The 50,547-nt window shown below is 61.8% G+C and carries 48 protein-coding genes and 7 pseudogenes; 22 read left to right on the top strand and 33 right to left on the bottom strand.

The features are described 5' to 3' along the window. The 3 genes and pseudogenes from GCT13_RS36355 to GCT13_RS36345 form a co-directional block, all read right to left on the bottom strand. A pseudogene (locus GCT13_RS36355) lies at window positions 1-364 on the bottom strand (transposase); the annotation flags it as partial. A 239-nt stretch (window positions 365-603) separates the two neighbouring features. Further along, a complete protein-coding gene (locus GCT13_RS36350; RefSeq protein WP_152766631.1) occupies window positions 604-867 on the bottom strand; it encodes a hypothetical protein in 264 nt (87 codons plus the stop codon). Window positions 868-1,013: 146 nt separating this feature from the next. Further along, complete coding sequence (locus tag GCT13_RS36345; protein WP_152760557.1) at window positions 1,014-1,268, bottom strand: hypothetical protein; 255 nt, start codon at window positions 1,266-1,268, stop codon at window positions 1,014-1,016. Between the two features lie 464 nt (window positions 1,269-1,732). On the opposite strand from GCT13_RS36345, the pseudogene GCT13_RS51005 reads away from it, so the two are divergent. Both GCT13_RS51005 and GCT13_RS48695 read left to right on the top strand, forming a co-directional pair. Then, window positions 1,733-1,996: pseudogene (locus GCT13_RS51005) on the top strand (c-type cytochrome); the annotation flags it as partial. A 90-nt stretch (window positions 1,997-2,086) separates the two neighbouring features. Next, window positions 2,087-2,257 (top strand): hypothetical protein, encoded by a 171-nt coding sequence (locus GCT13_RS48695; RefSeq protein WP_193727845.1) that lies wholly within the window; start codon window positions 2,087-2,089, stop codon window positions 2,255-2,257. 84 nt (window positions 2,258-2,341) lie between these two features. On the opposite strand, the gene GCT13_RS51405 is transcribed toward GCT13_RS48695, so the two are convergent. The 7 genes from GCT13_RS51405 to GCT13_RS36300 all read right to left on the bottom strand — a co-directional run bounded on the left by GCT13_RS51405 (window position 2,342) and on the right by GCT13_RS36300 (window position 6,895). After that, the gene (locus tag GCT13_RS51405) at window positions 2,342-2,488 is read right to left on the bottom strand and encodes a helix-turn-helix domain-containing protein (protein ID WP_407670913.1); all 147 of its coding nucleotides are present in this window, start codon (window positions 2,486-2,488) and stop codon (window positions 2,342-2,344) included. 497 nt (window positions 2,489-2,985) lie between these two features. Next, entirely contained in the window at window positions 2,986-3,402 is a 417-nt protein-coding gene (locus tag GCT13_RS36330; RefSeq protein ID WP_321574858.1) for a hypothetical protein, read from the bottom strand. A 262-nt stretch (window positions 3,403-3,664) separates the two neighbouring features. Further along, window positions 3,665-3,856 (bottom strand): diacylglycerol kinase, encoded by a 192-nt coding sequence (locus GCT13_RS36325; RefSeq protein WP_407670914.1) that lies wholly within the window; start codon window positions 3,854-3,856, stop codon window positions 3,665-3,667. A 352-nt stretch (window positions 3,857-4,208) separates the two neighbouring features. After that, window positions 4,209-4,634 carry a putative phosphothreonine lyase domain-containing protein gene (locus tag GCT13_RS36320; RefSeq protein ID WP_152766627.1) on the bottom strand — a complete coding sequence of 142 codons (426 nt, stop codon included), beginning with the start codon at window positions 4,632-4,634 and terminating at the stop codon, window positions 4,209-4,211. Window positions 4,635-4,667: 33 nt separating this feature from the next. After that, window positions 4,668-5,039, bottom strand: a complete 372-nt coding sequence (locus GCT13_RS49860) for a hypothetical protein (RefSeq protein ID WP_227747200.1) — start codon at window positions 5,037-5,039, stop codon at window positions 4,668-4,670. A gap of 23 nt (window positions 5,040-5,062) precedes the next feature. Beyond that, window positions 5,063-5,710: a hypothetical protein gene (locus GCT13_RS36310; protein ID WP_152766625.1), complete on the bottom strand. Its 648-nt coding sequence runs from the start codon at window positions 5,708-5,710 to the stop codon at window positions 5,063-5,065. 984 nt (window positions 5,711-6,694) lie between these two features. Beyond that, window positions 6,695-6,895 carry a hypothetical protein gene (locus tag GCT13_RS36300; protein WP_152766621.1) on the bottom strand — a complete coding sequence of 67 codons (201 nt, stop codon included), beginning with the start codon at window positions 6,893-6,895 and terminating at the stop codon, window positions 6,695-6,697. Window positions 6,896-7,318: 423 nt separating this feature from the next. Between GCT13_RS36300 and GCT13_RS36295 the strand changes: the two genes are divergently transcribed. Beyond that, the gene (locus tag GCT13_RS36295) at window positions 7,319-7,654 is read left to right on the top strand and encodes a helix-turn-helix domain-containing protein (RefSeq protein WP_321574857.1); all 336 of its coding nucleotides are present in this window, start codon (window positions 7,319-7,321) and stop codon (window positions 7,652-7,654) included. A gap of 397 nt (window positions 7,655-8,051) precedes the next feature. Here GCT13_RS36295 and GCT13_RS36290 read toward each other — a convergent pair whose 3' ends face one another. Continuing rightward, the gene (locus GCT13_RS36290; protein WP_227747199.1) at window positions 8,052-8,909 is read right to left on the bottom strand and encodes an MFS transporter; all 858 of its coding nucleotides are present in this window, start codon (window positions 8,907-8,909) and stop codon (window positions 8,052-8,054) included. 174 nt (window positions 8,910-9,083) lie between these two features. After that, the gene (locus GCT13_RS36285; RefSeq protein ID WP_152766619.1) at window positions 9,084-10,499 is read right to left on the bottom strand and encodes an MmgE/PrpD family protein; all 1,416 of its coding nucleotides are present in this window, start codon (window positions 10,497-10,499) and stop codon (window positions 9,084-9,086) included. 192 nt (window positions 10,500-10,691) lie between these two features. Here GCT13_RS36285 and GCT13_RS36280 point away from each other — a divergent pair, with 192 nt between their 5' ends. Then, entirely contained in the window at window positions 10,692-11,618 is a 927-nt protein-coding gene (locus tag GCT13_RS36280; protein WP_152766617.1) for a LysR family transcriptional regulator, read from the top strand. Window positions 11,619-12,094: 476 nt separating this feature from the next. On the opposite strand, the gene GCT13_RS36270 is transcribed toward GCT13_RS36280, so the two are convergent. After that, window positions 12,095-12,715 carry a TetR/AcrR family transcriptional regulator gene (locus tag GCT13_RS36270; protein ID WP_227747198.1) on the bottom strand — a complete coding sequence of 207 codons (621 nt, stop codon included), beginning with the start codon at window positions 12,713-12,715 and terminating at the stop codon, window positions 12,095-12,097. A gap of 176 nt (window positions 12,716-12,891) precedes the next feature. Here GCT13_RS36270 and GCT13_RS36265 point away from each other — a divergent pair, with 176 nt between their 5' ends. Both GCT13_RS36265 and GCT13_RS36260 read left to right on the top strand, forming a co-directional pair. After that, window positions 12,892-13,518 carry a flavodoxin family protein gene (locus GCT13_RS36265; protein WP_152766613.1) on the top strand — a complete coding sequence of 209 codons (627 nt, stop codon included), beginning with the start codon at window positions 12,892-12,894 and terminating at the stop codon, window positions 13,516-13,518. A gap of 28 nt (window positions 13,519-13,546) precedes the next feature. Continuing rightward, the gene (locus tag GCT13_RS36260; protein ID WP_152766611.1) at window positions 13,547-13,870 is read left to right on the top strand and encodes a putative quinol monooxygenase; all 324 of its coding nucleotides are present in this window, start codon (window positions 13,547-13,549) and stop codon (window positions 13,868-13,870) included. Window positions 13,871-13,947: 77 nt separating this feature from the next. On the opposite strand, the gene GCT13_RS49855 is transcribed toward GCT13_RS36260, so the two are convergent. Further along, window positions 13,948-14,223, bottom strand: coding sequence for a DUF3331 domain-containing protein (locus tag GCT13_RS49855; protein ID WP_227747197.1), 276 nt, complete (start codon window positions 14,221-14,223; stop codon window positions 13,948-13,950). 29 nt (window positions 14,224-14,252) lie between these two features. Between GCT13_RS49855 and GCT13_RS49850 the strand changes: the two genes are divergently transcribed. The 6 genes and pseudogenes from GCT13_RS49850 to GCT13_RS36230 form a co-directional block, all read left to right on the top strand. Next, the gene (locus tag GCT13_RS49850; protein ID WP_227747196.1) at window positions 14,253-14,657 is read left to right on the top strand and encodes a hypothetical protein; all 405 of its coding nucleotides are present in this window, start codon (window positions 14,253-14,255) and stop codon (window positions 14,655-14,657) included. Then, complete coding sequence (locus GCT13_RS36250; RefSeq protein ID WP_152766609.1) at window positions 14,642-14,926, top strand: alpha/beta fold hydrolase; 285 nt, start codon at window positions 14,642-14,644, stop codon at window positions 14,924-14,926. Before GCT13_RS49850 ends, GCT13_RS36250 begins: the two co-directional genes overlap by 16 nt. A 39-nt stretch (window positions 14,927-14,965) precedes the next feature. Next, window positions 14,966-15,472, top strand: coding sequence for an alpha/beta fold hydrolase (locus GCT13_RS36245; protein ID WP_152766607.1), 507 nt, complete (start codon window positions 14,966-14,968; stop codon window positions 15,470-15,472). Between the two features lie 120 nt (window positions 15,473-15,592). Then, window positions 15,593-15,997, top strand: a pseudogene (locus tag GCT13_RS36240) (VOC family protein); the annotation flags it as partial. Window positions 15,998-16,739: 742 nt separating this feature from the next. Next, window positions 16,740-17,084, top strand: a complete 345-nt coding sequence (locus GCT13_RS36235) for a helix-turn-helix domain-containing protein (protein WP_152766603.1) — start codon at window positions 16,740-16,742, stop codon at window positions 17,082-17,084. Window positions 17,085-17,222: 138 nt separating this feature from the next. Continuing rightward, a pseudogene (locus tag GCT13_RS36230) lies at window positions 17,223-17,737 on the top strand (methyl-accepting chemotaxis protein); the annotation flags it as partial. 108 nt (window positions 17,738-17,845) lie between these two features. On the opposite strand, the gene GCT13_RS36225 reads toward GCT13_RS36230, so the two are convergent. From GCT13_RS36225 to GCT13_RS36205, 5 genes are all read right to left on the bottom strand, one after another. Next, window positions 17,846-18,931 carry a porin gene (locus GCT13_RS36225; protein ID WP_152766599.1) on the bottom strand — a complete coding sequence of 362 codons (1,086 nt, stop codon included), beginning with the start codon at window positions 18,929-18,931 and terminating at the stop codon, window positions 17,846-17,848. Window positions 18,932-19,018: 87 nt separating this feature from the next. Then, window positions 19,019-20,269: an MFS transporter gene (locus tag GCT13_RS36220; protein WP_152766597.1), complete on the bottom strand. Its 1,251-nt coding sequence runs from the start codon at window positions 20,267-20,269 to the stop codon at window positions 19,019-19,021. 104 nt (window positions 20,270-20,373) lie between these two features. Next, the gene (locus GCT13_RS36215; RefSeq protein WP_152766595.1) at window positions 20,374-21,339 is read right to left on the bottom strand and encodes a PDR/VanB family oxidoreductase; all 966 of its coding nucleotides are present in this window, start codon (window positions 21,337-21,339) and stop codon (window positions 20,374-20,376) included. Between the two features lie 12 nt (window positions 21,340-21,351). Continuing rightward, the gene (locus tag GCT13_RS36210; protein WP_152766635.1) at window positions 21,352-22,134 is read right to left on the bottom strand and encodes an SDR family NAD(P)-dependent oxidoreductase; all 783 of its coding nucleotides are present in this window, start codon (window positions 22,132-22,134) and stop codon (window positions 21,352-21,354) included. Between the two features lie 82 nt (window positions 22,135-22,216). Beyond that, window positions 22,217-23,488 carry an aromatic ring-hydroxylating dioxygenase subunit alpha gene (locus GCT13_RS36205; protein WP_152766593.1) on the bottom strand — a complete coding sequence of 424 codons (1,272 nt, stop codon included), beginning with the start codon at window positions 23,486-23,488 and terminating at the stop codon, window positions 22,217-22,219. A 149-nt stretch (window positions 23,489-23,637) separates the two neighbouring features. Here GCT13_RS36205 and GCT13_RS36200 point away from each other — a divergent pair, with 149 nt between their 5' ends. Next, window positions 23,638-24,396 (top strand): IclR family transcriptional regulator, encoded by a 759-nt coding sequence (locus GCT13_RS36200; RefSeq protein WP_152766590.1) that lies wholly within the window; start codon window positions 23,638-23,640, stop codon window positions 24,394-24,396. A 19-nt stretch (window positions 24,397-24,415) separates the two neighbouring features. On the opposite strand, the gene GCT13_RS36195 is transcribed toward GCT13_RS36200, so the two are convergent. The 4 genes and pseudogenes from GCT13_RS36195 to GCT13_RS36180 all read right to left on the bottom strand — a co-directional run. Beyond that, window positions 24,416-25,810, bottom strand: coding sequence for an LLM class flavin-dependent oxidoreductase (locus tag GCT13_RS36195; RefSeq protein WP_152766588.1), 1,395 nt, complete (start codon window positions 25,808-25,810; stop codon window positions 24,416-24,418). Continuing rightward, window positions 25,810-27,072: an SfnB family sulfur acquisition oxidoreductase gene (locus GCT13_RS36190; protein ID WP_152766585.1), complete on the bottom strand. Its 1,263-nt coding sequence runs from the start codon at window positions 27,070-27,072 to the stop codon at window positions 25,810-25,812. Before GCT13_RS36190 ends, GCT13_RS36195 begins: the two co-directional genes overlap by 1 nt. Before the next feature lie 3 nt (window positions 27,073-27,075). After that, the gene (locus GCT13_RS36185; protein ID WP_152766583.1) at window positions 27,076-28,326 is read right to left on the bottom strand and encodes an SfnB family sulfur acquisition oxidoreductase; all 1,251 of its coding nucleotides are present in this window, start codon (window positions 28,324-28,326) and stop codon (window positions 27,076-27,078) included. A 172-nt stretch (window positions 28,327-28,498) separates the two neighbouring features. After that, window positions 28,499-28,669: pseudogene (locus GCT13_RS36180) on the bottom strand (TauD/TfdA family dioxygenase); the annotation flags it as partial. Here GCT13_RS36180 and GCT13_RS36175 point away from each other — a divergent pair. After that, window positions 28,649-29,050: pseudogene (locus tag GCT13_RS36175) on the top strand (LLM class flavin-dependent oxidoreductase); the annotation flags it as partial. The pseudogenes GCT13_RS36180 and GCT13_RS36175 overlap by 21 nt on opposite strands. An 11-nt stretch (window positions 29,051-29,061) precedes the next feature. On the opposite strand, the pseudogene GCT13_RS49845 reads toward GCT13_RS36175, so the two are convergent. The 3 genes and pseudogenes from GCT13_RS49845 to GCT13_RS36160 form a co-directional block, all read right to left on the bottom strand. Further along, window positions 29,062-29,202 (bottom strand): annotated as a pseudogene (locus GCT13_RS49845) (c-type cytochrome); the annotation flags it as partial. Window positions 29,203-29,244: 42 nt separating this feature from the next. Beyond that, window positions 29,245-29,505, bottom strand: coding sequence for a hypothetical protein (locus GCT13_RS36165; RefSeq protein ID WP_152766581.1), 261 nt, complete (start codon window positions 29,503-29,505; stop codon window positions 29,245-29,247). Between the two features lie 156 nt (window positions 29,506-29,661). Further along, entirely contained in the window at window positions 29,662-31,191 is a 1,530-nt protein-coding gene (locus tag GCT13_RS36160; RefSeq protein WP_152766579.1) for an MFS transporter, read from the bottom strand. A 301-nt stretch (window positions 31,192-31,492) separates the two neighbouring features. On the opposite strand from GCT13_RS36160, the gene GCT13_RS36155 reads away from it, so the two are divergent. Further along, complete coding sequence (locus GCT13_RS36155) at window positions 31,493-32,515, top strand: sulfonate ABC transporter substrate-binding protein (protein WP_152766577.1); 1,023 nt, start codon at window positions 31,493-31,495, stop codon at window positions 32,513-32,515. 45 nt (window positions 32,516-32,560) lie between these two features. On the opposite strand, the gene GCT13_RS36150 is transcribed toward GCT13_RS36155, so the two are convergent. From GCT13_RS36150 to GCT13_RS36125, 6 genes are read right to left on the bottom strand one after another with little or no spacing between them, the layout of a single operon-like run. Next, a complete protein-coding gene (locus GCT13_RS36150) occupies window positions 32,561-34,198 on the bottom strand; it encodes a gamma-glutamyltransferase family protein (protein WP_152766575.1) in 1,638 nt (545 codons plus the stop codon). A 59-nt stretch (window positions 34,199-34,257) separates the two neighbouring features. After that, on the bottom strand, window positions 34,258-35,142 hold the full coding sequence (locus GCT13_RS36145; RefSeq protein WP_152766573.1) for an ABC transporter permease: 885 nt from the start codon (window positions 35,140-35,142) through the stop codon (window positions 34,258-34,260). Further along, window positions 35,142-36,086 carry an ABC transporter permease gene (locus tag GCT13_RS36140; protein ID WP_152766572.1) on the bottom strand — a complete coding sequence of 315 codons (945 nt, stop codon included), beginning with the start codon at window positions 36,084-36,086 and terminating at the stop codon, window positions 35,142-35,144. The genes GCT13_RS36145 and GCT13_RS36140 overlap by 1 nt, the downstream gene beginning before the upstream one ends. Window positions 36,087-36,091: 5 nt before the next feature. Continuing rightward, window positions 36,092-37,588 (bottom strand): ABC transporter substrate-binding protein, encoded by a 1,497-nt coding sequence (locus tag GCT13_RS36135; RefSeq protein ID WP_152766570.1) that lies wholly within the window; start codon window positions 37,586-37,588, stop codon window positions 36,092-36,094. Between the two features lie 44 nt (window positions 37,589-37,632). Next, window positions 37,633-38,730, bottom strand: coding sequence for an ABC transporter ATP-binding protein (locus tag GCT13_RS36130; RefSeq protein WP_152766568.1), 1,098 nt, complete (start codon window positions 38,728-38,730; stop codon window positions 37,633-37,635). Continuing rightward, window positions 38,727-39,749: an ABC transporter ATP-binding protein gene (locus tag GCT13_RS36125; protein WP_152766566.1), complete on the bottom strand. Its 1,023-nt coding sequence runs from the start codon at window positions 39,747-39,749 to the stop codon at window positions 38,727-38,729. Before GCT13_RS36125 ends, GCT13_RS36130 begins: the two co-directional genes overlap by 4 nt. Window positions 39,750-39,896: 147 nt before the next feature. Between GCT13_RS36125 and GCT13_RS36120 the strand changes: the two genes are divergently transcribed. The 5 genes from GCT13_RS36120 to GCT13_RS36100 all read left to right on the top strand — a co-directional run bounded on the left by GCT13_RS36120 (window position 39,897) and on the right by GCT13_RS36100 (window position 46,820). Beyond that, on the top strand, window positions 39,897-40,778 hold the full coding sequence (locus GCT13_RS36120; protein ID WP_152766564.1) for a LysR family transcriptional regulator: 882 nt from the start codon (window positions 39,897-39,899) through the stop codon (window positions 40,776-40,778). Window positions 40,779-41,053: 275 nt separating this feature from the next. After that, the gene (locus GCT13_RS36115; protein WP_152766562.1) at window positions 41,054-43,438 is read left to right on the top strand and encodes an RICIN domain-containing protein; all 2,385 of its coding nucleotides are present in this window, start codon (window positions 41,054-41,056) and stop codon (window positions 43,436-43,438) included. Between the two features lie 275 nt (window positions 43,439-43,713). Beyond that, complete coding sequence (locus tag GCT13_RS36110; RefSeq protein ID WP_321574855.1) at window positions 43,714-44,829, top strand: glycosyltransferase family 4 protein; 1,116 nt, start codon at window positions 43,714-43,716, stop codon at window positions 44,827-44,829. Between the two features lie 321 nt (window positions 44,830-45,150). Continuing rightward, the gene (locus GCT13_RS36105; RefSeq protein WP_152766560.1) at window positions 45,151-46,122 is read left to right on the top strand and encodes a GlxA family transcriptional regulator; all 972 of its coding nucleotides are present in this window, start codon (window positions 45,151-45,153) and stop codon (window positions 46,120-46,122) included. 119 nt (window positions 46,123-46,241) lie between these two features. Further along, the gene (locus GCT13_RS36100; protein WP_152766558.1) at window positions 46,242-46,820 is read left to right on the top strand and encodes a DUF4337 domain-containing protein; all 579 of its coding nucleotides are present in this window, start codon (window positions 46,242-46,244) and stop codon (window positions 46,818-46,820) included. A 15-nt stretch (window positions 46,821-46,835) separates the two neighbouring features. On the opposite strand, the gene prpR is transcribed toward GCT13_RS36100, so the two are convergent. Continuing rightward, a complete protein-coding gene (gene prpR, locus GCT13_RS36095; RefSeq protein WP_152766556.1) occupies window positions 46,836-48,785 on the bottom strand; it encodes a propionate catabolism operon regulatory protein PrpR in 1,950 nt (649 codons plus the stop codon). Window positions 48,786-48,973: 188 nt separating this feature from the next. Between prpR and prpB the strand changes: the two genes are divergently transcribed. Continuing rightward, complete coding sequence (gene prpB, locus GCT13_RS36090) at window positions 48,974-49,867, top strand: methylisocitrate lyase (RefSeq protein ID WP_152766554.1); 894 nt, start codon at window positions 48,974-48,976, stop codon at window positions 49,865-49,867. Window positions 49,868-49,887: 20 nt separating this feature from the next. Continuing rightward, the coding region (locus tag GCT13_RS36085; RefSeq protein ID WP_321574853.1) for a citrate/2-methylcitrate synthase at window positions 49,888-50,547 on the top strand (660 nt) is incomplete at its 3' end.

The raw sequence follows: 50,547 nt of genomic DNA, 5'->3' as shown, positions 1-50,547 counted from the left end.
CTTATGCCTAACAGCCGGGCCTGCTGCGTCACCGGCAGGGCGTGATCACGATCGATCATCGCTTTACGCCCAGCAGTCCCGCCTTGCTGAGCGCGCTTTCTAAAAAATCATTCTCCAACGTCAACTGTCCGATCTTCGCGTGCAACACCTTCACGTCGATTGGCGGTGCAGCTGGGGKCGCGTTGCCCGCGTCGAACACATCGGCAACCCGCTCCTGCAACTGCTTCTTCCAGTCCGTGATCTGGTTCGGATGGACATCAAATTGCTGGGCCAACTCTGCCAGCGTCTTGTCGCCCTTRAGCGCCGCTAGTGCCACCTTTGCCTTGAATGCCGGTGAGTGTGTCCGTCGGTTTCGTTTCGTCATCTTCTGGTTCCTTTGCCGGCATTATGCCAGGCTCACGCCCCAGCTTTTCCACTCAATGAACTGTCCGAATTTCCGGAGCCGCCTCTTGAATTGGGTGCAGCGGTAACCGCTGCCGGAAAATCAGTGTGATTGGCTTCCTGTTCCAGGCAACGGATATACAGTCCATTGGAAAATATCCGGTGAAGGGCACTTTCGCTTTTTGTTGACACCCGCCGGCCACCTCCGCACTGCACGGCGTTTCAGCTGCCATGATAAATATCGCACGACAGTCCGGCGATACAAGGTGCGATGTACTGGCTTCGCTCACGCGACTGCGTTCCAGGCATCGGCGCGCCACCGACGGCCGAGTCACGCGCCTGTGCATCCGTTGGGGCTGCATGCTGCTGTGCCGACCATTGGCTGCTCGTGGACGACGGTGCCTGCTGTGCCTCCTGGGAATATGCGGCTATGGGTGTGGTCAGCAAAACGACCGCGCCTGCCGCCACCATCAATACAGATTTCATGTCGGTACCTCGATGAAGTTGGGTAATTTACGTCAGTACGTCGGCGCCGCCGGCAGGACATTGCAAACATCGTCTGATGAGAGCCACCCCACAGGAGGAGCGACCGGACAAGAAGCTGCGCCGGTGCCCCGGCGCTCGCCGTCAGCTCAATTGCCGAAGAAAACATCGCACTGAGGCCTCGGCGTGCAGGCCGAGGGGCCCATCTTGCCCGCTGCGCTCCTGGTCGAAGGAGTCCCGCCGTAAGACGTGTCGGTGCCAGCCTGTGCAGGCGCTTCGGCGTTCTGCTGCATCGCGGGCTGTGCCGAAGGCGCTGCCTGCTGCGACGCACCTTGCGCGTGAACCGTTCCTGCCATCGCGACCAGGCATGCAGCACCCGTCGCCAAAATCAGTCGTGATTTCATCTCAGACTCCTTGATTCGTACAGGTTTCCACAAAGGCCCTTCACTTCCTGCCGACTCGTTTCCCGCTCTTCCAGATGCCAGACAGCGCGACACCGTCACGACGTGACGGCGCCGCAACGCCACTCAGGCGGGCGAAAGGGAAGTGGGCTTTTTTCTATACGTGGCAGACGCCGGACTTGTCAGGCGACCACCTGAAAATGACGCGAGGCTTGTGCCGGGCGCAGCAGAAAGGACGCGCAATAGTCACGCTGGTGACAGGACCTCGTAAGCCCATGACCAATAAAAATTCGTGCTGCTGATACGTTATAGACCCACGCCGCATTGATTGATAGCGGAATCGCAGACCCCATGAGCGACAGAGGCATACCGACCAACACCTGGGTGACAAAACATTTTGACGTCTCGCCAGTGACATGCCTTCCGGTCCAATCGTCACCCAACCGGTCAGGCCACGGTGGGGTAGGCAAGGTACTCCAAATCCGCTACGTGGCTACGTCATTCCGCCACTATGACGCCAGGACCTCGTTCAACGTCGGCGCAGGTATGGCGCGGATGTATACCGCTGCCGCATTTGTCAAATGCAACATGCCGCCGTTACAGGGCGGTAAGCGCTTTCTGACCAAGAAGCCGTTGAGGTTGCCGAGTATTTCAGGCAACAGCCCCGGCCCGATTATGTAGCCAGGGCAAATGACTGGCCCAAGGGAGATAGACCGAAGGATGCACGTTAGATACAGTCGAGCGTGCCCGGCTGGGCACTTGTCATTGCTTTGCGCATTGTCATGAACACGCCAGGCAACAGGTAAGAGTAGGCGTATCCGATGCGCTTCTGGTCCAATGCGGCCCATGTCGACTCGCTCGACAACGTTCTTAAGCTCGTCGAGCGCGGTGACTTCGAACTGGTTGCCATCGTCCGCGGCATGCTGGTCAATGCCGACTGGGCCAACAAGGTTCGCGACGGACGCATCGACCTCCTAACCGGGAAGTGCTGAACGGACTGGTTTAACAGTCGGCCGCTCGTCGCCATCAGTCTTCCGCACTGACGACGCCACGCCCCGGGCGTCGTCCCGGTTGCCTCAAAAAAAACTGCGCGTGAAGTGGCTCTGGTCCGCAAACCCGCACTCCTGCCCGATGGCGGCGAGACTCAGTTGCGTATGCCGCAGCAGATGCTTTGCACGTTCGATGCGGTATGCACGCAGCCACCTGAATGGTGGTGCGCCCACCGAAATCCGGAAAGCGTAAATTGCCGCACAGGCAGGCCGCACGCCTGTGCGACGTCAGCAAGGCGCGGTTATAACTGCGTGATAGTCATCACGGACAACGGCGCCCCGAAGGCGGTACTGCAAGACGTGCGCTTATGCGAGCATCTTCATCGCGCGGTCAGCCTTCTCGAGAAACTCGTCTCTGAACACGCCGATGTTCTGACGCTGAATCGCGCCGAAATCGATTCGGTCCTCGGACAATTGCGCACAGTCAATTGATAAAGCCCCTGCGAAACTTGTTTCTGTTTGTCCATTGACACGACGTTTATCACGCGCGCGATGCCCGTCGCGAAATCAGGAAAACCCTCGCGTCGAGGGAGTGACCTTGGGGAACGCTTGTCAATGTGGTTGATAGGCGACGGTACTGTCACCGATAAGCGTACAAAGCGCGACATGCTGCTGGAGCGCCTGGCTTGCAAAGCTTTTTCTGCGGCTACGTCCCTGAACGCAAGCCCGCTTCAGTCCTCCGCTGAAAACGGTGAGCCGCCAGTGTTTTCCTCAAACCACTGAAACGCTTCTTCGGCGCTGATGAAGCTGATGCGCTCGCGCATCGCCTTGAGCGTTTTAACTTGCTCCTTGATGTCGGGACGCGGACTGCCGTACGCATTGAGTACTGCTTTTCCCGCAAATACCCGCTCCATTTTTACGCTCTCCAGTTCGAGCGTGACCTTGAAAAATCCTCGTGAAATAGTGTTGTTCGCCAGGCTGTCGTCTGCGACGATGACTTGGACCGATGTATCCGAGTCGGCAGCTTCACCCCACAGCGTCGCGGTATCGGTCAACTCTGTGCCGATAAGTTCACCAACACGGGCATAGCCGTCCTGTACGATGATGACGGTTTTGTGAATCGGGTCGATGAGGAACGATACGTCCACAGCGTCTCTCCACGCGGTCAGGGCTATGCGTCCATAATACACACTGACACCATATGCGGAGGTTCGCCGACGGGTTGTCGGCTCATCCCTGCTGACCCTGGTCTAGTATCTTGAGCTTTCGCTCGACCTGGCCAGGAGTTTCATCATGCTGCGACGGCCTCAAGTCCATGCTACTACGTGGGTCCCGATTACTATCCATACGGATACTATCCCGCCGTCTCTACTGGCAAGCGCTACCGTTCCGCAAACGCGACAATCAGCGTCAGTATTCCGACGAGACCGGCGCCTGCGCAGACGAGTAGCACCGCTCCTGCAGCACAGTCTTTGGCTGCACCGATTGGTCGGCCAGTCGTTCGAGAGCCGTGTTGAAAAGTTCGGCCGCGAGGACCAGCACGGCCATCGTCATGCATAGCGCCGAAAACACAAGCGGCGGCCGTAACCAGGCCAATACCACGGGTAATGCCGCCGCGAGTCCTTGCCTGGATGCGAAAGCTGCGCTGCGTTCGCCAGGTGGCGGCAACACCGGTCAGCGCATCGCCGACGCTTTGCAAGAAGCTCCTCTTCGCCATGATTCACTCCGATTCTCTCATCGGCAGGACACTGTGTGGTTGGTCCCGCGCGGCCAGCACGTGGAGTCTGATTCAGTCCGTACGTCGAAACGTCTCCCTAGCCAGGTGTTCATTCTGATACGGGCACTCGCGCGGTGTGTCTGATGGTTGCCGGTCGAATCGCGATTCGTTGACGGCAAGCGGCTAAGTGCGTCCTCGTCACTGACTTCTCGCGGTGAGTCAAGTAGTGGGAAGTGGCTACGCTCGCAAGTGCCACTCGTCGGGGCCGTATTTCCCGCTCCGGGTATCAATGTCCCGCTTGTAGCCGAGTTCATCCAGGAAACCCAACTCCCGCAACACTTCGCGGGCGCGTATAACGTCCTGCGTATCGGCCCAGTCAGGCGTGTAGACGCAGATGACGTGCCCATCGCGGCCCATGCTGCGCAGTGCGGTGGACACCTTTGCGCACAGCAGCTGGCCGTTCCCGATAGCGTAGCATATTTTGTTCCATTCCTCGTCCACGTCGGCAGGGCTGACAAAGATGCACCATTTCCCTGCCGCAGCTACAGACCTAAATGGGTCGTAGCTCGGAGATTTCTTGTAGTGCCAGCTACAACTCAAGTCCTCAGAAGGCTTGTCGGATTTCTTGAGCAGTCGCTCTTCCAGACCAATTTCCTTCTTCATTGAAGCCTCCTCGCGCCTCGCGACGCTTTGTTATCAATCCGCTTTGCCCGGCCTCGCGCGACATTGTTCCAACTCTTTGCTGAGCGCGTCTATTTGCGCTTGCATTCCCGCAGCGCGTTTCAGTCGCTGTCCGACTTCATGCCAGTACGCATATCCTAAGTCCCCTTCCTCCAGGCCCAATTCGTGGAACTTGCGGAGCGCAATCTCGATGTCAATATGGTTATCCGAATTCATCTCTACTCCCGCTGATTTCGAGGGGCAACGCTCGCGCTCTGTTGTGGGCAAGTACCCAAACAAAACCCCCTCTTTTATGTATCGCCTTTTGATTCGCACGATGACGAGGCTGAGTATGAACCCAACTGCAGGCACGACCAGAAGTTCGAGATGACTCAGCGTGAAGGTCAAGAGTGCTTTCATGGCCAGCAGAGTTATGAATCTCCTTGAGCCGACGCATACAGCTGCGCATATTGTTCCGCGAAACTTTTAGCTTCCTCCACTACCGGCTCAACATCTTCGACTGATAGCCGTTGAAGCGGCGTAGCCCCGCCCAGCGACTCAATGGGTGTCGTGAAGAAGTCGAACATGACCCATGGGTCGGTTTTGCCGAGACCACGTATGACATTTTTGAAGTCGTCACGAAAAATCATGGATGAGAGGAAGAACGCCGGGCAGTAGGCCTCGGGCCCAAAATAGACTCGGAACATTCGCCCCGAATCGACAAACTTATCCAGCTTCTTTTCCGTGATGCCGGCCGCCATGCAAAAGTCGTGGACGCGGAGCACTTTTCCTTGAAGAACAAGCGGGTAACGTGCAACGTTCGCTTTGTTCGGCCCAGGCAAAGGCTCATGTTCGGGTGCTCGTTTCGACGCACGTTTGACGCGCTCGCGAAGCCTCTCTTCTTCCTCTCGGAGTGCAGGAAGGTCAATTCCGTAGACCATGGCCTGGCCGACGACTTTGCAGAGATGATTCTTGAACATTCGGCCAAGCGCCGCGTCAGGGATTTCAAGCAGCGTTTCAGCGACTTTCGGGTCGAAGAGTATGGCCGCAACGACGGCGCGATTGATGAGATGTTGCACCCATTCGTCATGGAGCGATGTTTCGGGCTTTGTCGCGCGCGTAGACCGCGGCATGGTCATTCCTTTACTTGAGCGAGGCTAAAACCTGTCGGCGCCGAGTCAGCGATTCTCAAATTTGGTGACCGCTCTCGCCGTTGCCGAAATTCTGCCTCGCTACACACGCTTCCGGCCATCGCATCTTGAAGGTCAAACAAAACGTACGTGAGTAGTAGTTCGTTCGCGCGTTGCTGATTCCGCCCGGTGTTCTGCTTCGTCACCATGATGAAGTATCCAACTCAGTGCCTCTTGTGCTGATTCGCACGGCATTGCTCCAACTCTTCCCTGAGCGCCTCTATCTCTTCTTGCATGCCCGCTGCTCGCCGAAGCAGTTGCCCGACTTGATACCAGTATGCATAGCCTAGGTCCCCTTCCGCGAGCGCCAGTTCGTGGATTTTCAGAAATGCAATCTCAAGGTCAATTTGATTTTCGTGAGAAGGCATATTTTGGCTAAAGGAAACCGAAAATTGACGTTCACGAAAAGAGACACATGCCGGCCGAAAATTTCGAATCTCGCTTCGTACTCACCTGTTTTCGAAGCTCAATACGCTTACCAACCGCGGTCTCTCAACACGCCTACCGGATGCGATAGGCGAACACGGTCTCGGCTCCCCGTCGTTAGTTGAATACCAATAGCTCGCGACGTCCGAATCTTTGGCCTGAACCTCCTTCCACAATCCGCTTACCCGGCACAGCGTGACAGAAGCGTCATCCTCATTACGACCCAAGAGGTGAACCGAAAAGGTTACATCGCCAAGATGCAATACCAGTTCAATCAGCGCCTCGGCACCGTCCACCACCCAACCGTCCGGGCTCGCGAAGTCCGCACCGCCAGATGATGCAACGACAAAGAAGTTCGGCGTGAGGTCCGTCCATCCAACGCAGCGCCACGCAAGAAGTGGCTGCATGAGCCTCTTCTTTATGGGATGCGGCTCTTCCCAACTGCTGTCAGTAAATAGCATTGGACAGACCAAGAATGATGAGAGGGCTCGCGCATGCCTGGCCGCTTCGATATGAAACAACGCCTCCGGTGCCCAGTGCGTCGGAACCGACAAGATGCGTAAAACTGTCATCGCGTTCGATGGTTTTCCAACGCGGCACGGAGGCATCAGACTCGACCTCGGCGACAGGAATGGGCTGACTGGGCATCAAAATATCCTTGAGTGTGCGCGCGCCACCTTGCCGGCGCTTACATCAGGCAATGCTGCCTCGAGAAGACCGAGTGGGACAACGTCGACCTTGGTGCTAGTTAACAGTTCGTCGCGCGGAAAAGTCACATGTCTCCCCGGCTGCCTGTGGGGCAAATCCCACGGGGACCCCAGTTGCCGGCTGTTAACTATCTCGAAACCATCCACTGCAGCAACTTGGCGAGTTGGTATATCAACAAAACCCCCGTCGGTGTTTGCGACCAGTTAGACGAGCCGCGAGGCAACATTGCTGAGCGCTCTACGTCCCTGTTGGCTAGAAGTGTCCAGACCGTTGACAGTCTAAAAGCAAAAACATGAAGTGTAAAGACTGGCAGTTTTTAAACTGCCAGTTTCGACACTGTAGATTTAGCTGGCAGAATGGTTGATGCTCCTGCCCCATATGGCAGATAACACAATCTCGCGTCACGAGGCAGTCCGACAGCGACTGTCGACGAATCTGAAGCTATTCCGCGGCAAACAGAGCATGTCCCAAGAGACCTTGGCGCAGCGCGCGGGATTGCATCGCACTCAAGTCGGTCAGATTGAGCGTGGCCTCGCGAGCGTGACGCTCGACACTTTGGTCTCATTGGCTTTAGCACTAGGAGTCAGTGAGGTCCAACTGCTAACCGACCAGGACGAGTTGCCCACCCCAATAAAAACGGGACGCAAGAAATCTGTCGACGTTGACATAGAAAGAAAGCCGCGACGCGAGGCGGACTGACCCTTTGTTCGATATAGCATCTTCTGGTCTGTCTGCGGGTACCTTGAGCGTCCGGTGAACACCGGCACGCAACGATGGCGTCTCGAAATCCAGACCAATTGCTCCAATAAGTCCCGCGCCACCTCCCCGTGTGCACAACTTTGCTGCCCACACCACAAGGGTGTGGACAGCCGCCCTGAGGGCGGTACCAAAGTTGCACACACTCGAACGCCTGACGCGCCGGCTTCGCCGGCTTGCCTTGTCTAATAAAAATGGATGATGACCCGTGTGGCGAGGCGGCTGGCGGGAGAAAGATGGTTACGCGGAAGCCAACCCACATTTTCAGCAGGTAGTGATTTAGTTTCCCTCCCGACCGACAGCATAAAGCTGTGTTGGTAGCGAAAAAGGTCGACTAGAGTTAGGTTCGCGGGCGGTAATCCACAAAAATGCTACCTAGTGGGTTCAAGAACGCAACGGTGCCGCCGATGCTGATGCCGATCGTCCACAGCGTCTGCATGCGATGGCGGATCAGCAATGCAACGAGACTGCCGCGCTCAGCTTCGCCGCGCTGCTTGCCCGCTGTGAGCGCATCGGCACGCTCGAACGCATCGGTTTCCGCGATGCCACGCCTCAGATACAGCGCGAATACCGCGAGCGCGCCGCCGATTGCGAACGGAATGCGCCAACCCCAGTCTTCGAGTTGCGTGGGCGACAGCATGAGCCGCTGAAGCAAGAGCATCAGCGCGAGCGCGACGAGCTGACCCATCACCACCGTCACCTGCACGAAGCCGACGAAGAAACCGCGCCGGCCCGCAGGCGCCATTTCGCTGAGATACGTCGCGCTCGTGCCCGCCTCGCCGCCCATGCTGAAGCCTTGCAGCAGCCGCGCGCAGATCAGCACGCCAGGCGCCGCGACGCCGATCGTTGCATATGTCGGCGTGAGCGCGATGATCAGCGAGCCGATGCTCATCATCGCCACCGATACGCTCAGTGCGACGCGCCGTCCGTGCCTGTCCGCGAGCGCGCCGATCGCCCAGCTGCCGAGCGGCCGCACCACATAGCCGATCGCGGCGACAGCGGCCGCGTTCAGCAATTGCGCCGTCTGATTGCCGCCCGGAAAAAATGCCTTGCTGAAGTAGATCGAGAAGATCGAGTACGCGAGAAAGTCGTACCACTCGATCACATTGCCCGCGCTGCCGCCGATAATCGAGCGCAGGCGTTCCCGCCGCCCGGCGAGAGAGGCCCGTAGCGACAGATCGTGAGGCGTTGCGGCCATCCTGTGTCCCCTTGCGACCGTCGGGCCGCTATTGTCTGGTGCCTGGATTGCTGCTTTGCTACTTTCCTGCCTGCCGTGTCGCTGTCACGCGGTCGCAAGTGTTGCGTGCAGTTGCGTACAGTCGCGCGTAAGGTGCTCGGCGTTGATGTTCTCGCGTGTGATGTTCTCGCGCCGCTAACCTCGAGCCGCGAGCAAGCGCACGAGTTCTGCTGCGTCGGCTTTTTCTTCGGCGTGCATGACCCAGTCCACGATGCGCTGGATCTGCTCGCCTTCGATGCGATGCGCCGCGAGCTTCGTCATCTTTCCGACGATTTCTCCCTCGCTCGCAAATGCATGCTCGCTGCCGCGCTGCGACTCCACGGTTTCCTCGAGCCGCGCGCCGTCGCGCAGTATCACCTGGACTCTCACCGTATGGCGCGCGCCGCGCCCACGCGCGGTGATCGACGGGTCTTCGAGCACCTGTACGCGGTCCGCCAGCGCCATGCGTTGAGGGTCGCCCACTTTGTCTTCGCTGAACTGGTCGACGAACACATCGCCTTCGAGCAATAGCGTCGCGACACAGTAGGGCAGGTTCAACTGCGCGGACGTCAGCCCCTGCGGCACGTATCGCCAGCCGACGTGATCGACGGTCACACGCGAGCCATGCACGACGATCGACTCCACGTCGTTCGCGCCGAACGGATGACGCGCCTGCATCGCGCGTATCGCATCGAGCGTCGTGTGATTGCTGCCCACGCACGAATAGAACTTCAGCGCGATGTTCATTGTCTCGAAGCGCTCGCCAAGGCCGTCGATCAGTTGCGTCAGATCGAAGCGGTCCGTCGATCGCGAGAACGTGCTGCAAAAACCGCCATACGGGTTCTCGAACACATCGACGATGCCCGTGAAGCCGTTCTGCGCCAGCAGCGCGCCATACAGTCCGCTTTGCGCGGCGCGTCCCGCATGCATGCGCTTGACCATCGCGCCGAACTGCGCGGCCATCAGGCCCGCCGACTGCGTGCCGCCGATGCCGAGCGCGTGTACCGTCTGCGCGGTATCGAGACGCAACGCGGCCGCCGCGCCCGCCGCAGCCGAAAACACGCCGACCGTCGCGCCCGAATGCCAGCCCTGCGCAATATGCTCGGGTCCCATGCACATGCCGACGCGCGGCCCCACTTCATAGCCGGCGACACACGCGCGCAGAAAATCGCGGCCACTCATGCGCGCATCGGCGGGCAGTGTCTCCGCGATGGCGAGCACCGCGGGCAGCGTCACCGCGCCAACATGAAGCACGCCGGCACGATGCACGTCGTCGAGCTCGAAGCTCTGGATCATCGTCCCGTTGACGAGCGCCGCGTGTGGCGCCGACAGCTTCAACGGTATGCCCCACACGTTGCAGCCTTGCGTCGTATCGATACTCGCGAGCGTGTCCGAGAGAATGCGGCTCCACTCGAGGCCCGAGCCGAACAACGCGCAGCCGAGCGAATCGAGAATCAGCAGCTTGATGCGAGCGCGCACTTCGTCGGGGATCGCTTCGTAACGCAATCCCGCCACGAAGGCCGCGACGCCGCCGGTATAAGGGTTTGTGCCGATGTCGTTGTGCTGGTTCATCGCGTGTCAAGCGCAATCGCGCGCGGTAGTGGGTTTGAGCCGGGCATGCTGCTTTGCTGTCACCCAGTATCCGCACACGCCACGAGTTTGTGAATTGCGTGCGGCGCGATTATTATTGCCTCACATGCAATAGTCGATAGTCTGTGAATTGCCCAAAGTCCGGTCCAAAACCAGGCCCACCGTCAGGCTCCCATGATTCGCTATCCCGGCGTCGATCTCGATGCGCTCCGCGCTTTCGTCGCAGTCGCTTCGCACGCATCGTTCAACGATGCGGCGATTGAACTGAATCTGTCCGCATCGGCGCTGACGCGACGCATCAAGCGGCTCGAAGAAGCGCTCGACCTGATGCTCTTCGAACGCACGACGCGTATGGTCTCGCTCACATCGTCGGGTGAATTGCTCTTGCCGCGCGCGCAAAGCGTGCTGCGCGAACTCGACGCGTCGTTGCAGCTCGTCACCGAGGCCACGCGCATCCGCGCGGGTCAATTGACGATTGCGTGCATTCCCACTGTCGCGAAGTTCCTGCTGCCGAAGATCGTGAGCAGCTATCACCACAAGCGGCCTGAAGTGCGGCTGAAGCTGATCGAAGCCGACCTCTCGACGGTCGCGCGGCGCGTCGCCGATGGAGACGCGGAATTCGGCATTGCGTTTCTCGTCAACGAAACGCCGGAACTCGCAATCGACGAGTTGCTGGTGGACCCGTACGTATTGGCGTGCCCCGCCGATCATCCGCTTACGAAAAGCGAGCACGTCGCATGGCGAGAGCTGAGACCGTGGCCCTTGATCGTATCGGGCACGACGAGCGGTAATCGCCGGATGCTCGATGCCGCATTGCGCGACATCGACTGGCGCCCAGACCGCCTGATCGAGATCGAGCATCTGACGACGTCCCTCGGACTCGTCGAAGCCGGACTCGGCATATCGATCATTCCGCGTTGCGCGGCGCCGCGCGACGCTCAATCGAGAATCGCGATCCGTCCGCTCGTCGAGCCGACGGTTGCACGCACAATCGGTTTGATCCGCCGACGCGATGCGACGTTGCCGGCCGTCGCGCGCGATTTTCGTCTGACGTTGCGCAGAATGGCGCCACTCGATCCAGCGTGGATGCAGCCAGAGTGACTGCGTTTGGCTAACGGCATGAGCGTGCGTGCCGCTCGACGGCGCGAAGGATCTGCTTCGTGAGTCACGCAAAACTCACCGAAATGAAGCACGTTTGGCACTAACACTGTGCATCCGGTAGTTAACTCTGGTTCCCCAAATAATTTTTGCTGCGCAATAGGAAAATTAGCGCAATACTGACTCGCCCGCTTCTTCTCGCGGGAGCTTCACTGATGGATGGCCCGTCCACGCGGGCCTCTTCTCGCTGTAGCTTCACTCACGTGAAACGGCAATCAGGTCATGGAACTTTGCAACGAATGCTCCACGCTCCAGGGATGCTCCGCGGACAGGATCAGAGAAGAAGGCCTGACGCTGATCGGCGTTGGCGAATGCGAAGGCGTGGTGGCAATCGAGCACTACCGTTGCGAGAAGTGCCGCGCGCTTCTGGTTCGGCAACTCTGCGGATGTTCGGCTGAGCAGGTCTGGACAGCGTTTTCCTAGCCCGCAGGCCAGCTTTTCAACACCGCCGCGACCAGTTGACGAAGCTGCCGGCGCGTAGCGCCTCCTCTCGCCTGAACGGCCAGGCCCTGAATAAGCGTCGATACGAAAGTGGCCGCGTCGTGACTGGTCATGCCCTCTGGAAACGGCCCCGCCTGCTTCACTGACTCGAAGCGCTCGCGCAGACGCCGCTCGAAAGCATTGCGGCTCTCCGACAATTCATCGCTCAGAGGGCGCGCGTCCGCGCTGCATGCAAGCGCGGCAAACGTCACGAGACAACCTGAAGGCGTGTTCTTCCCAGTGTGAAGCACGACAATTCCCTCGAGCAGAGATTCGGCGATCAGCCTGGGTGTCGGCTGCGCCAACGCATGCTCGCGGAACGCCAGATGGTTGTCGTGGTATCGATCGACCACCCGCCGAAAGAGCCCCTCCTTGCTTTCGAACGCCTTGTACAAGCTGGACTTCGTGAGCCCCGTCGCCTCCTGAAGATCCGCTAGCGACGCGGCGTCATAGCCCTTCTCCCAAAAGACGTGTAGGGCCTTCTCCAAAACATGATCTTCGTCGAACTCTCGCGGGCGTGCCATTTCAGTTTCCTCTGACAGACCGATATTGTAGACCAAACGGTTTACAACGGATGACTGCCTCGATGCCGCCCCGAGGTCCGTCAGCTCAGCATAACCGCACTTGTTCGATGAAACCGAACGACCTCGTGAGTCCCTTCGAACGACATTCGAAACCGGCTGGTCCATAATCCTCGCAATCGTCACGGGCTGTGACGTCAACCATGGAGCAAATCATGTCGCAAGGTTTTGAAGGAACCCGTGTTGCAGTCGTCTACCACAGCGGCTATGGACACACGAGGAAAGTCGCAGAAGCCGTGGCTCGCGGGGCGGCCAGCGTCGAAGGGACCGAGAGTCTGCTGATCGGCGTAGAAGATATCGATGGATATTGGGGCATTCTCGAACAGGTGGACGGAATCATCTTCGGCGCGCCCACGTATATGGGCAGCGCGTCCGCGGAATTCAAAAAGTTCATGGATGCGACTTCGCGCAACGTCTTTGCAATGGGCAGCAAATGGGCCGACAAGGTCGCAGCCGGCTTCACCAATGCGGCATCGCGTTCCGGCGACAAGTTGGCGACGCTGCAGCAGATTGCGATTTTCGCCGCGCAGCATCGGATGCACTGGGTGAATCTGGGCCTGCCGCCCGGACACAATCATTCGCAGTCGACGGAAGACACGTTGAACCGGCACGGATTTTTCCTCGGCGCTGCTGCGCAATCGAACGCCGACGAGAGCGCCGACGTTACCCCGCCCGATGCGGATTTGCGCACTGCGGAATTTCTCGGCGCCCGCGTCGCAGAAGTGGCTTCGCAACTTGCCGCAGGCCGCGCGATGTTGAATGCTGCCGATGCCACAGCGTAAAGATCCATCCAGATTCAGGAGCCTCACCATGACCCAGAACATTTCATTCATTGTCCACCTGCCCGGCAAGCCCGAAGCACGCGAAGAACTTTACTCGAGCCTCATCAGGGTGCTCGACGAGATGTCGAATGAGCCGGATTTCGTCAACACCTATCTACATCGATCCGCAGATGATCCCGACACGCTCGTGCTTTACGAAACGTGGGCGTGCAGCGCGCAGTACTTCGTAGACCATCATCTGAAGAAGCCATACCGGGTCGACTACGAAAGCAAGCTCAAAGGCCTCCTGAAATCTGAGCGAAAGTTCGAGTGGCTCGATCTTGTCAAAGGCTACGAGCGTAAGGGCAAGTAAGTTTTTATTGAAGCTTTATGACCAGAGGCGGGCCCTATGTCGCAAGCCCGCTTCTGGCACCCGTCTCTCTTCCGTATTCACGGCCGTTCGGGCTCGGAATGGTGTTCGCATCGCAGATAACCGGGAACGACGGGAGCGAGAATCATCCGGTTATGATTGGCCGGAAAGGAGGACGGACTAACCCGAAGCCGAAACACAGGGTCGCCGCGCCAGATCGGCATGCCGGTCAGCACACAAAAAGCGTCCACGCGAGCAAGTCCTATTCGCCATACCCGGTCCGCATAGTGACCTGAACGCGCGTCGCTCCAGTACACTGAGCGACTTCGACGACAGCCGCTCGAGAATAGAAACATGCGAAGGCGGCGGTTCGAGATCGACCGGTTTGAGCGCCTGCTTTGATGGTCGCCGCCTCGAACGCAACTTCTTCCTCGGAACGCACCGCGTCCCGATCGTCGCTTCGAGCGTGTGGGACTCCAGCATCAATATGCCGACTAGCGCGCGTCGAACGATGTCGTCATCAGCTTGGCTCATCATCCATTCGGCTCCGTCTCTCTACCTGCAAACTCTGAACCAGCGGAAAGCCACCATCGTCGTTCGACGATCGATAAAAATCGAACTGATGCAGAAGATCCCGATTCGTATTTTGAACCTTTCGGTACACAATGTAAACGACGCGACCTTGGTGTATGTGGCTCTTGCTTGCCGTACTGTGCATGAAATCGTTTTTCACGAGACCACGTTCGAGAATCCAGAACGTTTCCTTCGGTACCTATGCATGTCATTCTGAACCGGCCGGTCCATAATAGTTGTGACACGCAGCGATGCGAATATAAAAACGGTGTGTGGCAAACAAATGACGAAATGCCTCTCTTCGCTGACGCACTGGGCAAGGAATATCGGTTCATTGCACCTGACCTACGTGGGTACGCGGACAGCGACAAGCCGTTCTCAGGCTACGAGCCGAAAACGATCGCTCAAGACATGCTCGATCTGCTCGAAGTGGAAGGCATCAATCGCTTTCACATTTTCAGCCACGATCTTGGCGGTCCGCCGTAGGTGGCGCTCGCGTACATGGCTGGAGATCGCGCAATTTCCTTGTCCACGATCGAGACGCCGTTCTTCGGACTCGACTTCCCCGGATATGTCGACCCGCGTGTGCCGTACTGGCATCTCGGCATGCATATGAATATGGATATCACGCGTTTTCTCGTCGAGGGACGGGAGCAGCAATATCTGCGCCATTTCTTCCGCGACTTCGCATACAACCCTCAAGCTATGCCAGAAGAGGAAGTGGCGCTTTATGTCATGCAGATGAAGCAGCCAGGAAATCTTCGTGCGAACCTCAATCACTATGGCTACATTCCTCAAATGGCCGAGCAGACAGCAGAACTCGCAAAAGAAAAGCTGAAAGTACCGATGCTCGCGTGGGGTGGAAGCCACTCCTTTGGATCGCACTGCTTCGATAGCGCAAAGGCAATCTCTGTCAATGCGAGTGGCGGCGTGATCGAAGAATGTGGGCATTGGGTCTTCGAGGAGAAGACGCAATTCATCTCCGAAGAACTGCAAGCGTTCTGGAAACGCGCCGGCCGGGGGCAAGCATGACTTTGCAGCCGAAAGCAGGCGACGGACGAACGTTCAGGATAAACCGTGTCGATCACACTGGAATAACCGTTTCGTCGCTTAAAGACTCGCTCGATTTCTGGGTAGGCGGTTCTTGGATTTCAGCATCTCTATATATGGGACTTCAAGAACGATGCATTTATCGAGAATCTCGTCGGGGTTGAAGGTGCTTCGCTGACCCTTGCGATGGTCGAAGGCTACGGACACAAGATCGAACTGTTGCAGTACTACTCGCCTGCCAACCGGAAGACCGTCGACGCGCGTGCCTGCGATGCAGGCTTTATCCATATTGCAATGTATGTGGATGACCTCGACGCGCTGCTTGAACGGATCAAGGAAGGAGGATGGCTGCGTGTCGGGCCGCCACAACGCGTCGAAGGCGGCGAGCGCGACGGTTTGAGGCTTGTCTATGTCAGGGGTCCGGACGGGGTGACGCTCGAGTTCCTGCAGCCGCCAGCAAACAAGACATTCACGGTTGGGTCTGAGTTGACGTCCGAGGTAGGTTGATACTGACAAACCTGGAAATGGTGCTCGCGACCGAGGTCGCGAGCACTTTCGTTTTCAAGCTTCGAAAACCAATCACAGTCTTGATGTGTTTCGCACTGCTGTATCGCAATTGCTCTGCAATAAACAGCATCCTGTTACAACAGGCAGGCTGAAAACCGCTTCCCAAAGTGTCACTTTGCGCATCAGTGCTCCCCCTCCAAAGGGCGGGGGACCGAAAAAAATAAAAGCCGTAGGATGCGTACTCCCCCCTCGCAGGAGACGTCGCAATGTCTTGCTCATGTGACTCGTATCCCTGTCGAATTAGCGGTCCTCAGCGGTCCATCAGGCGCTCAAGTGCCGTATCGCCGCTCGATCCGTTCCTATGGCCTTCTTGCAAAGAAGGTGGCCGGAACGGTTGAGCACTATCGGCGATGGCTCAACACATAAAAAAAATTCGTCGGCACCGATTGACCGCGTCACCCGGTACACGACATGGCCATCTTGCCTTGCCAGTCCGCTGCGGCGGTGATGAAGCAGTTACCACTTTTGAAAACGTGGAGGAGATGCACTTGCCGAATTCAATACACACCCCTTGATCCGCGCTCGACCGTTTGATCCAGGATGCGCTCCTGATCCGATCCACGGCACGATTTCCACTCACCGCATTCGTCTTTTGCAACTGTGTTTTGTCGACACGGCAAGACGCAACGACGGTGACGTTCATTCTGACTTTCACGGAGTACTGCACTATTGCAGTTTGAACATGGCTCGACCCAGAATCCAATTTGATATTTCGGCGGACGAACGTGAGCAACTCCTCGCGATGGTCCGCACGCAAGACCACCCTCCCTCATGGAGACTTCGTGCGAAGATCCTGCTGATGGCCGCTGACGGTCATTCGAACAACGAGATCAGCAGCGAGTGTTCGATAACATCGGCGGCCGTAACGTACTGGAAGAGGCGATTCCTCGCGGGCGGACTTCATGGGCTGGTCAACGGGTCCGTCGACGGCCGCTACGATCTCCTTCCCAACAAGGAGGCGTTGCAGATCGAGCAGGTGTGTAACGCATGGATCAGCGCTTACTACACGCGCGGCAAATCCAGCTAATCCAAAGACAGGAATGGGTTGCTAGAGATAGCGACCCATTCCACGCATCGCGGCAATCGGATGATCTCTCGGCCCGGCGCCCCTTCAATCGTTCGATACCCAATAGTCGTCGCAACGACGCCTTCGAATTCTGCTTGAAAAGTCGTCAGCACGATGGACGACATCACCGGCAGCTCGCGAAAAATCGCCGACATCATCGGTGTGATCGACGGCATCGCATTTCAGACTAACATCCTGGCCCTCAACGCCGCCGTCGAAGCCGCGCGCGCGGGCGACCAGGGGCGCGGATTCGCCGTCGTCGCCGGTGAGGTTCGTGCGCTCGCGCAGCGAAGCGCGAACGCCGCGAAGGAAATCAAGAACCTGATCGGCGCGAGCGTCGAACGGGTCGAGGCGGGCGCCAAGCTCGTCGACGATGCAGGACAGACGATGGACGAGATCGTCGCGCAAGTGAAGCGTGTGTCGGACCTCATTGCGGAAATCAGGTCCGCCACCGAAGAACAAAGCAGCGGTGTCACGCAAGTCGATCGTGCAGTGAGCGATCTCGACACCATCACGCAACAAAACGCGGCTCTCGTCGAGCAGAGCACCGCCGCGTCGGAGAGCTTAAGCAACAGGCCGAACGCCTGGTGGAAGCGGTCAGCGTGTTTCGCTAAGCGCAGGCCTGCTATTCGCGTGTTCTGGGCGCGCTTGCGATTGGTCTCTACGCTGCCTCTCACTTCGGCAAGGTGCAACGCGGAAAACAGATACGCTGATGAACGCGCCTAGAACAGGTGCGCAATCCCGATCGCAACTGCCAGTTGATTTGCGCCCGTCGCGACCGTTGTCGTCGATCCCGTCGCGCTCAACGCAGACTTCGAGCTGTTGATCACGTAGGTCACATCGGTATAGAGAGCCGTGCGCTTCGAAAGCCAGTAGTCCGCGTTGACGCCCGAGCTTAGCGCGTGCGCCGATATCGCGCGATACGAGTGGTAGTAGGAAGCGGCCGCCAGTTGAAGTTGCGGCGTGACCTTGTAACGCAAGCCGCCATACGCCATGTACTGCGACGGCGAAGCCTGCAACGTCGCGGCGATGTCGTTGAGCAACAGCTCGTATCCACCGTACAGCGTTGCATCGCCGATCTGCCACGAACCGCCGGCGACGTACCGGCGTTCGCTGTTGTTCGCCGATGCAATGCTTTGGCCCTGCCGCTGCTCATACACGAACGTCAGATTGAACGGCCCCTGACGATAGCGCCCGCCGACATCGAACTGCTTGCCGACCCTGAACGCCCCAGGCACCGGGCCGCCATTGGGCACCGTCGAGTCGTAGCCGAAGCTGTAGAGCGCATTGACTTCGAACGGTCCCGCATGCCCCAGATACTCGACTGCATTGTCGGCGCGGCCCACGAACTGCGTGTCCTGCGCGGCAAAGCCATAGCTCGAATAGCCGAGCGGATCGAGCGGGAGAAAGTAGCGATACATCGGCGTCATCTGCCGGCCGGCCATCACGGAGCCAAACTTGTCACTCTCGATGCCGACGAACGCCTGGCGCCCAAATAGCCGGCCGCCCTGCTGCAACGTCCCGCTGTTCATCGCGATGCCGGATTCGAGCGTGAAGATCGAGCGCAGGCCGCCGCCGAGATCCTCCTTGCCCGTTATGCCCCAGCGCGAATTCATGCGATTGCCGGTATTGAGCCGGAACAGGTTGCCTGAGCCCTGCTTCGCCGCGTGGTTCACGTATTCGATGCCCGAATCGACGATCCCGTAGAGCGTCACCGACGATTGCGCATGTGCCGCGACACTCACGCCCGCTCCAACGCAAGCGACAAGCAGACTTCCGATTGTGCGGACCGTGTAATTCGACTTCATCCCCTCTCCTTATTTATTACTGTAGTGGTACTAAGCGAATCTAAAACGATAAGAGTGCGAAATGTAACACACTCCATGGCATTGGTTTTATTCGCGGGAAATGTGCTTGCTGACGAACAACATCGCCACCATGCCGACGACAGGACCGATCGCAAGCGTCAGCAGCGCGAGCATGAACGAATGCGTGCCGCCATAAACGTGTCCCACGGCGAGCGGAGAAATCGCGCTGCCCGTTTGCCAGATCGCGTTGGTCCAGCCGGCGCTCGCGCCCGCAAGACGCTTGCCCGATGCATCGCTGATCTGTGCCATCAACACGGGCAGATAGCCGTATGAGAACGCGCCCAGAATCGGCGCTACCACATAGAACTGCGTCGTGGTCGAGCACATGCCGAAGACGAGCAGCATGAACGCGAAGGCGATCAGACAGAGAATCGACATCAGCCGGCGCGAAATGCCGGGCAGATCGGAGATCCAGCCGAGCGTCGGCTTGGCGATCACCGCGCCGATTCCAAACGACGCAATGATGGAGCCCGCAACGACAGGCGAGATGCCATATTGTTTCGTCATCAACGCATTGCCCCACGCGCCGAAGCCGACGGTTGCCCAAAGGCCGCCGCAGCCTGCAATCGCGAGCACGATCAGATTGCGGTTGCGCAACAGTCCGAGCATCTCTTTCGCGCTGTTTCGTGTCGGCGACTGGTCGCTGGTCGGCCGGTTCTTCAGAAACAGCAACGACACGATGCCCCACGCGAACGTGACGACGCCGAGCATACGGAATGCGTTGGACCAGCCGTGCTGTGCGGAAAACGACGGCACGATCGCATTCGCGAGGACCACTGCCAGCGATGTGGCCGTGGTGTAGATCCCCATCGCGCGGCCTCGGTCCCGCGTGAACCAGGCGGGGATGATCTTCATGCCGGCGGAGTAATCGGCGCCAGCGGCAAAACCCATCGCGAGCTGGATCGCGATGCCCGTCGTCAGCGTGCGGGTCTCGCCAAAAAAGAACGTGAATACGCCGAGCGGCAGCAAGGCCAGCGTCATCATCGCGCGGCCGCCGAGCAGATCGGTGAGCGCGCCGCCGATCACATTCGCGATAACGTAACCCGCGTAGAAAGCCGTGACGAACGCGCCGAGCATCGCGACATTGAGACCAAGCGATGCGCCGACGGGCGCGGCGACCGTGCTCCATGCAACGCGATCCACATAGCTCAGCAGAAACGCCGCCCATACGATGAACAATGCAACCCAGCGATAAGCGCTCGTTTCAGTCTCCGCTGCGCTTTGCACGGGCCACGCGCCGCAAGATGCGTCTCCTGACGACGTCAGATTCTTCTCCATGACTCCTCCAATGCAGGGCGTGCACATGGCCGCCCCTTTATTCTGCCTTCTGATCCAGCCATTCGAAGCAGGCTGGTCCTGGTTCTATCGACCTGCTTTCATCGTCAAAGATCCAGCACCAGCCTCTTCGACTTCGCGCGCGAACAACACGGCAGGAACTGGTCGTTGCGAGCCTGTTCCTCGGGCGACAGAAAAAGATCGCGATGGTCGGGCTCACCATCGATCACGCGCGTGATGCACGTCCCGCAGATACCCTGTTCGCACGACACGGGGACATCCACGCCGGCATCGGCGAGCGCCTGGGCCACAGACCGGTCCGCAGGGATCGGCACGACACGTCCAGAGCGCGAGAGGCAGACTTCGAAAGGCCCATCGTTGCTGGTGTCGACGGGCGCCGCCGAAAAGAACTCATAGTGCAGTTGCTGCTCTGGCCAGCCCAGCGAGCGGGCCTTATCGAGCACGGCATTCATGAACCCTTGCGGCCCGCACACATACAGATGCGCATCGGGCTGCGGCTGTGCGAGCAACGTCTGCAAGTCGAGACGCTGCGCAGCGTCGCCATCGTCGAAGTGATACTGGACCTGCGCTGCCCAGGGCGATCCCGCAATCCGTTCGATGAAAGCTGCGCGTGAACGCGAACGCGTGCAGTAGTGCATCTCGAACGACGTGCCCGCGTCGCCCAGGTGCTCGGCCATGCAGAGCAGCGGCGTAAGGCCGATGCCGCCCGCGAGCAACAGATGCTTCGCGTCGCCGTGCGCGAGCGGGAAATGATTGCGCGGCACGCTGATGCGAATCTCGTCGCCTTCGTGCACGGACTCGTGCATGCCCGCCGAACCGCCGCGCGACTGTTCATCGCGCAACACGGCGATCTGATAGCGCCGACGGTCCGCAGGCGAATTGCACAGCGAGTACTGCCGGATCAGACCGCCGGGAACATGCACGTCGATATGCGCGCCCGCGTCGAACGCAGGCAGCTCGTACCCGTCGAGACTCGCGAACTCAAAGCTGACAATACCCTCAGCTTCGATGCTGCGTCTCGCGACGCGCACGGTAAGTGTGGAATCGTTCATGCTGACCACCCATTACATGATCGACAGGCCGCCATCGACCATCAGTGTCGTGCCCGTGATGAAAGATGCCTCGTCGCTTGCGAACCAGAGAATCGGCCACGCAATTTCTTCGGGCGCAGCCCAGCGACCGATCAGCGACGTGTCCTGCCGCTGCGTCTTGAGCACGTCGACGCTCTTGCCCGCTGCACGCGCGCAGTTGACGTGAAAGTCGGTCAGCGTGGAGCCGGGGCAGACGGCGTTGACACGCACACCGTGCGCCGCTTCCTCGAATGCGAGCGTGCGCGTCATCGCGAGCATGCCGGCTTTGGTGGCGTCGTAGAGACCCATACCCTTGCGGCCCGTCACCGCATAGCACGACGACACGTTGACGATGCTCGCGCAAGCCGACTTGCGCAGCAGCGGGAGCGCGGCCTTGCAGTAGTTCGACGTTCCGATCAGATTGACGGACACCATGCTTTGCCATTCGGCGGGTGTCGCCTCGGCGAGCGCGCTGTAGTTGCGCATCGCGGCGTTGTTGACGAGCACGTCCAGACGATCGAACGAACGGGCGGCAAGCTCGGCCGCGGCGGCCGCCTCGTCCGCGTTCGACACGTCGGCCAAAAAGGTCTTCACCTTCGCGGAGGAATCGTGCTGAAGCAGTTCATCGGTGACGCGAGCCAGCGCTTCGGCGTTCGCGTCGACCAGCACCACAGCCGCGCCCTCGTCGCTGAAGACGCGCGCCGTCGCAGCGCCGATGCCTCCGCCGCCGCCTGTGATCAGCGCAACCTTGCCTTGAAGTCTTGTACCTTGCTGCATTTCATGCCGGCGCAATGCCGGCCTCCTTGTCGCGAATCAGGAACGATGCCCCCGCGGCCGGACCTGCGTCCGGCCCGGACGATCAGATCGAGTAGATCGGTTGACCCTTGCCGTCTGCAAGGTGGATGGCCGCCCATTCCTGTGGCTTCTGACCGCGCGGCAACAGCGCGCCCGCTGCGCGCACCCGCTGCTGATCGGCGTTGATGGCGGGCGGATCGGTATCGGGAAGCAACGCGGTGGCCGCTTCGTAAAGCATGCGGCGCGCCATCACGATCGCGCGGTCGGTCGGCAGCAGCTTTTCCTTGCTGTGGTCCTGGATCGGCCCCATGCTTTCCTGCAGCGACGCATCCTGCATCGCGAAGCCGAACACGCCCGAATATGCGCGCTTGTCCTTCTGCGCCTGGCGGTCGATCAGGTAGTCGTTGTCCTTGTTGGCCCTGGGCCGGAACGTGCCGGGCTCGTACTCGCAGTGAATGCCCTTGCCGGCGTTCAGATCGGCCAGCTCCTGTTCGCTCAGTGGACGATCCGGGCGGAAGTTGACGCTCCAGGCCCAGCAGTTGTGATCGTCGATCGGCACCCACACGTGACCCGCCAGCGAGTGATCGCCGAAGGGCGGGATCAGCGTGTACCACGGGAACAGCCACTGCGTGACGCGCCAGTAGTACGAGTCGGGTTCGCCGTTGCGACGGCCGAAGAGCGTCAGGCCGAACGGCTGCTTCTCGATTTCGAAGATCACATTGCCATCGGCCTTGATGTAGTCGAGCGCCTTGGTGCCCTGGTGCATCGGATCGTCGTCGACTTCATAGCGGTGCACGTACGAGACATGGCTCGTGTCGATGCCGCCTTCCATCGCCTGCAGATAGTTCGATTCCTGCAACCGCTTCGACACGAACACATGGCTGTCCGGCAAATTGCACCACTCCAGATCGGGCGGCGCCGGCTGGCGGTCCTTCGGTCCCATGTACGCCCAGACAATGCCACCGCGCTCGATGCACGGATACGCGGTGATGCCCATGTGCTTGCACGCCTGAGGCGCGGACGGCACGTCGACGCATTTCCCGTCGCGGTCGAACTTGAGGCCGTGATACGCGCAGCGAATGCCATTCTCCTCGTTACGGCCGAAATACAGCGATACGCCGCGATGCGAGCAGAACTCGTCGATCAGCGCGGCTTTGCCTTCCGAATCGCGAAAGGCGAGCAGCTTTTCACCGAGGATCTGCACGCGCACAGGCGGACAGTCGGGTTCGGCGATTTCGCTCGCCAGCAGTATCGGCACCCAGTAGCGGCGCATCAGGTTGCCCATTGCCGTACCCGGGCCCGTGCGCACGAGTGTTTCGGACATGTTCTTGTCCATGTTCATCCTCCAGATCGGTTGCGGCGTTGTCCGCTGTGTGAGATTGTGTTTTCATTCTACGGACAGTTTGAGCGAAGTCAAGTTTCATTGGCAGTGACTTTCTCTACAATGTGCAAACGGCACGCTCCGATTTAGAAAGGAAATTGCAAATGCAAGAAAAAAAATCGCACGAAAATGTGCGTGCGGTGGAAAGAGCGCTAGAAATACTTCTTGCGTTCAGGCCGGGGGACAAGCAACTGACCGTCGCGGAGCTGCTCACGCGCGTGAACCTGAGCCGGCCGACGCTGTATCGGCTGCTGAACACGCTCGAGCAAAAGGGTTTTCTCGCGTCGACGGGTGAACCGCAGCGGTTTCACCTTGGAAGCGCTGTCGCACAGCTGGCGCACGTGTGGATGAGTGATCACAGCATCGCGGAGCTTGCGCAACCGATGCTGCGAAATCTTTGGGCGGAAACGTCGGAGACGGTGGCGCTGTTCGTGCCCGACGGCACGTATCGCGTGTGCGTGGCCGAGCTGGAGAGCCCGCAGCCGCTGAGTTTCCGGCGAGGTGTCGGCTATCGCGAGAAGCTGGTACTCGGCGCGAGCGGGCGCACCATCCTCTCGCAGATGCAGCTTTCCGCGGATGAACTGCGCCCGTATCTCGCCGATCCGGAGCAGGATGTGTCGACGCTGCTCGCGGACATCGAAGCGATCCGCGCGCAAGGCTACGGAACGAGCCGCCATGAACTGATTGAAGGCGCGGTCGCCGTCGCCGCGCCGTTCTTCAACGGGGCCAATCAGATTGCGGGCTCGATTTGCATCTTCGGTCCCAGCGTGCGTGTCACGGACAACCGCGTCACGCAGTTTGCCGAGTTGCTCAAGCGCGAGGCGACCAACCTGTCGCGCGCATTGGGGCAACAGGCCGCTTAGGTTTCAGGTACTTCGTTGCTCAGGCGACGCTCGGCGCTTCTGCAACGCGGTCGAGCGCAGACTGCTGCCGATACGCAGCACCCGCATGCCGCTCAGGCAATCTGTCGCCTGCGTTGAATAGCTTGTGACGCAACGAGCCGTCCGCATAAGCCGTCTTGTAGATGCCGCGATCCTGCAACTCGGGAACGACGAGATCGACGAAATCGGCGTAGCTTTCGGGCACGACGGTACGGCTGAGATTGAAACCGTCGACGTCCGCTTCGTCGGCCCATTGCTGGAGTTCGTCGGCGATCTGCGCGGGCGTGCCGACGATCGCCGGATAGCGCCCGCCCAGCGCGAACATATCGAGCAGCTTGCGACGCGTCCAGCCGTGCGCTTTCGCCGTGCGAGCCGCCGATTCGATCGCGTTGCCGGGCGCGTAGTCGATCGGCTCGTCGAGATCGTACTGCGCATAGTCGATCCCGGTGCTCGCGGCGAAGTGCGCAAGACCCGCCTCGCGGCTCGCGTAGTGCAGATAATCTGCGTGCTTGTCATGTGCTTCGGCGTGCGTTGCGCCCGGCACGACGGCGGCTCCGACGAATACCTTCACGTCGTCCGGACGACGCCCCGCTTTCACCAGCTCCTCGCGTAATGCGCGCACCGTTGCACGCCCCACCTCGCGATTCGGCGGCGATATGAAAACGCATTCAGCGTGACGCGCGGCGAAGCGCTGTCCACGTCCGGAGCTACCCGCCTGAAACAGCACAGGCGTGCGTTGCGGCGACGGTTCCGCGAGGTGATAGCCTTCGACGTTGTAGTACCGCCCCGCATGCCGCACGCGATGCACCTTGTCAGGCCGCGCATAAACGCGCGCGGCCTTGTCGCGAAGCACGGCATCGTCTTCCCAGCTGCCTTCCCACAGCTTGTAGAGCACGTCGAGACACTCGTCCGCGCGATCGTAGCGTTCGTCGTGCGGCAGTTGCGCGGCACGCCCCATCGCACGCGCGGCGCTGTCGAGATAGCCCGTGACGATGTTCCATCCGATCCGCCCTTGTGTCAGATGATCGAGCGTCGAAAAGCGCCGTGCGAGCAGATACGGCTCCTCATACGTGAGATTCACCGTCACGCCGAACGACAGATGCTGCGTAACGGCGGCCATCGCCGGAACGAGCAGCGTCGGATCGTTGACGGGCAACTGGATCGACTCCTTGAGCGTGACATCGACGTTGCGCCTGTACACGTCGTACACGCCGACGATATCCGCAAGAAAGAGCCCGTCGAACAGGCCTCGTTCGAGCACGCGCGCGAGGTCCGTCCAGTACGACAGCAAGCGGTAATCGGATGAGCGGTCGCGCGGATGCGTCCACAAGCCATGATTGATGTGCCCGACGCAGTTCATGTTGAACGCGTTGAGCAGGATTTCTTTTTTCGCCATCACAACGCTCCGTGTCGCGGCGGCAGCTTGCCGTTCAAATAGAAGTTGCCGATCGCGTTGTATTTCCAGCGCACGGGATCATGCAGCGTGTGCGTGCGCGCATTGCGCCAGAAGCGGTCGAGGCCGAGATCGTCGAGCGTCGCGGCCGTGCCCGCCAGCTCGAAGAGCCGCGAGCCCGCATCGAGCGAAACCGTGGTCGTCGCGGCCCGCGCCTCGGCGACGGCAATCGACGCTTGCGCCACCGACTGCTCGTCGGGCGCGGCCTGGGCCGCATCGACGATACGGCCCGCGCGTCTCAGCAGCGCTTCTGCCGCTCGCAGCCGCACGGCGATGTCGGCGAACTGCGCGATGGTCAGCGGATCGTCGGTTGCGCGCGCCACATTCGCGTCGATCCACGGCCGCGATTGCTCGCGCACGAAGTCGAGCGCGGCGGCAAACGCCCCGCGCGCCTGGCCGAGATCGATTGCGGCGTGCATGATCTGCGCAACGGGACCGATCGTCGTGGGCCGCTCGAGCGACGATTGAAACGGCACGACCCATTCGGGCTCGACGCGCACATGTTCGAACGTGACGGAACCGCTGCCCGTCACGCGCTGGCCGAAGCCGTCCCAGTCGTCCGTCACGGTCACGCCTTCTGCATCGCGCGGCACGAACGCGAGCCGCGTCACGTCGGCGCCCTCTTCCTCCGAGACGACGAGCGTAGGAATCCAGTGCGCGTACAACGCACCCGTGCAGTAGAACTTGCGGCCGTCGATATGCCAGCCATCGCGCTCACGCGTCAGCCGCGTGCGACGCTTGAAATCCTTGTGGCCAATTTCGGCGAGCGCATTGCCGAAGCGTTCGCCGGCAAGCACACGGTCGTAGAAGAAGCGCTGCTGTTCGGTGCTGCCGCCGACACGCAGCACTTCAAGCGCATAGAAGTGGTTCTGTGGAATCTGGCCGAGCGATCCGTCCGCAGCCGAAATGGCCGCGATCACTTCAGCGAGCGTGCCCGTATTCACACCGGCGCCGCCATGAGCGCGCGGCACGGTGATCGTCCACAGGCCGCTCGCGACGAATGCATCGAGTTCCGACCACGGCAAGCGCCGCTCGCGGTCGCGCAGCGCCGCATCGCGCGCGAACTCGCCAGCGAGCCGCCGCGCGACGTCGAGCGCGTGCGCATCGTCGATGATCGAATCGGGCACGCGCGAAGGCTTGTGCTGCAAAAGTGGCAGTCGCGATTCGACGTACGCGTCCTGCGCAGATGAGAGGTCGATTGTCATCGTTCAGTTCCATGAATGCCGCGCAGGCAGCACGTGATTCAAGTGATAGTTGCCGAGCAGATGCAGCTTCCAGCGCACGGGGTCATGCAGCGTGTGCGTGCGCGCATTGCGCCAGTGCCGGTCGAGATTGTGCGCGGCGCGCGTCGCCGACGAGCCCGCCAGCTCGAAGAGCTTTTCGCTGGCTTCGAGTGCGATGCGCGTCGTCAGCACCTTCGCTTCCGCGACGGCCACCGACGCCCGCGCGCTCGCTTCGTCGTCGAGCGGCGCGGCGGCGACCTCATCGAGCGTGCGGCCTGCTTCCAGCAATACCTCGTGCGCGGCATGCAGATCGATTTCGAGGCGCCCCACGTCGGCGATGATGTACGGGTCGTCACTGGCGCGCTCGACGCCTGAATCGATCCACGGCCGCGAACGCTCGCGCACGAACGCGAGCGCGTCGGCTACAGCCGCCTGCGCGATGCCCTGATCGATGGCCGCCTGGATCAGTTGCGACGTCGGGCCATACAGACCGGGGCGATTCGCCAATTGCCAGACGGGCAGCACATCGTCGGGATCGACGGGCACGTTGTCGAAGAGCACGGTGCCGCTCGCGGTCGTACGCTGACCAAACGAGGTCCAGTCATCGACGACTGTGAGGCCCGGTGCGTTACGCGGAACCCAGACCTGCACGGGGCGCCCTTCGTCGTCCGTTGCGCGCGCCGGCACGCGATGCGCGAAGAGCGCACCTGTCGAATAAAAGCGGCGGCCGACAAGACGCAATCCGTTCGGCGTTTTTTGCAAACGCGTCGTGCCCTGCAAGATGGTATTCGCCGCCGACGAGCGGCGCTCCGGGCCCGCGTTGCCGAGCCGCAGGCCGCCCAGCACTTCGCCGTAGAAGCGCGCCTTCTGCTCGGGCGAGCCGGCTTCGCGCAGCAGACCCAGCACGCCGAAGTGATTCTGCGGAATCTGCCCGAGCGCCGGGTCCGCTTCGCAGAGGATCACGAATACTTCGGCGAGCGTCGCATATGACACGTCGGCGCCCCCATATTCGCGCGGCACGGTGATCGCGCCGAGTCCGCTTTTCGACCACAGGTCCAGTTCGTCCCACGGAAGCACGCGATCGCGGTCGCGCCGCGCGGCTCCCTCTGCAAACGTTGAAGCGAGCTTATGTGCAGCGGCGAGTGCTTCTGCGTCGTCGGCGATGCGGTGTACTTCGTCAGGATCGAGCGGCCGCGCAATGCGGTCGCCGTTTGGAGGGCTTTCGATATCTGGCATGGCGTTCTGATTGAGCGACTAGAGTGCCCGTCATGCGTGCCCACGCTCCTGCCACATCGCAGATGAAGAGCCGCACAGCGGGTCCAGACATCCATTGAACCAGCGCCTTGCGTTACCGCCTACCAGCAATTTCAGGAATGCTTATCCGCGTTCGCGAATTTGCTTTGCAGCGGCCGGGCCCGATCGGCTTGCCGTTCTCGACGATGTTCGACACGAACAGCACTTCGGGATGACCGGCCAGCGCGAACTGATGCAGCACGTGAATCTGCGGTGGCCCGAAGTGGCCGCTGAATGCGATGTGTTCTTCGGGCGTGATGCGCTGATCGCGCTCGGACATGACGTGTCGACGTACGATCCCGATGGCCCGCTGCCCGACATTCCGGAGAGCAACGCGAGCAAGAGCGCGCGGCAACGCGTCGTCGACTGGCCGCGCGCCGAACAGCTGAGCATTCGACAACTCGCGCAGCGCATCGGCGGCTACTCGGGTCTGGAAATGGTCGACACGCCGGCGACGATCGCCGATCAGATGGAGCAGTGGTTGATCGAACGCGGCTCGGATGGCTTCAACGTGATGTTCCCGTATCTGCCCGGCGGGCTCGACGATTTCGCCGACAAGGTCGTGCCCGAACTGCAACTGCGCGGGATTTTCCGCCGTGCGTACGAAGGCACGACGTTGCGCGAACATCTTGGCTTGCCGCGTCCGGAAAACCGGTTCTTTGCTTCTTCACGCACCTGGAGTCGCCCGGGACGCGGATCGCGAACGAACCCGTCCCGATTGGGCATGCGGATCAAAGCGAGTGAATGCGCGTCGAGGCGCGCATCGTCGGGCACGATGCCGTTGCGATTCAGTATCCACGGATTCGCCGCATAGACTTCGACGACGGCCGGCTGTTCGATGACGACTTCGCTCATGATCCGTCACTCGGGTTCGATTTCGCCGATCATGTAAAACATGTCGAGCGTGTATCCCATGTTGAAGTAGCCAGCACGTGCATAAGCGGCGATACGTTCGAGGCGCTCGGCGTCGTCGCGTGGCGAGAGCCTGTCGTGCATGTCTTTATCGTGCGTCTCTTTCTGGCGGGCCGCGACGCGTCGCGGCCTCGCATGCAGCCGATGCCGCGCGGCTTCCAACGGCTCGAAAACGGCATGACGGTAAAACGCTGCGAGGTTCATCGACATGATGTGCCCTCCTGCTTGTGGCCTCATCATTGAATCTAGTCAGTGGCGCGTCCATGTGCAAACAAGCATTTGTGCAATGCTTTGCAATGCGCGCGGATGCACCGCGTCGAACGCATGCCGCGCGTGTCGTGGTGTCGTGGTGTCGTGGTATCGCGACTATCGGCAACCGCAAGCGGCGGCGTGCGCTGGAGCAGCCTCGACCGCCCGATAGTCTTCGCCGTCGATGTCGTAACCCGACGGCTCCCAGCGGATCGCGAGCAGCACCAGCAGTGACGTGAGCGGCGCGATCGCGATGACCCAGAACACTTTCGTGCCGAGCGCGCCCGCCAGCACCGGGAAGAGAAACAGCGAGATCGTCGATGCCGTGCGCACGAGTGTCTGATTGAACCCGACACCGATGCCGCGCAACGATGTCGGGTAGCTGAGCGACGCATAGGTCATCGAATGCGAGCCGGGGCCGAAGCCTTGCCCGAACAGGTAGCCACCGAGCAGCAGGATTGCCGCCGCGACCAGCGCGCCGCCGCTCGGCCGCCCGATCAGCGCGAGTCCGATCAGCGAGACGAATTGCAGCGCGTGGCCGAGCACGGTCATCTTCCAGGCGCCGACTGTCGGCGCGGTCCGCACGCCGATCAGTCCGCCCACGAATGCGAACAGCAGATTCAGCGTGAGCGATGCGACGATCGTCGTCAGCGGGCCCTGCGCGAAAAAGCTCGTGATGATGACGGGCAGGCCGAAGATGATCGCGTTGTAGCCGAACGACGACGCGCTGCCGATCACGGCCGCGAGAATGGTGCGCCTGCGATACGTGCTGTTGAAGAGCACGCCATAGTTGCGCCACGAAGCACGGCGCGGTTCGCTCGCGGAGATCGCAGACGTTACGGTCGCTACGCTGCGCTCGACGACCGCATCGACGCCATATGAGCGCTTCAGAATGCGCGCCGCCCCTTCGAGATCGCCCTGATTCGCGGCCCACACGGGCGACTCGCTGATATAGCGGCCGCGCACCAGAATGATCGCGAGCGCGGGCACGGCGCCGAACGCGAGCGTCAGCCGCCACAGCCAGCCCAGGTGCTGTTCGGGCAGGATCGCGTACAAGCCGAGAATCAGCAGGTAGCAGGTGCTGGTTGCCGCGTACCACGCGGGGCACCATGCCGCGACGCTCGCAGCCTTGTTGCCTTTGCCCGCCACGCGCGAGAATTCGGCGAGAAAGGCCATTGCAACGGGCAAGTCGAGGCCGACGCCGAATCCCATCAGAAAGCGCGCTGCGCCGAGCACCCATGCGTTGGGCGCAAGACCTGCCGCGATCGCCGCGACGACGAAGAACAGCATGTCGGCCATGAACACGCGATAGCGGCCGATCCGATCCGTCAGATAGCCGCCGAACAGCGCGCCGAGAATCGCGCCGAACGTGATCGCGGAAGAAACGAAACCCACCTGCACGGGCGTCAGCGCGAACTGTCTCGCGATGTCCTTGATGCCGTAGGCGAGGGAGGTCAGGTCATAGGCGTCGAGAAAGACGCCGCCGAGTGCAATCGCAATCACGATGCGTGCGTTGCTGCCCTTCGCGGCACCCGCGTTGACGATGCGCGAGACGTCCTGCGCGCTGCGGATGATGACGGGAACGGCGGCCTCGGCGTGTCCGGCCGAGGCATCGACGGAAGTGGACGGAATAGCGACGGTAGACATTTTGGCGATCGAACATGGAGTCAAAAGTCCCTGCATGCTAGCGACGCGTCACGCGTCTTCCAAACGACGATTCGATATATGCAAATGGCGCGTCTCATGCGATGTCCACGGCCATCGTCACGCGAGCGCTATCGTCGATTCGCTGCTTTCGATATGCGCAAACATTGGTTGGATTCGCGCGTGCGCCGACTTAACGTCGTGGGTCTGACGCGCGCGATTGCGGCGTGAACGGCTCCTGCTGACTGCGCCGCGCAGTCCGGCAAGCGGCATTCCTGACAGACATAACAGACATCAGCGACAGATGCGCAAACACGAAACACCCATCGATACCCAACCCGCCGATCTGCGCAGGCGCCGCCTCTTGCAGCGCGCCGCCGCCGGCCTGACGGGCGCCACGCTCGGCGGCATGCTCGGACCGTTCGGACCGTTCGCGAGCGGCGCTGCGCATGCGCAAGGCACGAGCAACCGGCTGCGAATCGGTTATCAGAAGTACGGCAACTTCGTGGTGCTGAAGGCGCGCGGCACGCTCGAAAAGCGGCTTGCAAGCCAGGGCGTAACCGTCCAATGGCTCGAATTCCCCGCTGGACCGCAATTGCTGGAAGGACTGAATGCGGGCGCCGTCGATGTCGGCACCGTCGGCGAGACGCCGCCAATCTTCGCGCAAGCGGGCGGCGTCGACTTCGTGTACATCGGCAGCGAGCCGTCCGCGCCGCAGGGCGAAGCGATCGTCGTCCCGCACGATTCGCCGATCCGCTCGGTCGCGCAGCTACGCGGCAAGAAGGTCGCGCTCAACAAGGGCTCGAATGTCCACTTCCTGCTCGTGAAGGCGCTGCAAAAAGCGGGGCTCGCCTACACCGACATCCAGCCCGTCTATCTGACGCCCGCCGATGCGCGCGCGGCCTTCGTGCAGGGCAGCGTGGATGCGTGGGTGATCTGGGACCCGTATCTTGCGGCGATCGAACGCCAGGGGAATGCTCGCACTCTCGCGAACGGCGATGGCCTCGTGCGCAATACGCAGTACTACGTCGCGGCCCGCAAATTCGCCGCAGCGCAGCCGCAAGCGCTGCACACGCTGCTGGAAGAAGTGAACGGCGTCGACGGCTGGGCGCACGACAACATTCCCGAAGTGGCCGCGCTGCTGTCGCCGCTCGTGGGGCTCGATACGGCGACGCTCGAAGTCGCGCTCAAACGCACCGGCTACGGCGTTCAGCCGATCACGGATGCGACGCTCGCGTATCAGCAGCAGATCGCCGATACGTTCAGCACGCTCAAGCTGATTCCCGGGCAGCTGACCGTCGCGGACGCGCGCTGGAAAACCGGCTGAACGCAGCCGGTTCCAACGCGCGGGCGAATCGATATTGCGGTCCGCTCAGAAGCCCGCAGCGAGACCATCGCGGCGGCTGTCGCTCGCGGCCACATAGCCGCGCTCGGGCTCGTTGCGGTCGAGCTTCCAGATGAACTGGCCCGAGCCGAAATCCATATAAGGATCGTCGATCGACTTGATCGTGTGGCCGAGCCCTTCGAGCGCGCGCGTCGTGTTGCGATCGAGCGTCGATTCGACGTCGATCGTGAAGTCGCGGTTGACCTTCCAGCGCGGCGCGTCGCAAGCGGCCTGCGGCTGCTGACCGTAGTCGAGCATGCGCACGACCGTTTGCAGATGGCCTTGCGGCTGCATGTCGCCGCCCATCACGCCGAAGCTCATCACGGCTTCCTGCCGGCCATCCACCTGCTGCGTGAGGAACGCGGGAATGATCGTGTGGAAAGGCCGCTTGCCGCCTTCGACGACATTCGGCGATTTCGGGTCCATCGAGAATCCGTAGCCGCGGTTCTGCAAAGAGATGCCGCTGTCCGGCACCACGACGCCCGAGCCGAAGCCCATGTAGTTCGACTGGATGAAGCTGACCATCATGCCGCGCTCGTCGGCCGCCGACATGTAGATCGTGCCGCCCGACTTCGGCATGCCGAAGCCGAAATGCGTCGCGCGCTTCGGGTCGATCAGCTTCGCGCGCGATTTTAGGTACGCGTCGTCGAGCATTTGCGCGGGCGTCACTTCCATCGAACGCGGATCGGCGACGTAGCGATAGACATCGGCGAACGCGAGCTTCATCGCCTCGATCTGCAAGTGCTGCGATTCGATGCCGTCTACTTTCATCGAACCCATATCGAACTGCTCGAGAATGCCGAGCGCGATCAGCGCGGCGATGCCCTGCCCGTTCGGCGGAATCTCGTGCACCGTGTAGCCGCGATACTGCTTGCCGATCGGCTCGACCCAGTCGGGCTGATAGTTGCGCAGATCGTCGAGCGTCATCGCGCCGCCGCATTCGCGCGAGAACGCCGCGATGCGCTCGGCAATCTCGCCTTCGTAGTACGCGCGCGGGCCCTGTTCGGCGAGCACGCGCAGCGTCTTCGCGTGTCCCGGCATCTTCACCAGTTCGCTCATTTCGGGCGCGCGGCCGCGCGGCATGAACGTATCGGCGAAACCCGGCTGGTTCTTAAGCTCCGGCACGGCGGCCGCCCACTTGCGCGCGACGATGCCCGCCACCGCATGACCGCGCTCGGCGATCTCGATCGCGGGCTCCATCAGGTCCGCGAACGGCAACGAGCCGAACTTCTTGTGCAACGCTTCCCAGCCCGCGATCACGCCCGGCACCGTCACCGTGTCCCAGCCGCGCACGGGCTGAGCGGCGAGGCCGTTGTTCTCGCCGTACTTGCGCTTGAAGTAATCGACGTTCCATGCGGCGGGCGCGACGCCCGATGCATTCAGCCCGTGCAGCTTCTTGCCGTCCCACACGAGCGCGAACGCATCGCTGCCCAGGCCGTTCGACACCGGCTCGACGACCGTGATCGCAGCGGCCGCCGCGATCGAGGCATCGACGGCATTGCCGCCTTTCCACAGCATCCGCAGACCGGCCTGCGCGGCGAGCGGCTGCGAAGTCGAGACGATATTGCGCGCGAACACAGGCATGCGCGTCGTCGGATAAGGGTTCTGCCAGTTGAAACTCGTCATGTCGTCACTCTAGAGGTTGACCACGGCCATATCGAAAACGACAGGGCCACGGAAAGAAATCAGGATTCGCGCGGATCGAGCGCGTCGCGCAGACCGTCGCCGAGCAGATTGAAGCCGAGCACGGCGAGAAAGATCGCGATGCCGGGAAAGATCGACATCCACGGCGCCTGGCTCACGAAGTCCTTCGCGGTGTTGAGCATCGATCCCCACGACGGCGCGGGCGGCAATTGTCCGAGCCCGAGGAACGACAGGCTTGCTTCGGCGATGATCGCGCTCGCCACCGTGAGGCTCGCCTGCACGATGATGGGCGGCAGCACGTTGGGCAGAATGTACCGCAGGATAATGCGCGGATGATCGAGGCCGATCGCGCGCGCGCCTTCGACATACTCTTCGGCCTTCACGCTGATCGCCTGTCCGCGCGTGAGACGGATGAACCGCGGCATCGCCGAAATGCCGATCGCGGCCATCGCGTTCGTCAGGCTCGGCCCGAGGAACGCGGAAAGCGCAATCGCGAGAATCAGGAAAGGGATAGACAGCAGCGCATCGGCGACGCGCGAGATCACGCCATCGACGAGCTTGCCGAAATAGCCGGCGAGCAACCCGAGCGGCACGCCGAGCACGACGGCAATGCCGACGGATACGACGCCCGCGAGCAGCGACGCGCGCGCACCGTACAGCAGACGGCTCAGCACGTCGCGGCCGAGTTCGTCGGTGCCGAACCAGTGAGCCGCCGATGGCGCCTGGCGCACGGTCATGAAGCTCGCCTGCACCGGGTCGTACTGCGTGAGCCACGGCGCGAACACGGCCATCACGACGACGAGCGCGACCAGCAGCGCGCCGAATACGGCGGCACGGTTGCGCATGAAGCGCACGAGTCCGCGACGCTTGCGGCGCGGCAACGATGCAGCCGACGATACGGATTGGGCATCGAGAGGAGTAGCCATCAACTGCGCCTCAGTCGGGGGTTGAGCAGGATGTAGAGCACGTCGGCGCACAGATTGACGACGATGAACGCGAGCGCCGTCACGAGCACGACGCCTTGCACGACGGGATAGTCGCGGTTGAACACGGCATCGACGACGAGCTTGCCGAAGCCTGGAATCGTGAAGACCTGCTCGGTCAGCACGGCGCCCGCAAGCAGCTCGCCGAACAGCAGCGCGAGCACGGTGACGATCGGAATCAGCGCGTTGCGAAACGCGTGCTTGACGACGACGGCGCCGCGCAGCAGGCCCTTCGCACGCGCGGTGCGGATGTAGTCGGTGCGCAGCACGCCGAGCATCGCGCTGCGCGTGTGGCGCATCAGTTGCGCGCCGAGCGCGGCGCCGAGCACGAACGCGGGCATCAGCATCGTCTTGATGCTGAGCCAGAAGTCCTCGCCCGGCGACACGTAGCCCGACGACGGCAACAGATGCCAACGCACCGATACGATGAAGATCAGCATGATGCCGAGCCAGAAGTTCGGTATCGACATGCCGGACAGCGCGAAGATGTTCGCGGCGTAGTCGAGCGGTCCGCCCCGGCTCGCCGCCGAGATCACGCCCGCCGGTATGCCGATGCCGATTGCGAGGATCATCGCCATGATCGCGAGCTGTATCGTGACGGGCAGCTTCTGCGCGATCAGCGAGCGCACAGGCACGTCCGTGCGCAGCGACGCGCCCAGGTCGCCGTGCGCGACGTCGCGCATCCATAGCGCGTACTGCGTTGGCACGGGCTGATCGAGGTGATACTTCACGCGCAGCGTCGCGATGAGTTGCGGGTCCTGATCCTCGCCCGCCATCGCCATGACGGGGTCGCCCGGCAACAGCTTCTGCAGGCCGAAGATCAGCATCGACACCAGGATCAGCGTCGGCACGGCCACGAGCATCCGATTGGCGATGATCCGCAGCATGGCGCTCAGCCCCTCATCGAAACGCCGCGCAGGCGAACGAGGCCGTCGGCGGAAGGCGTGAAGCCCTGCACCTTCTTCGACAGCACGAACGGCCACGGCTGCGCGTAGATGTAGACGATGGGATCGTCGTCGGCGAGGATCTTGCCGGCCGCGTCGTAGTCCGCCTTGCGCTCGGCTGCGGTGAGCTTCGTGCGCGCGCCGTCGAGCAGCGAATCGACCTGCTGGTTGCAGTAGTGCGCGTAGTTCAGGTTGCCCGAGCACGTGTTGAACTGATGCAGGTTGCCATCGGGATCGACGCGGCCCGACCAGCCCGTGTACATCGCTTCGAAATCGCCGCTGTGTCCCGCGTTCAGCTCGGTTGCGTAATCGCTCGGGCGCAGTTTCAGCGTGATGCCCGCTTCGCCGAGCATCGCCTGCAACATCTGCGTGATCTGGCTGGCGACCGTGTTGTTCGGATACGCGAACTCGATCGTCGGATGCTCGTGGCCCGACGCTTTCAGCAAGGCCTTCGCTTTCGCGACGTCACGCTTCGTCGTCGGCAGCGACGCGTTGTAGTACGGGCTCGATTTCGGAATGCCCTGGTTGGCCGGCGTGAAGATGCCCGCGCCGATCACCTGATCGATCGCATCGCGATCGATCGACAGCTCGAACGCCTGGCGCACGCGCTTGTCCTTCAACGGGCTGTTGCCGCGCGGTCCGTTGTTGATGTTGAACGTCACATAGTAAAAGCCCAGGCCCGTCACCGGCTTGAACTGCAGATTCGCGTCGCTCTTCACCGACGCGACATCGGAAGGCGCGAGGCGTTCGAGCATGTCGAGCGAGCCCGAACGCAGGTTCGCGAGACGCACGGTGCTGTCGGGGATCGGCTGGAACACGACGCGCTGGATCGGATACTTGTCCGCGTCCCAATAGCCCGCGAATTTCTCGAGCACGACGCGATCGTTCTGCACGCGCTGCACGAACTTGTACGGACCCGAGCACACGGGATGCGACGCGACGCCCGCCGCATCGGAGAGCGTCTTCGGCGCGAGCATCATGCCGGCGCGGTCGGAGAGCGTGGCGAGCAGCGCGGCGTCCGGCTGCTTGAGCACGATCTTCACGGTGCTGTCGTCGATGACGTCGACATGATCGACCGACGAAAGCTCGCTCTTGCGGTTGCTGGTCGGCAGGGTGCGATAGCGGTCGAGGTTCGCCTTCACGGCGGCCGCGTTCAACGGTTCGTCGTCCTGGAACTTCACGCCCTGGCGCAGCTTGAACGTCAGCGATTTGCCGTCGGCGCTCGTGGTCCACGAAGTTGCGAGCATCGGCACGATTTTCAGGTCAGGCCCGACATCGACGAGCGAATTGCACATCGACGCGAACACGATCCGGTCGACGAACTGCACGCTGCGCGCGGGGTCGAGCGAACCGATATCGTCCTGCAAGCCGATGCGGATGGCGGTCTGGGCCATCGCGGCGGATGCGCTCAATGCGAGCGCGGCGGCAATCAACATTCTTCGCATGCGTTATGTCCTTGTTGCGGTTCGGGTTGCCATCAAAGGCGGGTTTATCGGATCGCGCCCGCTGTCAGCGCGGCCTGCCGGTCGCGGTAAATTTCCAGGCGCTCGTTCAGCTTCACGCTGACGCTCGCGGCGAGCGGCGTGCCGCTGCCCGCGTTCTGAACTTCGCGCCAGAAGTGGCAAGCGACCTGCCGGCCGCCGGGCAGCGCTTCGGCGGACGGCCGCTCTTGTGAGCAGCGCGGCTTCGCGTGCGGGCAGCGCGTATGAAAGCGGCAGCCGGGCGGCGGCGCGGTCGGGCTCGGCAGATCGCCTTGCAGCGCGGGCTTCGTGCGGCGTTCGTGTGGACTACTCGCGGGAATCGCGCGCAGCAGCGCTTGCGTGTACGGATGCAGCGGTGCATCGAACAGCTCGTCGACTTGCGCCAGCTCGACGATCTCGCCGAGATACATCACCGCGACACGGTCGCTCATATGGCGGATCACGGCCAGATCGTGCGCGACCATGATTAGCGTGAGGCCGAGTTCCGCTTTCAGCGATTCGAGCAGATTGATCACCTGCGCCTGCACCGACACATCGAGCGCCGACACCGGCTCGTCGCCGACGATCAGCTTCGGCTCGCCCGCGAGCGCCCGCGCGATGCCGATGCGCTGACGCTGCCCGCCCGAGAACTCATGCGGATAGCGCTCGGCGTAGCCCGGCTGCAAGCCGACTTTCGTCAGCAGTTGCGCGACGCGCTCGCGTCGCTCGGCGGCATTGCGCGCGAGCCCATGCACGCCGACCGGCTCGCCGATGATCTGGCCCACCGTCATGCCCGGATTCAACGAAGCGAACGGGTCCTGAAAGATGATCTGCATTTCGCGGCGCAGCCGCCGCAGTTTCGCGCCTTGCCAGTGCGTGATGTCCTCGCCCTGATAGATCACGCTCCCTTGCGTCGCCTCGATCAGGCGCAGCAGCAGCCGGCCGAGCGTAGACTTGCCGCAGCCCGACTCGCCGACGATCGCGAACGTCTCGCCCGTGTTCACGGCGAACGACACGTCGTTGACGGCATGAACCGTGGGCGTGCGCGCAAACATGTGCCGCTCGCCGCCAAAGCGCTTCGTCAGCGCGCTCGCTTCGATGATGGGCGCTTTCGTGTCGGCGCTCATGTCAGCTCCTTTTGCTGCGCAGGCTTCACGAGTTGCTCGACGGGCGCGAGCCAGCACGCGACGCGATGCTCGCCCGAAAGCGTTCTGTCGGGTGGCGCCGCGTCGATGCAGCGCTGCTCCGCGAACGGACAGCGCGGCGCGAAGCGGCAGCCGCGCGGCATCTGCTCGGGCGACGGCACCGAGCCGCGTATCGTCGCGAGCGAGCCCGCGCGCTTGCCGACGGACGGGATCGCGCCCATCAGGCCGATCGTGTACGGATGCTGCGGATCGTCGAACAGATCGGCCACGGTGCCGTACTCGACGATCCTGCCCGCGTACATCACGGCGACGTGATCCGCCACTTCGGCGACCACGCCCAGATCGTGCGTGATCAAGAGCATCGCCGTGCCCGTCTCCGCCTGGAGGTTGCGCACGAGCGACAGCACCTGGGCCTGAATCGTGACGTCGAGCGCCGTGGTGGGTTCGTCGGCGATCAACAGACGCGGACGATTTGCGAGCGCCATCGCGATCATCACGCGCTGACGCATGCCGCCCGACAGCTGATGCGGAAACGCGTCAAGCCGCGTTTCGGGTGCGGGAATGTGGACGAGGCGCAGCATCTCCAGCGCTTCTTCACGCGCTTGCGCGCGCTTGATGCCGCGATGCCGCCGGATGCTTTCGCCGATCTGCTCGCCGATCGTGTACGCGGGATTCAGCGACGTCATCGGCTCCTGGAAGATCATCGACATGCGGTTGCCGCGAATGTCGGCGAGCTCACGCTCCGTCAGCGCGAACAGATCGGCGCCCTCGAAATGCGCGGTGCCCGCGACGCGCCGCGCGGGCGGGCTGGCGAGCAGCCCCATCAGCGCCAGCGACGTCACGCTCTTGCCGCAGCCCGATTCGCCGACCATGCACAAGGTCTCGCCCGCGTGAACAGGGAAGGAGACGTTATCGACGACATTGGGTACATCGGCCGCGTTTGAAAATTTCAACGAGAAGCCTCGTACATCCAGTACTGGTCGGCGTTCAGCACCGGTCATGCTTGGGCACTCCGCATCGTGTCGCTCGTCCTTTCAGGTCGTTACGAATCCATTATCTGGCCGGCGTTGTACAAAAAATATTAATATTTCTTTTCGACACTTAAATTTTTCTCATGTTTCGATCATGAGACGCACTCGGGACACACCATGCCGACGCTTCGCATGCTGAAGACTTTCAAGGCCGTGGCACGCACGGGATCGTTCTCGGCCGCCGCCGACAAGGTCGCGCTGACGCAGGCCGCCGTCAGCCTGCAGATGCGCGGACTCGAACTGGCGCTGGGCCGCCAGCTGTTCGACCGCCGGGGCCGCCAGATCGCGCTCACGCAGCATGGTCACACGATCTGGCCGAAGGTCGAGCAGATTCTGGAGCTTCTCGCCGAACTCGAAGCAAAGCCTTCGGATGCGATGGAAGGGCCGGTGACGATCGGCGCGGTGGTGTCGGTGATCGGCGCGCTGTCGCTGGCCGTCGCGCGGCTGAAGGCGGCGCATCCGCGGCTCGACGTGCGCCTGCTGTCGGCGCGCTCGGACGAACTGGCGGGCATGGTCGAAGCGGGCGAAGTCGATGTCGCCGCTGTCGTCGCGCGCGCGGACCAGACGCTGCCCGACACGCTGAAGTGGACCACGCTCTACACCGAGCCGATGATGCTGGTCGTGAGCCGCGACATCACCGACAACGATCCGCAGCGCATCTTGCGCAGCCACGGGTTTCTGCGCTTCGACCGGCGCGTGCGCACGGGGCAGGTCGTCGAACAGGCGTTGCAGAAGTCGGGCTTGACGGTCAACGAGTATCTCGAACTCAATTCGATCGAAACGATCGTCGCGCTCGTGCGCGAGAAAGTCGGCGTCGCGGTGCTGCCGCTGCTCAATCGCGGAAACTGGCAAAGCGACCCGTTGCTGCGCGTGATTTCGATCGGCAGTCCGCCGACGCTTCGAACGGTCGGCATGGTGCAGCGCGCATCGGATGACCGGAAGGCGTTGATGCGCGAAATCGTGGATACGTTTCAGGCCACGCCGCGCGCCGGGTCCTAAAGCGCTGCCAACGCGATCATGTGCATCCGTGTGATGCCGATATGACAGAAAACCTGGCGATTAAATGCTATGCAATGTCCCTAAGACGACCGTGAAAGAAGCGAAATTGGCAATGTTCATTTCAATGCCGAACGAGAGGCGAGTTTTAAAAGCGCATTAATCTTTCGTCCAGTAAGAGGAGCGCAGTCATGGAATTACCAGCACGCTAGAAAAGAAAACGGACACTACTTCCTTTATCCAGTGACGACTCGCGAGAAGAACACGAAGAAAATCACATGAACCTGTCGCTCTTCAACGTTCGCCGCTTCATTCGCTTCCTGTCTCTTCTCTCCCTGTCATTCGCCTTTTGCGGTGCGAGCCATGCCGCGTCCGCCGATTGCAGCGCGGGCACGCTCGTTACCGTAGTCGCGCATCTCGACGACGATCTGCTGTTCGTCGAACCCGGCATCAGCGAGCAGTTGCGGGCGGGATGGTGCGTCACGACAGTTCATCTGATCGGCGGCGCCAACGGCGCGAACTTCGCGTATGTGCAAAAGCGCGAGCAGGGATCGCGTCTCGCCTACGCGCGCATGGCCGGTGTGCCGAACGACTGGGACGAATCGACTGTGCGCATCGCGGGCAAGCCGGTGTTCCAGTTGACGCTGAAGGCACAGCCGAGAGTGCGTCTGCTCGAACTGCGTCTTCCTGGCGGCGCCGTGCGCGGCGGCCGCGTGCCGCTCGCATTGCTGTGGGATCAGGGCGCGACGATCACGACCTATCCGATGGGACACGGCGAAATCGCGCCGGCACGTTACACGCGCGATTCGCTTTCTGCCGTGCTCAAGGCAATCTTGCAAGACGCGACGCGCATCTACACGCTCAACCCCGACACGGTCCCCTTCATCGAGCATTCCGACCACATCTACTCCGCGCGCATCACGCGGCACGTCGCGCAAACCTTGGGACGATCGATTCCGATCGCGTACCACATCACGTATCCAATGGGGACGTGGCCATCCACGCTGTTCGGCGACGAAGCTCAACACAAGCGCGACATTTCGGCAAGCTACTTCTCGATCGACGGCGGGGACTTCGCGCATGTGTTCGGCGAATACGAATGGGACGGCAACTGGATCCTGCGCCGATACGCGCGCTTCGACACGACCGGTCACGCCACGCCCGATTTCGTCGCGCTGCCGATAGTGCTGTTCAACACCGCTTCCAGCGAATGCCTGACTTCGACGGGCAGCGAGCGCAAACCGGAACTGGCGCCGTGCGACGGCTCCGTCAGCCAGCAGTGGACGTGGGAACCGAGGCCGACGTACGCGGGCAATCAGCACAACGCGGCGCTCGTTTCGGCGTCGACGCGGCAATGCGTTGCCGAACACGACGGCACGTTGACAGAAGAGCCCTGCGAAGCATGGGACGAATCGCAGCGCTGGACGCCGTGGGACTTTGGTCTGATCTTTACGCCGTCGCGCCGGTGCCTCGGCGAGGAAAGCGGGCGCCTGAACATCCGCGGTTGCGCATCGCTGACGACGCGATACCGATGGTCGACGACGCGCCCGACATGGGCGACCGATCTGCGGCTCGCGGGCGCGATGTACGGCGATGTGTCGGGGCGCGGCGAGTCGTCGGCGGTGTACGTTCAACGTCGCGCAGACGGTCCGGGCTTCGACGTCAACGTTCAGGCGTTGAGCAAAGCCGATAAACCCGTGCGCTGGTACGCGAACTCCGTTCCGTTCGACAGCCGCGCAACGACGGCAACGTGTCGCGCGGATAGTTTGTGCTTCGATAGCGCGCGCTTTCTGCTCGGCGATTTCGACGGCGACGGCCGTGCGGATCTGATGGTCGTCACGCCGCGAAACGGCGGCACCGCATTCTGGCTGCTGCACGGCACGGGCAGCCGCTTTACCGCGCCTGTTCTCTGGTTCCAGAGCGACAGCCGGATGCCTGCCGGACGCGTGCAGCAGATCACGCCGTTCTCGACCGAAGAGAAGGAACCGGCAAAAGTACTGATCGCAGTTCAAAAGCCGGACAACGGCGTCGAACTATGGACAGTGGGCGCGGACCCGGTGGGACACATTCAGTCAACACAGGTACTCGACGACAGCCGTCTCAAGTCGAATCTTCGCCTGCTTGCAGTGCGGAACGATCGCGCGGATGCAGCGTCGTTTGTCGCCATTCAACCGGCCGACGACAACGTGCGCATCGCCATGGTCCCGCTCGGTGTCGAAGTCGGGCGCTGGTCGGTCGGCGCACCCGCTGTGCTGCCCGCGACGTTCAAACCCGACATGACGAAATTCGCGGCCAGCGATCCGCACGCCAATGCCGATGCGTCGATCGTCATGACCGTACCTCATTTCGCGAATCCCGGCGGCGTCGATGTATGGAAGCTGGACGCCGCTCATCCCGATTCGGCGCCTGTTCTGCTGGCGTCATTGCGCGGCATCCGGTGGCAGGACACGACACCTGCGCTGACGGGCGACGGCAAGCACACGACGCTCGTCTTTTACCAACGCGCCGACGCGATACTCGACAACACGCTCTTTACCGCTGGAAACGCGGCGCTCGTTCAATACGCGATGAACGGAAACAGTGTGCAAACCGTACCAACAGGAACGGTCCAATTGCCCGCGACGTACTCGGAAACGCTCTGGCTCGAACGGCTCAATCAATAGGTGGGATCGGGCAAAAAAATTGCGATACTGTTCAATCGGCCGCATCGATGGTTGCAGCAAAAGCAACTCTACAGGTAAGTACTTAGGTGTCGAGTAATGACTAGTCGTTGGCTGATGATTGTCGGTGCGATTGAGTATGTTAGAACCGTCATTGAACACACCAATTGACGGTCGATCAACGGAACCGTACGCTGCAAAGAGAACAGAAGGCAATTGACGATTCGCCATCGCGGCCCTGTTCCCTTTGTACATAAGGCTTATTCAAACGGTGACAAGTGCGGATACTACAGGTCGTACATGCGCCACGTCTGTCTGGTGCCGAGATTCTCGCGAAGGGTCTCGCAATCCAGCATAGGGAGGGTGGCCACGAAGTCTGCATCGCATCGATGCTGCCGCAACTCGCGGACTTCGATCACAGCCGCAGCGAGCTGGCGGCTGCGGACGTGCTGTGCGATTTTCCCGATGCGTATCTGGGCCGGATGGGGCGTCTGATGCATCTGTGGCGCTGCGTCAAGCAGTTCCGGCCCGACATCATCATCGCTCACGCGACGCTCGCCGCGCTCTACGTGCGTCTTCTTCCGTATGCCGCGCCCGTCGTCTATGTGATGCACTCCGGCTCCAACGATTTCGAGAACCCGAAGCTGAAATGGGCGGAGCGTTTTCTGTCGCATCGCGCAAGAGCCGTCGTCGGTGTGTCCCAGCAGAATACGCACGACTACCTTCGCGAATTCGGACCGCATCCGCTCGTGACCGTGATCCCTAACGGCGTCGACCTGTCGCGCTTTCACTTCGTGGCTTCCGCATTGAACCTGACAGATCACGGCACGGCAAAACAGATCGTGCAGTTGGGACGCTATGTCGACGACAAGGGACAGCTCGAAACGATTCAGGCCTTCGACGGCGTGCTGCAACAGGAACCGGAAGCGCGATTGCTGCTGTGCGGCGTCATCGAAGACAAGGCCTATCACGAGACAGCGATGAATCTCGTGGACCGCATGAACCTGAACGAGCGTGTCACGTTGTGCGGCCCCGCGACGAATGTCGCCGCGATCCTGCAAGCGTCGCACGTGTTTGCGATGCCTTCCCACAGGGAGGCGCACAGCATCGGCTTTCTCGAAGCGCTGGCATCGGGTATCCCCGTCGTCGCAAGCCGCATTGCAGCATTCGAATTCGCCCGCGAATTTCCGGGCGTCTCGCTCGTCGACACGATGAATCCTTCCGCGTATGCGCACGCGCTGATTCACGCAATGCACACGCCTCGCGCATACCGCCCGCTGGACGGCTATACGCTGCGCGATACGGCCGAGAGCTATCTGAAAGTCGCGCAGGCCATTTTCGAATCGAGCGGCATCTCGTCGATGTCGAACTGGAACGGAAACCAGTCGACCTGACAATCGACATCGGCGCGGGAACAATATCGGCCCGCCAATCGTTTTGCTCTTGCACTCACGCTGACTGCCGCAACCGGATGCAGTGCCATTCGTGCCGAATCGGACGCATCGGCCGATGCGCGTGCAATTTCTTTGACGATACTTGTTGCGCTGCGTGCGCCGGCCCACATTCGTCTTGCGATTTATCAAGGCAGCATTGGAGGTTAGCGGGAGAACTGGAGCCTTCCATACATTCGGTGACGCGCGCATCGTCTGGAACGCTTCCCGTCGACGTCAGGGTATCCGGAGTTCTGGTCCAGTTCATTGAGGTTGGGGAAGAACATGTCCACGCGTCCGCGTCAAAGACTCGATGCCAACGAATCGGAACCGCTGCGCACGCGTCATGTCGCCGTCGTGCTGTTCGAGGGATTCGATCTGCTGAGCGCAAGCGTCATCGCCAATACGCTCGAACTGGCGAGCGAGCTGTCGTCGCGCAGTTCGATCCAGTGGGCGTATCGGGTCGCCGTTCTCGCAGCCCACGATGGACACGTCGGCAGTTCCGCGACGCTGCTCGTTTCCACGGAAGCGTTCGACACACGCAGAGACTATGAATTCGACGCAATCTTCGCGATCGTCGGCGCGGACACGGATCTCGACGACCGCTCGGAGCCGTTGACCGCCTGGATCGGCCGCGCCCGCGCGAAAGCGGCCGATGTGCGGCTCGTGGGCGCGCCGCTGCCGGGGCCCGACAGCCCTATTTGCGATGGGCCGCGCGCGACGCATCACGAGTCGTCCTGCAATGCGGCGGGACACGCGAACGACTGCAAGAGGAAATCCCAGAGTCTTCACGAAGCGCTCACGGGGGCGCTCAAACTGATCCGCCGCGACATGGGCGACACGATGGCGCGGCGCGTCGCCGAGCATCTGTCGATCTGTTCGCAAGACGCGCTGAATGCGATATTCGAGGACGTCGTCGGCAGCACGCCCGCCGAAAAGGTGCGCGCGGCCGCACACTGGCTGCAGGACAACTGCCGCCGCCAGGTCACGATCGAAGACGCGGCGCAGGTGGCCGCGATGAGCGAGCGCAGCCTGCTGCGCCACTTCAGAAGCGAGCTCGGCATGACGCCGTCCGACTATCTGATGAACGCGCGGCTTCAGGTGGTCTGCAATCTGCTGATCGAGACCGATCTGCCCGTCGACAAGGTCGCGAAGCGCGCGGGCATGACGAGCGGCGATCATCTCGCGCGCAGCTTCCGGCGGCATATGAAGACTTCGCCGACCGAGTATCGTGCGCAACGCAAGGTGCAATGCTGAGCGGCATGCGGCGCGCGCTTGACACGGCATCGATCGATAGAAAAGGCTGAACGCCTTTTTTGCGGATGATACGCTGCGGTATGCTTGCGCCTTTGTGTTTCTCCTGAGCTACGATCACGATGTCCGACGAATACGAAGTGCACGGCCCGCACGATCACGCGATCGAGCATCCCGGTTCCCATGGAAGCGACACGGGCGCCTCGCGACTCGCCGTCATGACGGCCATCCTCGCGAGCGTTGGTGCAATCGCCTCGTATCAAAGCGGCGCTAACGAAAATCTTGCGCTCTTCTACAAGAACGAGGCCGCGATACTCAAGACAGAAGCCGCGAACCAGTGGGCCTACTATCAGGCGAAGGGAGAAAAACAGAACCTCGCCGAACTGGGCGCGGCACTGAGCGATCCCGCATCGGCGGCGCACGCGAAGTTCATCACCGACGTGCAGCGCTACAAGACCGAAAAAGAGCCGATTCGCCAGCAGGCGGAATCGCTCGAAAAGCAGGTGAAAAAGGACAACGATGTCAGCGAGTCGCTGCAACATCAGCATCATCGCTGGGCGCAGGCCACCACGCTGATCCAGATCTCGATCGCGCTCGCCGCGATCACGCTGCTCACGAAAAAGAGCTGGCTTCAGAAGATGACGATCGGCATGGCCGTCGTGGCAGTCGGTCTTTTCATCACTGCATTGCTTGGCGTGTGAACGATTCGCAAACGCTCATTGCGTCGTGTTGAGCTTGCGCCACAACGTCGTCTTGCTGATGCCGAGTGCCTCGCACGCGGCATCGCGATCGCCGCCGCACGCAGCCAGCATCGCGCGTATTTCGTCGGCCTCGACGTGGCGGCTGCGCTCGCGCAGCGTCAATGCGCCCTTCTTCTGCCGCCCTGACTGCACAAAGAGTTCAGGCGCAACCACCTCCAGCATCTCGCGTGTGAACGCAACGCTCGCGTCGCCGTCCGCGTCGGCCAGCTCGACGGCGATGCGCTCGATCACGTTCTGCAATTCGCGCACGTTGCCCGGCCACGCGTAGCGGCACAAAGGCTCGCTGACGGGCGCAAGCACATGCGTCGCGGCTTGCAAGCCGGGCACGCGCGCCACCAGACGCGGCTCGCGTGCTGCTGCCTGCAACAGCAGTTCGGCGGCAAGCGGCATCACATCGGCCGCGCGCTCGCGCAGCGGCGGCAGTGCAATGCTCAGGATGTTGAGCCGATAGTAGAGATCCGCGCGGAACGTCCCGGCCTCGACCCCTTCCGTCAGCGCGCGATGCGTCGCGGCCACCACACGTATGTCGACGCGCGTCGGCTCCGTCGAACCGAGCCGCACCACCTCGCGCTCCTGCAGCACGCGCAGCAGCCGGCTTTGCAGCGGCAGCGGCATCTCGCCGATCTCGTCGAGAAAGAGCGTCCCACGGTGCGCCGCTTCTATCAGCCCCGCCTTGCCGCCCTTGCGCGCGCCCGTGAACGCGCCCTCGTCGTAGCCGAACAGCTCGCTTTCCAGCAACGCTTCGGGAAACGCGCCGCAATTGATCGCGACGAACGCGAAGTCGCGACGCGCGCTCAGGTGATGCATGCTCTGCGCGACCATTTCCTTCCCCGTGCCACTTTCGCCGAGTATCAGCACCGTCGCGTCGGACTTCGCGTAACGTTGGACCAGCGTGCGCACGCGCTCGATCGATGCGCATTCGCCGACCAGATCGTCGAGCCGGTAGCGCGCGGTGAACTGCTGCGCGCGCTGACGCGACCGCAGCGTGCGATCGAGCCGTTCGACCGCGCGCGATTCCTGAAACGTCAGCACCGTGCCCGCTGCGGGGCCCGCGCCCGCGAGCGGTCCGCGATGCACGACGTAGCTCGCGCCGCGCACGGACACGAGCGTATCGCCGTCGGTATCGGGCAGTGCGCTGGCCAGATCGGGCGCGAGTTGTTGCAGCGGCACGCCCGCGGCGCTGGCGGCATCGATGCCGAGCACGCCCGCGAGCCGCTGGTTGATCGCTTCGACGCGCCCTTGTGCATCGAGCGCGACGACGCCGTCGCGCAAGTGCTGCAACAGGTTGTCCAGACGCTGACGGCGCACGCCTTCGGCGCGCGTCGCCTGCGCGACTTCGAGCGCAGTGTCGAATGCCGCGCGCACCGACGTGCGCGAATAGACGAACACGGCACCCATGCCCGCGCGCTCCGCGAGATCGGTCACATGGCCCGGCCCGACGACGGCATCGACGCCGCGCTCGCGCAGTTCGCGCACGCATTGCTCCGCGTCTTCCGTCGAGCGGTACGACGCGAAGATCACGTCGACACCGTACGCGGCCGTGAAGCGCTTGACCTCGTCGGGCGTCTCGCCGTGCGTGACGAGTGCCACCGAGTCGCCGTCGCGTCTTGCGCGCGCGAGCGCCTGCATCACGTCGAAGCCCGTCGGCGTGATGACCACCACGGGCACGTTGACGCGCGCCTTCAGATACGCGCCATTCGAGCCACCCGCCACGATCACGTCGGGACGCTCGGCGCCTGCCGCCTCGATCTCCTGCATGGCGTCGTCGAAACCGCGCGCGACGATGCGCACGTCGGCGCGGCCCGCATACTCGCTCGCGATATCGACGAACAGATCGCGCAAACGGCTGATGCCCATCGCCCAGATGCGCGGACGGGAATGGGGGGCGGCGGAAGGCGTGCTCATGGACGGGCTCGGGACGGATCGTGGTGTTCATCCATTATATGTTTCACAACAGAAACGCGAGATTCCATTTCTGAAACGCACCCGCAACACCGCTCGGACGCGCGCGCCGCAAAATCAGAGACTTAGCGGCGCGGTCCGGCATGGCACGGTGTTTGCAGATACAGGCCCGCTATCAACGGAGCCTCAAATTGAATTCAGCCAAACAACCCGCTAGCGCCGGCGCCGCGTTCCGCCAGGCCGTCGCAGAAGGACAACCGCTGCAGGTCGTCGGCGCGATCACCGCGTATGCCGCGAAGATGGCCGAAGCCGTCGGCTTCAAGGCCGTGTATCTGTCGGGCGGCGGCGTGGCCGCGAACTCGCTCGGCATTCCCGATCTGGGCATCAGCACGATGGACGACGTGCTGACGGACGCCCGCCGCATCACCGACGCCACGAACCTGCCGCTGCTCGTCGATATCGACACCGGCTGGGGCGGCGCCTTCAACATCGCGCGCACGGTCCGCTCGTTCATCAAGGCGGGCGTCGCGGCCGTTCACCTGGAAGACCAGGTCGGCCAAAAGCGCTGCGGCCACCGGCCGAACAAGGAAGTCGTCGCGAAGGAAGAGATGGTCGATCGCGTGAAAGCCGCCGTCGATGCGCGTACCGACGATCAGTTCGTGATCATGGCCCGCACCGATGCAGCCGCCGCCGAAGGCATCGACGCCGCGATCGAGCGCGCCGTCGCCTATGTCGAAGCGGGCGCGGACATGATCTTCCCCGAAGCGATGAAGACGCTCGACGACTACCGCCGCTTCAAGGCCGCCGTGAAGGTGCCGATTCTCGCGAACCTGACCGAGTTCGGCACGACGCCGTTCTTCACGACGACCGAGCTGCGCGAAGCGAACGTCGATATCGCGCTGTACTGCTGCGGCGCGTATCGCGCGATGAACGCGGCGGCGCTCAATTTCTACGAGACGGTGATGCGCGACGGCACGCAGAAAGCGGCCGTGCCGACGATGCAGACGCGCGACGATCTCTACAAGTACCTTGGCTATCACGCGTACGAAGACAAGCTCGACGCGCTGTTCGCCGCGAACAAGTAATGGCATCTGGAGGAAGACACATGAGCGAAGCAGACAACAACACGCCGAACGCAGGCGCGTTCAAGCCGAAAAAATCCGTGGCCCTGTCGGGCGTGACGGCGGGCAACACCGCGCTGTGCACGGTCGGCAAGACGGGCAACGACCTGCACTATCGCGGCTACGACATTCTCGACATCGCGGGCGCCTGCGAATTCGAAGAGGTCGCGTATCTGCTCGTGCACGGCAAGCTGCCGAACGTCGCCGAACTCGCTGCGTACAAGTCGAAGCTGAAAGCGTTGCGCGGGCTGCCCGCGAACGTGAAGGCCGTGCTCGAATGGATTCCCGCCGCCGCGCATCCGATGGACGTGATGCGCACGGGCGTCTCCGCGCTGGGCACCGTGCTGCCGGAGAAGGACGATCACAACCTCGCGGGCGCACGCGACATCGCCGACAAGCTGATGGCCTCGCTCGGCTCGATGCTGCTGTACTGGTATCACTACTCGCACAACGGCAAGCGGATCGAAGTCGAAACCGACGACGATTCGATCGGCGGCCACTTCCTGCATCTGCTGCATGGCGCGCAGCCGTCGAAGTCATGGGTCGACGCGATGCATGTGTCGCTGAACCTGTACGCGGAGCACGAATTCAACGCATCGACGTTCACGGGCCGCGTGATCGCGGGCACGGGCTCGGACATCTAT

Source organism: Paraburkholderia franconis, assembly GCF_009362735.1.
In the GTDB taxonomy this organism is placed as follows: domain Bacteria; phylum Pseudomonadota; class Gammaproteobacteria; order Burkholderiales; family Burkholderiaceae; genus Paraburkholderia; species Paraburkholderia franconis.
This window is presented reverse-complemented; position numbering and strand designations above follow the sequence as displayed.

Coding starts and splice junctions, on each gene's coding strand:
- GCT13_RS36290 (WP_227747199.1), bottom strand. CDS start 8,909: ATGGCCGCAACGCCTCACGATCTGTCGCTACGGGCCTCTCTCGCCGGG.
- GCT13_RS36160 (WP_152766579.1), bottom strand. CDS start 31,191: ATGTCTACCGTCGCTATTCCGTCCACTTCCGTCGATGCCTCGGCCGGA.
- GCT13_RS36295 (WP_321574857.1), top strand. CDS start 7,319: ATGCTCCTGCCCCATATGGCAGATAACACAATCTCGCGTCACGAGGCA.
- GCT13_RS36220 (WP_152766597.1), bottom strand. CDS start 20,269: ATGGAGAAGAATCTGACGTCGTCAGGAGACGCATCTTGCGGCGCGTGG.
- GCT13_RS36185 (WP_152766583.1), bottom strand. CDS start 28,326: ATGCCAGATATCGAAAGCCCTCCAAACGGCGACCGCATTGCGCGGCCG.
- GCT13_RS36200 (WP_152766590.1), top strand. CDS start 23,638: ATGCAAGAAAAAAAATCGCACGAAAATGTGCGTGCGGTGGAAAGAGCG.
- GCT13_RS36280 (WP_152766617.1), top strand. CDS start 10,692: ATGATTCGCTATCCCGGCGTCGATCTCGATGCGCTCCGCGCTTTCGTC.
- GCT13_RS36285 (WP_152766619.1), bottom strand. CDS start 10,499: ATGAACCAGCACAACGACATCGGCACAAACCCTTATACCGGCGGCGTC.
- GCT13_RS36320 (WP_152766627.1), bottom strand. CDS start 4,634: ATGAAGAAGGAAATTGGTCTGGAAGAGCGACTGCTCAAGAAATCCGAC.
- GCT13_RS36250 (WP_152766609.1), top strand. CDS start 14,642: ATGCATGTCATTCTGAACCGGCCGGTCCATAATAGTTGTGACACGCAG.
- GCT13_RS36215 (WP_152766595.1), bottom strand. CDS start 21,339: ATGAACGATTCCACACTTACCGTGCGCGTCGCGAGACGCAGCATCGAA.
- prpR (WP_152766556.1), bottom strand. CDS start 48,785: ATGAGCACGCCTTCCGCCGCCCCCCATTCCCGTCCGCGCATCTGGGCG.
- GCT13_RS36135 (WP_152766570.1), bottom strand. CDS start 37,588: ATGCGAAGAATGTTGATTGCCGCCGCGCTCGCATTGAGCGCATCCGCC.
- GCT13_RS36225 (WP_152766599.1), bottom strand. CDS start 18,931: ATGAAGTCGAATTACACGGTCCGCACAATCGGAAGTCTGCTTGTCGCT.
- GCT13_RS36125 (WP_152766566.1), bottom strand. CDS start 39,749: ATGACCGGTGCTGAACGCCGACCAGTACTGGATGTACGAGGCTTCTCG.
- GCT13_RS36265 (WP_152766613.1), top strand. CDS start 12,892: ATGTCGCAAGGTTTTGAAGGAACCCGTGTTGCAGTCGTCTACCACAGC.
- GCT13_RS36145 (WP_152766573.1), bottom strand. CDS start 35,142: ATGGCTACTCCTCTCGATGCCCAATCCGTATCGTCGGCTGCATCGTTG.
- GCT13_RS36130 (WP_152766568.1), bottom strand. CDS start 38,730: ATGAGCGCCGACACGAAAGCGCCCATCATCGAAGCGAGCGCGCTGACG.
- GCT13_RS36190 (WP_152766585.1), bottom strand. CDS start 27,072: ATGACAATCGACCTCTCATCTGCGCAGGACGCGTACGTCGAATCGCGA.
- GCT13_RS36235 (WP_152766603.1), top strand. CDS start 16,740: ATGGCTCGACCCAGAATCCAATTTGATATTTCGGCGGACGAACGTGAG.
- GCT13_RS36100 (WP_152766558.1), top strand. CDS start 46,242: ATGTCCGACGAATACGAAGTGCACGGCCCGCACGATCACGCGATCGAG.
- GCT13_RS36195 (WP_152766588.1), bottom strand. CDS start 25,810: ATGGCGAAAAAAGAAATCCTGCTCAACGCGTTCAACATGAACTGCGTC.
- GCT13_RS36350 (WP_152766631.1), bottom strand. CDS start 867: ATGAAATCTGTATTGATGGTGGCGGCAGGCGCGGTCGTTTTGCTGACC.
- GCT13_RS36155 (WP_152766577.1), top strand. CDS start 31,493: ATGCGCAAACACGAAACACCCATCGATACCCAACCCGCCGATCTGCGC.
- GCT13_RS36150 (WP_152766575.1), bottom strand. CDS start 34,198: ATGACGAGTTTCAACTGGCAGAACCCTTATCCGACGACGCGCATGCCT.
- GCT13_RS36300 (WP_152766621.1), bottom strand. CDS start 6,895: ATGCCCAGTCAGCCCATTCCTGTCGCCGAGGTCGAGTCTGATGCCTCC.
- GCT13_RS36345 (WP_152760557.1), bottom strand. CDS start 1,268: ATGAAATCACGACTGATTTTGGCGACGGGTGCTGCATGCCTGGTCGCG.
- GCT13_RS36165 (WP_152766581.1), bottom strand. CDS start 29,505: ATGTCGATGAACCTCGCAGCGTTTTACCGTCATGCCGTTTTCGAGCCG.
- GCT13_RS36260 (WP_152766611.1), top strand. CDS start 13,547: ATGACCCAGAACATTTCATTCATTGTCCACCTGCCCGGCAAGCCCGAA.
- GCT13_RS36115 (WP_152766562.1), top strand. CDS start 41,054: ATGAACCTGTCGCTCTTCAACGTTCGCCGCTTCATTCGCTTCCTGTCT.
- GCT13_RS48695 (WP_193727845.1), top strand. CDS start 2,087: ATGCGCTTCTGGTCCAATGCGGCCCATGTCGACTCGCTCGACAACGTT.
- GCT13_RS36120 (WP_152766564.1), top strand. CDS start 39,897: ATGCCGACGCTTCGCATGCTGAAGACTTTCAAGGCCGTGGCACGCACG.
- GCT13_RS36210 (WP_152766635.1), bottom strand. CDS start 22,134: ATGCAGCAAGGTACAAGACTTCAAGGCAAGGTTGCGCTGATCACAGGC.
- GCT13_RS36105 (WP_152766560.1), top strand. CDS start 45,151: ATGTCCACGCGTCCGCGTCAAAGACTCGATGCCAACGAATCGGAACCG.
- GCT13_RS36205 (WP_152766593.1), bottom strand. CDS start 23,488: ATGGACAAGAACATGTCCGAAACACTCGTGCGCACGGGCCCGGGTACG.
- GCT13_RS36140 (WP_152766572.1), bottom strand. CDS start 36,086: ATGCTGCGGATCATCGCCAATCGGATGCTCGTGGCCGTGCCGACGCTG.
- GCT13_RS49855 (WP_227747197.1), bottom strand. CDS start 14,223: ATGTTTCTATTCTCGAGCGGCTGTCGTCGAAGTCGCTCAGTGTACTGG.